This is a genomic window from Curtobacterium sp. ME-Dv--P-122a (assembly GCF_030209645.1).
Lineage (GTDB): Bacteria > Actinomycetota > Actinomycetes > Actinomycetales > Microbacteriaceae > Curtobacterium > Curtobacterium flaccumfaciens.
This window is the reverse complement of sequence record NZ_JARVRO010000011.1, coordinates 111,401-169,071: the sequence shown is the minus strand read 5'-3', so window position 1 is coordinate 169,071 and position 57,671 is coordinate 111,401. Positions and strand designations below refer to the sequence as shown.

The following is a 57,671-nucleotide window of genomic DNA, read 5'->3' as shown; positions in this document are numbered from 1 at the left end:
CTCGCCCAGCAGCTCGACGACGTCTCGCGCGTCGCCTTCTACGACCTGGTCAAGGCCGACGGCTTCGCGCCGTGGTTCGCCCGGGTCACCCCGATGGAGGAGATCGGCCTGCTGCCCCTCGGCTCCCGCCCGGCCCGTCGTGGTCTGTCGGTGGAGTCGCTGGAGGACCTCCGCGCCATCCCGTGGGTGTTCTCGTGGACGCAGGCGCGCATCAACCTCGCCGGCTGGTACGGGCTCGGCTCCGCGCTCGAGGCCGTCGGCGACGTCGATGTCCTCCGCGCCGCCTACGCCGAGTGGCCGCTCTTCGCCGCGATGATCAAGAACGTCGAGATGTCGCTCGCGAAGACCGACGAGCACATCGCCCGCCGGTACCTCGAGCTCGCCGACCGCGACGACCTCGCTGCGAAGGTGCTCGACGAGATGGTCCGCACCCGCGACTGGGTGCTCCGCGTCTCCGGCGGCAGCGACGTGCTCGAGGACCGACCCGTCCTGGCCCGCGCCGTTCGCCTCCGCAGCCCGTACGTCGACGCGTTGTCGCACCTGCAGCTCCGTGCGCTGCGCGCCATCCGCACGTCCGGCAGCACGGACCCGACGGACGCCGACCACCGGCTCCTGCTGCTCACCGTCAACGGGATCGCGGCCGGCCTGCAGAACACGGGCTGACGCCCCCACCCCACGGACAGGAGGCCCGGTGCCAGCTGGCACCGGGCCTCCCGTCCGTCCCCGCGCACGTCCCGGGCCGCACTTCGTGAGCAGGAACGGTCGCCTCCGGCACCACGAACCGACCATTCCTGCTCACGAAGTGCCCGTCGAATCGATTCGGGGACGCGTAGCGTGTCCGAGGTGACGACGGAGCGCAGCGTGGGACCGACGACGACCGTGCTGCCCCCGATCGTGCCGCTGGCGCTCATCGTCGGGGTCTCGCCGTTCGCGACGGACATGTACATCCCCGCACTCCCGGCCATCGCGCGCGACCTCGGCACCACGCCCGGCGCCGTGCAGCTGTCGCTCACGGCGTTCCTCGTGGCCTTCGCGGTCGGCCAGCTGCTCGTCGGACCGGTGAGTGACGGGATCGGTCGTCGGCCGATGCTCGTCGTCGGGACCGCCCTGTTCGCCATCGCGTCGGTCGGCTGCGCGCTCGCCCCCGACGTCGTGACGCTGGTGGTGGCCCGCGTCGCCCAGGGACTCGCCGGTGCCGCGGGTGCCGTGGCCGGTCGGGCGATGGTGTCCGACGTGACGAGCGGCACCCGGATGGCGAAGGTGTTCGGCACGCTCGCGGCCATCAACGCGATCGGACCCGTGGTGGCCCCGCTGGCCGGGGGAGCGGTGCTGACGGTCGGGACGTGGCGGCTCATGTTCGTCGTGCTGGCCGTGCTCGGCGCCGTGTTCTTCGTGGCCGTGGTCCTGCGGTTCCGCGAGACCCTGCCGCCGGAGCGTCGTGGTGGCGTCGGGTTCGCGGCGAACGGGCAGCGGATCCGCGAGCTCCTGGCGATCCCGCGGTTCCGGGCCTACGTGCTGAGCGGGGTGCTGTCGACGGTGGGGTTCTTCGCGTACATCGCGACGAGCTCGTTCGTGTTCCAGTCGGAGTTCGGGTTCTCCGAGGGGCTGTACACGCTCGTCTTCGCCACGAACGCGTCGATGATGATCGTCACGACGCTGCTGTTCGGTCGGCTCGTCGGGCGGTTCAGCGAGGACGCCCTGCTGACCCTGGGCCTGGTCGTCGGGACGGTCGGAGCCACAGCCGTGCTGGTGTCGGCGCTCCTCGGGCTCGGGCCGGTGCCGGTGTGGTGCGCCCTTGCGGTCGTGACCGCCGCGTGGGGCTTCGTCCTGCCGGCGGCGATGACCCGCACGCAGCACGTCGGCGCGGCGCACCCGGGCACCGCGGCTGCCCTGCAAGGCGGGCTGACCTTCGGCATCGGCGGTCTCGGCACCCCGCTCGCCGGCGCCCTCGGCGGCACCGCACTGGCGATGGGCGGGGTGATGGCAGCGCTGATGGCCGCGGCCGTCGTGGTGCAGGTGACGGCGACGCGGCGAAACCGGTCCCACAACTGACGGTCCGAGCCGGTAGGTTGCTGGTTGCAAGGCGCACCGAACTGAGGAGACCCCCCGAGATGGACATCGTCGTACACGAGGCGGAGACCGACACCGCCGTCCTGGAGTGCAGCGGCCGGCTCAACATGGTCTCCGCGCCCACGTTCCGCGAGACCGTCGCCCAGATCGTCGGCAACGGGCGTTCGCGGCTCGTGGTCGAGCTCTCCGGGGTCGAGTTCATGGACTCCTCCGGCCTCGGCGCCCTGGTCGGCAGCCTGAAGACCGCGCGGCAGGCCGGCGGCGACCTCCGCATCGCGGCACCGTCGGAACAGGTCCAGATGGTGCTCAAGCTCTCCAACATCGACAAGATCCTGCGGACGTACCCGGACGGGGACGCCGCGGTGACCGACTGGTGATGACCGCCCCCGTCGCCGAGCACATGCTCGCACTGGCGTGCCCTCCGGACGACGTGTCCGCCGTGCACGAGTTCCTGGCGGGCGTGTGGCAGCACGAGCCGTCCATCGCTGCCGAGGACCGGATGGCCCTCGAGCTCGCCCTCGTCGAACTCACCTCGAACGTCATCGAGCACGGCGCCCGCCCGGACGGTGTCTCGTGCGAGCTCCGGCTCGAGATCGGTGACGAGCGTTTCCAGGCGCTGCTGTCCGACGACGGGGTCGCGGCGACGGTGGATCCCGACGCCGCCGTGCTGCCCGACGACTTCGCCGAGGGCGGTCGTGGGCTCGCCCTCGTCCGCATGGTCGTCGACGACCTGCGGTACGAACGCGTCGCCGACCGGAACCGCTGGACGGTGCTGCGCTCCCGGCATTGAGCGGGAGCACGGCCGTCCCGCACCGACGGAGCCGACCGGTCGTCCGCCCAGCGCACTCCGTGGGCCGCAAACCGCAATGACGGGTCGGCGATTGTCGCGTTTCCCGGACACCGTGTCACGATTCGCGCGATGACTGTCGACCCTGATCCCCGGATCCGGTTCGAGACGTCCGGCGCCGGACTCGACGCGGCCGTGCAACTGTACGAAGAGGCCTACGAGAGCACGGGGTTCTCGGCGTCCCGGACCGATCGTCCGTTCGCGTACCGGTTCCAGGTCGTGGGCGACGGATCGATGACGTTCCGCTCCACCCGGTTCGACGGGCGGATGCAGGGCGAGGTCGAGGTCCCCGACGAGTACGTCGTGATGTGGACGTCGGACGGCGGTGGCCGCGTCGACGTCGGTCGCCAGGAGGTCGACTTCGCACCGGGGACCCCGCGGGTCTTCCCGACGCGGCGTCCGTTCGTGTTCGACCTGCAGGACGTCCGCCAGAGTCTCGTCCAGTTCGATCGGACGTACCTGGAGCGCGTCGCCGCCGAGGTGCACGGCACCCGGCCCGGCCCCCTCGTGTTCGACCACACCGCAGCGCCCCGGCCCGAGGACCTCCGCGCCTGGAACACCCGGGTGCAGCGCGCCGCGGCGATCGTGCTCGGCCCGGCGCCGCTGAACGAGCTGGCCCTCGCCGAGACGGTGCGGGAGACCGCGCTGGCCTTCCTCCGCACGTTCCCCCACGAGTCCATCGCCCCTGACGTCACGCTGCCGCAGGGAGCCACGGGGCGTGTGCGCGAGGCCGTGGAGTTCATGCACGCCTTCGCCCACACACCCATCACCACGACGGACGTCGCCGAGCACGTCGGCCTGAGCGTCCGGGGGCTGCAGCAGGCGTTCCAGCGGCAGGTGGGCACGGCACCGAACGCCATGCTCCGTGGCATCCGGCTGGACCGCGTGCACGAGGAACTCCGCCGCGGGTCGGCGGGCGACCTGACGGTGGCGAGCGTGGCGTTGCGCTGGGGCTTCGCGCACCTCGGCCGGTTCTCGGCGGCGTACGCGTCCCGCTTCGGGCAGTACCCGCGCGACACGCTGCAGCAGCCCCGCGGTGCGGTCCCGCAGCTCTGAGCGGAACCGGGAGCCACGCGTCACACTCCGGAACGGTGCCTCGACGGTTCGCTACGCTGCCCGGGTGAGCAGACCGCGACCGTGGGTGATCGTCCCCGGCATCTGGAACTCCGACCCGGACCACTGGCAGTCCGTCTGGGAGCGGGAGCAGCAGGACGAGCGCGACGAGCACGGCCAGCGCGACGAGCACGGCCAGCGCGACCAGCGCGACCAGTACCAGCAGCGCGCCGCCGTCCGCATCGCCCCCACCTCGTGGAGCGACCCGGACCCGGACGACTGGCGCGCCGCGATCTCGACGGCCGTGGCCTCGTGCACGGAGCCCCCGGTCCTCATCGCCCACAGCCTCGGCGTCCTGGCCGTCGCCGACTGGCTCGCCACCACGGCGGATGCCTCCACGCTCGTCGCCGGTGCCTTCCTCGTCGCCCCGCCCGACCCGCTCGGCGACACGTTCCCGGACGAGGCATCGGGCTTCGTGGCGCCGCGCCCGGTGCCCTCCGCCCAGCGGGTCCCGACACGCCTCGTCGTGAGCGACGACGACCCGTACTGCAGCGCGGACCGGGCAGTCGTGTTCGCCGATGCGATGGGCGCGGACGTCGTCCGCGTCGGTGCCCTCGGGCACGTGAACGTCGCGAGCGGCGTGGGGGACTGGCCCGCGGGCCGGGAACTGCTGCGGGCGTTCGAGGACGGCCTCCGCCCACCTCGGTGACGTCGGGCGCGACACGCCGCTCAACTCCGCCGCGATATGGCAGGCGGTGCAGCGACACACCGCGGATGTCCCGCGTTTCGGCCCGCGCGATATTTATCCTTCGGACATGGAGACCCAGTCCGGCGCACGCACCCCGCTCGTGGACCCGTTCGGCCGCGAGCTCGAGGAGTGGCTCCGCGACGCACCGGCGACCCGTGCCCCCTACGTGCCGGACCTCGTCGTCCCGCCCGTCACCGGCCCCGTGCAGCGCCCCGGACACGCCGCGAGCAGCAGCACCGCAGCGACCGCCGACGCGACGACCGCCGAGCAGCCGACCGCCCCGGCACACGTCGCCACCTTCGCCCCGGCAGACGAGACCACCCGGTCGGCACCCGTGGCCGCCCCCGCGTTCCGTCGCGACCGCGCCCGCCACGCCGCCGTCTGCGCCCCGTCGTTCCCGGAGCCGCCGGAGCGTCTGGCCCTGCGCATCGAGGACCTCGCGGTGGAGGTGTCCTCGTCCACAGGACGCAGCAGCATCGAGCGCATCGTCCTGCTCGAGGACGAGGTCCGCCGCCGTGACGAGGACCTCGCTCGCCTCGCCGCGTGGGAGGCCACCGTCGCCGACTCCGACGACCCCGAGGTGACGGCCGCCCGCGCCTTCGCCCACACCGTCTTCGCCGACCTGCTCACCGACGCCGCCGCCGAGGCGGACCGCCGCGACCGTGCCGCAGCCCGCCGCGCAGCAACCGCGCCGGTGGCGCTCGTCACCCGGCCGGCACCCGTGCCGACCCGCGCAGCACCGAACGTCCCCGCAGCAGCGCAGGCAGCTGCACCCACCGCGGAAGCCGCGCCGGTGGTGGAACTCGTCACCCCGGAACGCGACGAACCCGTCCGACCGGTGCTGGGCCTCCCGGCCGTGTCCCCGGTGTCCGCGACCACGCGACCCACCCCGCTCGTCCTGCCCGCCACCGGGCCGACGGTCATCGACCGCGCGGCCTTCGCCGCCGCGCTCACCGCGCACCAGGGCGTCACCGCGAGCACGCCGGTCGTCCTGCCGGACGCCGTCGCCGCACCCCTCGTCCCGGCCCCCGTCGCGGACGCGACGGAAGCCGACACCGACACCGTTACCGACACCGCGGCAGCACCGGCCCCGGCCGGCTGGTGGTCGCGACTCGTCGACCGCCTGCTCGGCCTGCTCGGTCGTCGCTGACGACCCGCGGCCGCAGCGCGGTCGCCTGCACTGCTTCCGGTCACACCGCTTCCGGCTGCACTGCCTGGAGGCCCGGATCACCCCACACGGATCGGCTGCCCCGTGCGGGGCGGTCGCCTCGGTAGACTGATGGGATGCCGACGCTCCGCGAACTCCAGGCCGTAGTCGAGGACCTGTGGCCCGCCGCCGGTGCCGAGTCGTGGGACTCCGTCGGGCTCGTCGCAGGCGACCCGGACGCCACCGTCGAGCACGTGCACCTCGCCGTCGATGCGGTCCCCGCCACCGCACGGGAAGCCGTCGAACTCGGTGCCGGGCTCCTACTCACGCACCACCCGCTGCTGCTCCGTGGGGTGACGACGATCGCCGAGTCGACCTACAAGGGCAGCGTCCTCGCGACGCTGGTGCGCGGCGGCAGCGCCCTGCTCGCGGCGCACACCAACGCCGACGTCGTGACGACCGGCACCTCCGCCGTCCTCGCCGACCGCCTCGGGCTCACCGAGCAGCGACCGCTCGACGCCGGAACTGACCCCGACACGGGCATCGGTCGCGTCGGCGTGCTGCCCGAGGGGACGACCCTCGGCGCCCTCGCCCGCAAGCTCGTCGACCTGCTGCCACCGACGGCCACCGGCGTCCGTGTCTCCGGTGACTTCGACCAGCCCGTCCGCACCGTGGCGCTCTGCGCGGGCGCCGGCGACTCGTTGCTCGGCCACCCCGCCGTGCTCGACGCCGACGTCTACATCACGAGCGACCTGCGGCACCACCCGGCCTCGGAGTTCCGCGAACAGGCGCTCCTCGGCGGCGGGCCGGCGCTCATCGACACCTCGCACTGGGCCACCGAGTGGCTCTGGCTCGACGTCGCCGCAGAGCAGCTGCGCACCCGGGCCGGGGTCCGCGTCACCGTGAGCGACCTCCGCACCGACCCGTGGGACTTCGCCGTCCTGCCGGCCGCCGAACCCACCACCCCCACAGAAGGAGCCTGACCATGAAGGCAGCACCCGAGGACCAGGTCATCCTCCTCGACGTCCAGCGTCTCGACAACGACGTCACCCGCATCGCGCACCGCATCACGTCGTTGCAGAAGGGCGACCAGCTGACCGAGCTGAGCAAGCAGGCCGCGGCGCTCCGGAGCGAACTCGTCGCCGCCACCGGCGAGGTCGAGGACGCCGAGCGCGACCTCGCCCGCCTCGAGTCCGACACCGCGGTGGCACAGGCCCGTGTCGAGCGCGACACCACGATGCTGCAGAACGTCGCGAACGCGAAGGACGCCGCCGGGCTGCAGAGCGAGCTCGACTCGCTGCAGCGGCGCATCGGCGGCCTCGAGACCGCGGAACTCGAGATCATGGAGAACCTCGACGGCCTCCGCGCCCGGGTCGGTGACATCGAGGCGAAGCTCGCCGACGTCGAGGCCGCCCGTGGTGGTCTGGTCGCCGAGCGCGACGCGGAGATCGCCCGGCTCACGGCCGACCGCGAGTCCGCCGAGCAGGCCCGCGCCGACGTCGCCGCCAAGGTGCCGGCCGAGCTGCTCGCCCTGTACGACCGGCAGCGTGCGCGCTATGGCTTCGGCGCCTCGCTGCTGCAGGGTGGCGTGTCGACGGCCTCGGGCGTGGCGCTCAACAACTCCGACCTGCAGACCATCCGCCGGGCTGCGCCCGACGACGTGGTGCTGTGCCCCGACAGCGACGCGATCCTGGTGCGGACGGCCGAGTCCGGGCTGTAGTCGCGAGCGACGTCCGGGGCTCCTGTCCGTCCTGGGCTGGTCGCAACGCGTCGCGTGCGTGCCGCCGAGCGGTCACGAACTGTCGGCTGCGGCCGTGCCGGCCGACGGTTGGTGACCGCTCGGCGAACCTGAGCGGGGAGTCCTGACCGCGCGCGCCGCCTGACGGGAGGCCCGTGGCGGCGCCGCACCGCGCCTCCTGTCCGTCGTGGGCTGGGCGCAACGCGTCGCTCGCCTGGCGCCGAGCGGTCACGATCTGTCGGCTGCGGCCGTGCCGGCCGACGGCTGGTGGCCGCTCGGCGAACCTGAGCGGGGAGTCGTGACCGCGCGCGCCGCGCACGCCGACCGACGCCGACGAACGCGGCACGGAGGAGGGGCGAATGGGCCGGCCGTACGCCGGGTTCTGTCCCGCCGCTTGCACGGCGGTGACGGCCATCTCTCTCGGACCGACGTTGCCGTCGGCCTCCAGCGGTCTACCCGAGGACTCGGCGAGCAGCCTCAACGTCCTCTGTCTGACCTTGCTCCGGGCGAGGTTTACCGAGCGGATCCGGTCACCCGGACCCCTGGTGGTCTCTTACACCACCGTTTCACCCTTACCGACGTTGCTGCCGGCGGTCTGCTTTCTGTGGCACTGTCTCGCGGATTGCTCCGGGTGGGTGTTACCCACCGCCCTGCTCTGTGGAGCCCGGACGTTCCTCGGCGCTCCCGGGGGAGCGACGCGACCGTCTCACCGACCCATTCGCTGGAGCGAGTCTACCCGGCTCCGCGGTGCCCGACGCGAGGGAGCCGCACGCACAGGCGTACCTGATGAGAACGGGCGTACCTGGTCGGAAGTTCCGACCGGGTACGCCCGATTCGACCAGGGACGCTCGACCCGAACTAGACGCTGCGCGCCGCCAGGGTCGCAGCGCCGATGATGCCGGCGTTGTTGCGGAGCGTCGCGGGGATGATGTCCGCCTGCAGGTCGAGCAGCGGGAGGAACTCCTCGTACTGCTTCGAGACCCCGCCGCCGACGACGAACAGCTCGGGGGAGAGCAGGGCCTCGAGCGTCGAGTAGTACTTCTGCAGACGCTTCGCCCAGTGCTTCCACGACAGGTCGTCGCGCTCCTTGGCGGCGAACGAGGCGCGCGACTCGGCGTCGTGGCCCTCGATCTCCAGGTGCCCGAGCTCCGAGTTGACGATGAGCACGCCGTCGTTGATGAGCGCGGTGCCGATGCCGGTGCCGAGCGTCGTCACGATGACCAGGCCGTCCTTGCCCTTGGCCGCACCGAACTGCTGCTCGGCGAACCCGGCGGCGTCGGCGTCGTTGACGAAGTGGATCGAGCGGCCGAGTTCCTTCTCGAACAGCGCCTCGGCCTCGAAGCCGATCCACTTCTTCGACACGTTCGCGGCGGACATCGTCTTGCCGTCCCGTACGATCGCCGGGAAGCAGACCCCGACGGGCACGTCGTCACCGGGGGCCAGCTCGCCGATGATCTCCTTGACCACCGCCGTGATGTCCTGGGGCTTCCCGCCCTCGGGCGTGGCCTTCTTGATGCGGTCCGTGGTGAGGGCGCCGGACGCGACGTCGACGATCGCGCCCTTGATGCCCGTACCACCGATGTCGACGCCGACTGCGAGGGAGGTCATGAGGTTGTCGTGCCTTTCGGTTGCCTGCCGGAGGTGTCCGGTCAGGAGACGGTGAGGAGCTCCGCGCCGCGTTCGGTGACGACGAGGGTGTGCTCGAACTGCGCGGTCCACGACTTGTCACGGGTCGAGACCGTCCAGTCGTCGGACCAGATGTCGGCCTCGATGCCGCCGAGCGTGAGCATGGGTTCGATGGTGAACACCATGCCGGGTTCGATCACCGTGTCGTACTGCGGTGCGTCGTAGTGGGGGATGATCAGGCCGGAGTGGAACGCCCGACCGACGCCGTGTCCGGTGTAGTCGCGGACGACGCCGTAGCCGAAGCGCTTCGCGTACGCCTCGATGGCACGGCCGATCACGTTGACCTGCCGGCCCGGGGCGACGGCCTTGATGCCGCGACGCAGTGCCTCTTCGGTCCGGGTCACCAGGTCCGACACCTCGGGCGCGGCCTGCCCGACGACGAACGTGCGGTTCGTGTCGCCGTGCATGCCGTCCTTGTAGGCGGTGATGTCGATGTTGACGAGGTCGCCCTCCTGCAGGACGGTGTCGTCGGGGATGCCGTGGCAGATGACCTCGTTGAGGCTCGAGCAGAGCGACTTCGGGTAGCCGCGGTACCCGAGGGTGGAGGGGTAGGCCCCGTGCGCGACGACGAACTCGTGCCCGATGCGGTCCAGCTCGTCCGTGGTCACACCGGGTCGGATGGCCTCGCCGACGGCGTCGATGGCCTGCGACGCTATGCGTCCCGCGACCCGGATGCGCTCGACCTCGTCCGGTGTGTAGGTGTCACCGAGACCGTGCTCGTGGGGCTCGACCTTCCCGACGTACTCCGGACGCTCGATGTCCTTCGGGACGGCGCGGTGCGGGGAGATGCGGCCGGCGGTCAGGTGTCCGTGTTCGTCCCGGGGCATGCGGACCACTCTAGCCTCGGCGCGACGCGCCGAACGCAACCGCCCCAGGGCGCAGCCCGACGCGCCGAGCGCAAGCGCCCCGGGGTGCGGCCCGACGTGGTGGACGTGACCGCCTGGAGGCCCGGTGCCGGTCCGCCGGACCGGCACCGGGCCTCCAGGCGGTCACGTGGGTACGGTGGGCGACATGAGCGAAGAACGCATCGAGTCCCAGTGGTGGTTCAACGACAAGACCGGCCAGGTCGAGCAGGGCCCGCAGTCCCCGCAGCGCGACCGGATCGGCCCGTTCGCGACGCGCGAGGAGGCGCAGCACGCGCTCGACCGCATCGCCGCGAACAACGAGAAGTGGGACGCCGAGGACCGCTGAGCACCGCGGCCGGCGCCCCGTCGGCGCCCCGGTGACGGCGCGTCGCACGGCCCCGCGCACACCGCGGGACCACTAGCCTGGGACGAGGCCCGCCAGCGGCCACCCGATACACGGAAAGGTCGTGCATGGACAAGCAGACGGACTTCGTGCTCCGCACCATCGAGGAGCGCGGCATCAAGTTCATCCGACTCTGGTTCACGGACGTCATCGGGACGCTGAAGTCGGTGGCGATCGCCCCGGCCGAGGTCGAGGGCGCGTTCGCCGAGGGCATCGGGTTCGACGGCTCCGCGATCGAGGGCCTCACCCGTTCCTACGAGGCCGACGTCCTGGCTCACCCGGACCCCTCGACCTTCCAGATCCTGCCGTGGCGCGGCGAGATCGACCCCACCGCGCGGATGTTCTGCGACATCACGACGCCGGACGGGCAGCCCGCCGTGGCCGACCCCCGCAACGTGCTGAAGCGCACCCTGGCGCGGGCGAGCGACCGCGGGTTCACGTTCTACACGCACCCCGAGATCGAGTTCTACCTGCTGAAGAGCCGCGAGTGGAAGGACGGGGGCCCCCAGCCCGTCGACCAGGCCGGCTACTTCGACAACGTCCCCGGCGGCAGCGCGCACGACTTCCGCCGTCGGTCGGTCCGGATGCTCGAGGACCTCGGCATCTCGGTCGAGTTCTCGCACCACGAGGCCGGCCCCGGGCAGAACGAGATCGACCTCCGCTACGCCGACGCACTGACGATGGCGGACAACATCATGACCTTCCGCACCGTGGTGAAGGAAGTGGCGATCGAGCAGGGCGTCTACGCGACGTTCATGCCGAAGCCGATCTCCGGCCAGCCCGGTTCCGGCATGCACACCCACGTCTCGCTGTTCGAGGGCGACCAGAACGCCTTCTACGAGGCCGGTGGCCAGTACCAGCTGTCGCAGACCGCCAAGCACTTCATCGCCGGGGTGCTCAAGCACGCGCCGGAGATCACCGCGGTGACGAACCAGTTCGTCAACTCGTACAAGCGGCTCTGGGGCGGCGACGAGGCCCCGTCCTTCGTGACCTGGGGCCACAACAACCGCTCGGCCCTGGTGCGCGTGCCGCTCTACAAGCCGAACAAGGGCCAGTCCTCGCGGATCGAGTACCGCGGCATCGACTCGGCGGCGAACCCGTACCTGGCGTACTCGCTGCTGCTCGCGGCCGGCCTCAAGGGCATCGAGGAGGAGTACGAGCTCCCCGCCGAGGCCGAGGACAACGTCTGGAGCCTCAGCGACTCGGAGCGCCGGGCCCTGGGCTACAGCCAGCTGCCCGCGAGCCTCGACCACGCCCTGAGCCTCATGGAGGACTCCGAGCTGGTGGCCGAGACGCTCGGCGAGCAGGTGTTCAACTTCGTGCTGCTCAACAAGCGGCAGGAGTGGAAGCGCTACCGCGACCAGGTCACCCCGTTCGAGCTCGACACCAACCTCGGCGCGCTCTAGAACCGAGCGCCCTGACCCCTCGGGAGCACGTTCCACATGACCGGTCGGATGACGACGTCACGTTCGGAGCTGGCCCGTCTGGGGTTCGCCGAGCTGTCGGAGAGCCTCGAGCGGGCTGCCGACCTGGAGGCCCGGTTCGGCCCCGACGTGCCGCTGCCGGTCGCCGGGTCTGCCGCGCTCTGGGGCGGCACCGCTGATCCGGACGGCGCCCTGCGGATGCTCGAGCGGCTGCTCGAGCGCGCACCGGACGAGCTCCGCTCCGTCCTCACGGACGACGCGGCAACCGAGCGTCTGATCCGCCTGCTCGGCGCCTCGATCGGTCTCGGGGAGTTCCTGCACCGGCGTCCCGCCGAGCTCGCACTGCTGCTCGAACCGGTCGGCGAACCGTGGTCGCAGGAGCGGTACACGGCGTCGCTGACCGAGGCCGTCGACGGTGCCACGGGTGAGGACGCCCGGATGCGCCTGCGCGTGCGCTACCGCCGGCACCTGGCCCAGATCGCCCTGTTCGACGTGCTGCACGCCGTGCCGACGGACGCGTTCCCGACCGTCGCGGCGGGCCTCGCCGACCTCGCGGGAGCCACCCTCGACGCCGCCGTCGACATCGCCCGGCGCGAGGTCCCGTTCCCCGCGGCCGACGTCGCAGCGACCCCGCTCGCGGTGATCGCCATGGGCAAGGCCGGCGCCCGCGAGCTCAACTACGTCAGCGACGTCGACGTCATCTTCGTCACCGAGCCCACCGACGACGTCCCCACCGACCGGGCCGTGCTCGTCTCCACCCGCATCGCGATCGCCGCCATGCACGCGATCACCGACCTCGCCGCCGAGCCCGCCCTGTGGGAGGTCGACGCGAACCTCCGACCCGAGGGCAAGGACGGCGCACTCGTCCGCACCCTCGACTCGCACGTGGCGTACTACGAGCGCTGGGCGAAGGGGTGGGAGTTCCAGGCGCTGCTCAAGGCCCGTCCGATCGCGGGATCCGCCGACCTGGGTGCCCGGTACGCCGAGGCCGTCGCGTCGTTCGTGTGGAACTCCTCCACCCGGCCGGGGTTCGTCGAGTCGGTGCAGCGCATGCGCGAGCGGGTGACCGAGCACATCCCCGACGCCGACGTCGACCGGCAGCTCAAGCTCGGCCCCGGTGGCCTGCGGGACGTCGAGTTCACCGTGCAGCTCCTGCAGCTCGTGCACGGCCGTGACGACCCGTCCGTGCGGGTCCGGTCAACGCTCGAGGCGATGGACGCCCTCACCGACGCCGGGTACGTCGGCCGTGCCGAGGCCGCTCGGTTCGGGCCCGACTACGCCCTGCTCCGGGTGCTCGAGCACCGCATCCAGCTCCGGCGCCTGCAGCGGACGCACCTGATGCCCTCCGACGAAGAGGAGCTGCGGGTGCTCGCCCGGTCGAGCGGTGTCGCGGCATCGGCCCCGGCCCTCGAGGCCCGCTGGCGAGCCGTGAAGCTCGAGGTCCGCGGGCTGCACGAGCGCTTGTTCTACCGGCCGCTGCTGTCCGCCGTGGCCTCGACCGAGGACGAGATCGTCCTGACCAACGACCAGGTCGTCGACCGGCTCGCCGGTGTCGGCTTCGTCGACCCCGCCGGAGCCGTCGGCCACATCCGTGCCCTCACACAGGGGACGAGCCGGCGTGCGGCGATCCAGCGGAACCTGCTCCCGGTGCTCCTGCGCTGGATGGCCGAGGGACCGGCGCCGGACCGTGCGCTGCTGGCCTTCCGGCGGTTGAGCGACGGCCTGGGGGAGTCGAGCTGGTTCCTCCGCATGCTGCGCGACTCGTCCGGCGCCGCACACTCGCTCACCACGGTGCTGTCCGAGTCGGCGTTCCTGTCCGGGCTGCTCGAGCGGTTCCCCGAGGCGGTCGCCTGGCTCGACGAACCCGAGGCGCTCCTGCGTCCGCGGCCGATCGACTCCCTGCTCGCCGAGATGACCGCGACCACCGCCCGGCACGGCGACGACGTCGACGGCTCCGCGGCGCTGCTCCGGTCGGCCCGACGGCGCGAGACCCTGCGGCTCGGCATGGCCGCCGTGCTCGGCTCCCTCGACGTCGACGGCCTGGGCCCGGCCCTGAGCGACGTCACCGAGGCAACCCTCGCCGGCGCCCTCGCGCTCGCCCGCCGGGACGCCCCCGAGGGCTTCGAGTTCGGGATCATCGCGATGGGCCGGTACGGCGGGCGGGAGCTCGGCTTCGGGTCGGACGCCGACGTGCTGTACGTGTACCGCGCACCCGACCTGGCCCCCGAGGTCGCGTCCCGGACCGCCCAGACCATCGTGCGCGAGCTCAACCGCCTGACCGAGGACACCATCCACCCGCTCGACCTCGACATCGACCTGCGCCCCGAGGGCAAGAACGGGCCCGTCGTGCGCACGCTCGAGTCCTACGGCGCCTACTACGCCCGCTGGTCGCTCACGTGGGAGGCGCAGGCGCTCCTCCGTGCCCGCGGTGCCGTCGGTGACGCACAGCTCCTGCGTGACTTCGAGCACCTCGCCGACCGCACGCGGTACCCGGAGCAGATCGACGACCACCAGGTGCGCGAGGTGCGCCGCATCAAGGCCCGCGTCGAGTCGGAGCGGCTGCCCCGCGGCGCCGACCCGGCCCGGCACCTCAAGCTCGGTCGCGGGTCGCTCAGCGACGTCGAGTGGTTCGTGCAGCTCCTGCAGCTGCAGCACGCGCTCGAGATCCCGTCGCTCCGAACCACGTCGACGCTCGAGGCGCTCGACGCCGCGGTCGACGCCGGACTGGTCGGCGCCGAGGACGGCGAGCGGCTCGGGGCCGCCTGGCGCTTCGCGTCGCGCACCCGCAGTGCGCTCGTGCTGTGGTCGGGGAAGACCACCGACGTGCTGCCCGTCGACCGCGTCCAGCTCGAGGGCGTCGCACGGCTGATGGAGTACCCGCCGGGCTCCGCGAGCCGCCTCGAGGACGACTACCTCGGCGTCACGCGGCGGGCCCGACAGGTGTTCGAGCGCGAGTTCTACGGCGCCTGATCCGCACGCGACGCAGCACCGGACCCGCCGCCGAGCACCTCGCGACACGCCCGAGCGTCTGCGGACGGACCCGACCTGAGCAGCCGTCGAAGGTTAATTCCCCGTGTCGCACGACGTCCCCCGACGGCACCCTCTTCGTACCCCTGTTCGAAACGGAGCCCGGCTCGTTACCGGGCCGTGACCGAACTCCCACCGGACCGCCAGGGGACCTTTTCCGACGTCCCCCGACACGCCGCGTGACCACCTGCTGACCGGGGCTTTCCGCCGGACCCGACCCGTGCCTCCAGGCCGCACCTGTCGCCCATCGGGGTGACCCTGCGTCGAGGCGTGGTCCGCAGGAGTGCTGTCAGCACCACGGGGGACCACTCCGACCGGCCGAGAGGGGGACCGGTGTGTACCCCGTAACGCGCCCGTAACGCCCCCGGACGGGGGCCGCGTTGCGCGCGCGTTCAGGTTCTGCATCAATTGCATCACCCGAACCGGCCCTGATTCCCCGATGAAGCGGAATCTCCACCTCGAACGTTGAAGCAGGGATCAGTGTTCACCTTCATTCTGCAGATCAGGCAGATGGTCGAAGGGCACCCCGAGTTCTACCTGTTCGCCGTGTACTCCGCGGTGATCTGGTTGCTCTGGTTGCTCAAGGTCGTCATCTCCGCCCGCTACCGCCCCTTCACCGGCACCTTCGTCGGTACCACCAGCGTCGTCGTCCCCGTCGTGGACGAACCGCTCGACCTCTTCCGTGACGTCATCGGCCGCATGGTCGAGCAGCAGCCCGGCGAGATCATCGTCGTCATCAACGGTGCCCGCAACGAGGCGCTCGAGGAGGTCTGCGACGAGTTCGCCCCGCTCGTCCGCTGGACCCACACGCCCATCCCGGGCAAGCGCAACGCCGTCAAGGTCGGCACCGAGATGTCCAACGGCGACATCACCGTGCTGGTCGACTCCGACACCGTCTGGACCCCCGGCGCGCTCGAGGAGCTCCTCAAGCCGTTCGCCGACGAGTCCGTCGGTGGCGTGACCACCCGGCAGCGCATCCTCGAACCGGAGCGCAGCTGGATCACCCGCTGGGCCGACTGGCTCGAGAACTCGCGGGCGCTCTACTCGATGCCGGCACAGAGTGTCCTCGGGCAGATCGGATGCCTGCCCGGGCGCACCATCGCGTTCCGCCGGAGCATCCTCATGCGGGTGATGGACCGGTTCATGCACGAGAAGTTCATGGGCGTGTTCCTCGAGGTCTCCGACGACCGGACGCTGACGAACCTCACGCTCAAGGAGGGGTACCGGACCGTCTACCAGTACACGTCGCTGGTCTACACGGACGCCCCGCTGCAGGTGAAGAAGCTGTTCAAGCAGCAGCTCCGCTGGGCCCGCGGTTCGCAGTACAACACGCTGCGGATGCTGCCGTGGATGCTCGGCCACGCCCCGGTCCTCGCGGCGTTCTTCATCACCGACATCATCCTGCCGTTCATGCTCTTCGGCGTGATCGCCGGCTGGATCTACCGTGCCTTCACCGGCCAGGGCGAGAACCTGTACCAGGGCATCCTGTCGCAGTACGGCTTCTCGACCGGGTTCGTCTACGTCGCGGCGCTCATGGTGATCTCGAGCGTGCTGAGCATGGCGATCCGCCAGATGCGGCACCTGTCCGAGAAGCCGAGCGACTTCTTCCGCCTGCCGATGTTCATCATCGTGTCGACGTTCTTCCTGATGCCGATCCGGCTCATCGGCTTCTTCCGCCTGGCGCACGCGTCCGGCTGGGGGACCCGGGCCGGCGCCTACGCCGGTGGTCCGATGCAGGAGGACCCGGCGGACGCCGTCCAGCCGCTGTCCGCCTCGGCGCAGACCCCGGTCAGCCCGATCGACGCCGAGCGTGCCCGGTCGGCCGGGTCCGGGCAGGCGGGTTCGGGCGCTGGTTCGCCCGCTCCGCTCGAGACCGTCGACCAGGTGGCCGTGGACCGTGCGTTCGACGAGCTCTTCGGCGCGGACGCGGCGACCAACTCCACCACCACCGTGCTCGCCACCCGCCGCGAGGCCGCAGCAGCGGTCGCGCAGCAGGAGGCCCAGCGAGCAGCCGCGCCGGCCCCCGCCCGAGCCCGCCGGTACAACCCGTACGCAGCGATCCCGTACGTGATCGGCATCGCGATCTTCGCCCTGGAGGCGTTCCTCATTGTCTGACTTCATCCGTTCCTCGAGTGCTTGGTGGGCGCAGTCCAGCAAGCACGCCCGCCGGACGGCCATCGGCACGACGGCCATCGTGCTGGCGCTCGGCCTCATCACCTGGTCGGTGTGGATCTCACCCTCCGGCCCCGTCTCGACCGCCGTGCACCAGGCGCTCGGCGTCGAGGCGCCGAAGGCCAAGAAGGTGTCCGCCGCCGAGCTGCAGACGCAGCTCGACGCCGCCCAGGAGCGCATCTGGTCGCTCGAGGGCAAGCTCGACTCCCGCACGGCCCAGGCCGGGTCGCGTGGCGACCAGATCTCGGAACTCAAGGCGCAGATCGCGTCGCTGCAGTCCCAGCTCGGTGCCGCGAAGGACTCGGGAGGCTCGTCCAACGTCAACGCCGCGGGTTCCGGCAACGGTGGCTCGGGTTCCGGCGGGTCCGGTGCCGGTTCGGCCGGTGCGTCCGGGTCCGGCTCGGGCTCGTCCGACAACGGCTCTGGCAGCGGATCGGGTTCCGGCAACGGATCCGGGTCCGGCTCTGGTTCCGGCAACGGTGGCGGCTCGAAGCCGAACCCCGGTCCGTCGACCGACCCGGGCGCCACCCCGGTCGTCACACCGACCAAGGCCGAGATCCTCGGCCAGCAGTCGCGCTGGTACGGCCTCTACACCGCGCAGTCCCCGTTCAACTGGGCCGAGTACGACGAGGTCTCCCGTCAGGTCGGTACCGCGTCGAACATGACCGGCTTCTTCCAGGGCTTCGACCAGGAGTTCAACGCCCCTGCGGTGCAGCGCTCCTGGGCCAACGGCCGTGTCCCGCTCATGACGTGGGAGACGGTGCCGGCGCAGACCGGCAACGACCAGAAGTACGTCCCCGGGTACACCAACGAGGACATCTCCGGTGGGTCGTTCGACGCCTACCTGACGAAGTACGCCAAGGCGCTGGCAGCCAACGGGCAGCCGATGGTCATCCGTCTCGACCACGAGATGAACGGCTCCTGGTACAACTGGTCCGAGGGTGACGACCAGAAGAACCCGGCCGGCTCCTACGTGAAGATGTGGCAGCACGTGCACGACGTCTTCCAGGCGAACGGCGCGAACAAGTACGTCATCTGGGACTGGTCCCCGAGCCGCATCGACAAGCTCGGCAACCCGAAGTACCAGACGCTCGACTACATGCGGCAGTACTACCCGGGTGCGGACTACGTGGACTGGGTCGGCATGAGCGGCTACTACCGCGACGCCACCGAGCAGCCCACGTTCGGCACGACCTTCGGAGCGACGCTCGCGCAGCTCCGCCAGATCGCGCCGGGCAAGGGCATCATGCTCAACGAGATCGGGGCGACCGAGACCGGCACGAGTGTCGCGAACCCGCAGAAGACGCAGTGGATCAACTCGCTCTTCGATGCGCTGGCGGACCCCGCCAACAAGGACATCGTCGGCTTCGCGTACTTCAGCGAGACCGCGACCACCATCATCGACGGCAAGCGCACCACGAACGACTGGCGTCTCAACTCCCGCGCCGATTCCCTCAAGGCCTTCGCCGAGGGCATCAAGCGCAACGACATCGACTACGACCTGCAGGAGGTCACGCAATGAGCGAGTCCAAGAAGTCGACCGCATCGGCCGACACCCGTCCCGCACCCGTCATCAGCGTCATCGGCACCGGCTACCTCGGTGCCACCCACGCGGCCGCCATGGCCGAGATGGGCTTCGAGACCATCGGCGTCGACATCGACCCGTCGAAGCTCGCCGCACTGTCCGCCGGTGAGGTCCCGTTCTTCGAGCCCGGGCTGCCCGAGCTCATCACGAAGCACGTCGCCAGCGGCAAGCTCCGGTTCACCTCCGACATCGCCTCGGCCGTCGCCGCCGCGGACGTCCACTTCGTCTGCGTCGGCACCCCGCAGAAGGCCGGGTCGCACGCCGCGAACCTGGCCTACGTCGAGAGCGCCACACGTGGCGTCGCCGAGAACCTCACCCACCCGGGCCTCATCGTCGGCAAGTCGACGGTCCCGGTCGGCACCGCCTCGCGACTCCGCGGCATCGTCCGCGAGTTCACGCCCGCCGGGATCGACGCCGAGCTCATCTGGAACCCCGAGTTCCTGCGTGAGGGCAAGGCCGTCGAGGACACCCTGCACCCGGACCGTCTGGTCTGGGGTGGAGCCTCCGAGGCCGCCGACGCCGTGATCCGCGAGGTCTACGCCGCACCCATCAGCGAGGGCACCCCGGTCATCACCACCGACCTCGCCACCGCGGAGCTCGTCAAGGTGAGTGCCAACGCGTTCCTCGCCACGAAGATCTCGTTCATCAACGCGATCTCCGAGATGTGCGCGATCACCGGGGCCGACGTCTCCACGCTCGCCGACGCCCTCGGCCACGACGCCCGCATCGGCCGGAAGTTCCTGAACGCCGGCCTCGGCTTCGGCGGCGGCTGCCTGCCGAAGGACATCCGCGCGCTCATGTACCGCGCGAACGAGATCGGCGCGGGCCAGGTCGTCGGCCTCATGCAGCAGGTCGACGAGATCAACATGGGGCAGCGCCAGCGGGTCATCGACATGGCGATCGACTCGGCCGGGGGATCGGTGCTCAACCGCCGCGTGGCCGTCATCGGTGCCGCGTTCAAGCCCCTGACCGACGACGTCCGGGACTCCCCGGCGCTCAACGTCGCCGCCGCGCTGCACCTCCGCGGCGCCCAGGTGACGCTCTGGGACCCCGAGGCGATGGAGCCCGCGAAGCGCTCGTTCCCGACGCTGAGCTACGCCGCCTCGATGACGGACGCGATCGAGGGCGCCGACGTCGTCCTCGTGCTCACCGAGTGGGACGACATCATCACCGCCGACCCGGTCGCCCTCGGCGAGCTCGTCGGGCGCCGCGTCGTGATCGACGCGCGCAACTGCCTCCCGGTCTCCGACTGGGTGAAAGCGGGGTGGACCGTCCGTTCCCTGGGACGTCCCACGCCGGTCACGGGTGCACCCGTGAGCGTCGCAGCGGGGACGAACGACGCGTTGGCCACGAGCCGCTAGTCACCGTTCGCGAGACGGGGTCCGTGCCGGGCGGCGCGGGCCCCGTTCCCGTGCGCCCGGGGCTTGGTCGTTTCGGGCGTACCTGGTCGAATCGGGCGTCCCTGGTCGGAAGTTCTGACCAGGGACGCCCGATTCCGCTTTCCAGTCCGGCTGCGATGGGAAGGAACGTGCGTCGCGACCGCCTGGAGGCCCGGCGCCCGCCCGCCGGACCGGCACCGGGCCTCCAGGCGGTCGCGTCCGCACCCCGCGCGGACGGTGGCAGCGTCCTCTCGCGAAAGCGACAGAATCCCGCCGAACGTTCGCGGCGTTCTGTCGCTCTCGCGAGTACCAGAGCCCTGGCCGCCAGCGCACTGTCGCTTTGGCCATGCACACAAAGGGCCCCGCACCTGACGGTGCGGGGCCCTTCGTGTGGTGTCAGCGGGACTCAGACGCCGAAGTACAGCTCGTACTCGAACGGGTGCGGGCGCTGGGCCAGCGGGAGAATCTCGTTCTCACGCTTGTAGTCGATCCAGGTCTGGATGAGGTCCTCGGTGAAGACGTTGCCCTTCGTGAGGAACTCGTGGTCCGCCTCGAGCGCGTCGAGCGCCTCGTCGAGGGAGCCGGGGACCTGCGGGATGCCCTTGGCCTCCTCGGGCGGGAGCTCGTAGAGGTCCTTGTCGACCGGCTCGTGCGGCTCGATGCGGTTCTGGATGCCGTCGAGGCCCGCCATCAGCTGCGCGGCGAAGGCCAGGTACGGGTTGCCGGAGGCGTCGGGCGCGCGGAACTCGATGCGCTTGGCCTTCGGGTTGGTGCCCGTGATCGGGATTCGGATCGCCGCCGAACGGTTGCCGGCCGAGTAGACCAGGTTGACCGGAGCCTCGAAGCCCTTGACCAGCCGGTGGTACGAGTTGATCGACGGGTTGGTGAAGGCGAGCAGCGCCGAGGCGTGCTTCAGGATGCCGCCGATGTACCAGCGGGCGAGGTCCGACAGACCGCCGTAGCCGTTCTCGTCGTAGAAGAGCGGCTTGCCGTCCGACCAGAGCGACTGGTGGGTGTGCATGCCCGAGCCGTTGTCGCCGAAGAGCGGCTTCGGCATGAACGTGGCGACCTTGCCCCACTGGTCGGCCGTGTTCTTGACGATGTACTTGAACTTCAGGATGTCGTCCGCGGCGTGGACCATCGTGTCGAACTTGTAGTTGATCTCCTGCTGGCCGCCGGTGCCCACCTCGTGGTGCGAGCGCTCGAGCTCGAAGCCCGCGTCGATCAGCTTGAGGGTGATGTCGTCGCGCAGGTCGGCGGTCTTGTCGACCGGCGACACGGGGAAGTAGCCGCCCTTGTACGGGGTCTTGTTGGCGAGGTTGCCGCCCTCTTCGTCGCGACCGGTGTTCCAGGCGCCCTCTTCGGAGTCGACCGCGTAGAAGGACTCGTTCTGCGTGACCGAGTAGCGGACGTCGTCGAAGATGTAGAACTCGGCCTCGGGGGCGAAGAACGCGGTGTCCGCGATGCCCGTCGACGCGAGGTACTTCTCGGCCTTCTTCGCCACCTGGCGCGGGTCGCGGCCGTAGATCTCGCCGTTCCGCGGGTTGTAGATGTCGAAGATCATGATGAGCGTGCGCTCGGCGCGGAACTGGTCGACGTACGCCGTGGTGACATCGGGGATCAGCTGCATGTCGGACTCGTGGATCGACGCGAAGCCGCGGATGGAGGAGCCGTCGAACAGCTGGCCGACCGAGAAGAAGTCCTCGTCGACGGTGGATGCCGGGATGTTGAAGTGCTGCTGCACACCGGGCAGGTCCGTGAAGCGGATGTCGAGGAACTTGACGTCGGTGTCCTTGATGAAGGCCAGGACCTCGGAGGAATCGCTGAACATGGGGCCGATCTCCAATGGGTTGGGTGATGTCGGAGGCACCGATCAAGGCACCTCCGATGAGGCTATTGACACGGGGTTTCCCGGACATGACTGGTTTGTTTCGGGCGTGTTACGCCCGGGCGGTCGCCTACGCTGGGGACCATGGCCCGCAGCACTCCCAGTCCGTCCGCGCCCTCCGAGCACCCGGACGGATGGCCGGGCAAGGACCTCGGTCTGCCCGAGTCCGGGCCCCGGAGTGTCGGGCGGATCGGTCGGCGGGTCGTCGCGCTCCTGATCGACGGCGCACTGGCTGACCTGGTGGCCTACGTCACCGGGGTCTGGTCGCCGGTGAACGGTTCGGGCGACATCGCGCACTCCTGGGTGCAGATCGCCATCTTCGCCGTGCTGCAGATCGTGTTCATCTGCCTGCTGTCCGGGTCGTTCGGGCACATCTGCGTCGGGCTGCGGGTCGTCCCGATGCGCGGGGGCTACGTGGGGGTGTGGCGGCCGATCCTCCGGACGGTGCTGCTCTGCCTGGTGGTCCCGGCGCTCATCATCGACCGCGACAGCCGTGGTGCGCACGACCGCATCGCGGGGACGGTGCTCGTCCGACGCTGATCGCGTCGGCCAGGGTCGCGGGTGCGGCGCGCGGGTCGTGGCCGTCGTCCGCGCCCTCGCACCGTGCGAGGTTGCTCATCGGGTGCGAGCATGCCGTCCCCGTGCGCCGTCGGAGTCCCGCACCGAGCTGGCAACCTCGCACGGTTCAGCGAAGGTCGCACGGTGCGGGACTCGCGAACACCCCCGCCCCCGCCGGCACTCCACGCACGCACGGGAACGCCCCCGACCAGATCTGGTCGGGGGCGTCCTCGTCTGTGCGGACTTCGGTCAGCGCGGCCGTCCGGCGCGGGCCCGCATCGGGTCCATGCCCTTCGGGATCGAGGCCGCAGGGCTCTGCGTCAGCGAGTCGAGACGGTTCGCGACCGCCAGGACCTCGTTGCGGTTGAGCGACTTCTTGAGCTTGTTCATGGCACGGGGCAGCTTGTGCAGCGTCAGGCTCTCACCGGTGCCGTCACCCACGTGCAGCACGTGCACGGCGACGTTGGGGACGATGCGCTGGACCTTGCGGCGCTCCTCGTCGACCTGGCGGTTGAGGTTGCTACGCTGGCCCTCGGTGATCAGGACGACACCGGGGCGACCCACGGCGCGGTAGACCGCTGCCTGCGAGCGACCGTGCACCGCGACCGGCATCTCGCTGGAGCGCCACTGACGACGGAGCGAGTTCGACAGCACGGCACCGACGGCGCCGGGCTGGCCTTCGATCTGCGAGTACGCGGCGCGTTCGGCGAGACGGCCGAGCACGATGAGGAAGAGCAGCACACCGAGCAGCACACCGGCGACGATCCACAGGACGATCGCGAGCCAGTTCTGCCCCGGCAGGAGCAGCGCCAGCAGGACGCCGAGGACGACCGGACCGACGAAGGCGAGGGCGAACCACCAGACCGACGACGGGTCGGCCTTCCGGGTCATCTGGAAGACCTGGAACATCTGCTTGAGACGCCCCGGCTCCTTCGCCTTCTTGTCTGTGGAAGAGCTGCGTGCCATGCGAACAGGATACGGCCTCCGTGCGCGCAGGGAGACCGTCGCGTGTCCGGCTGTGCGCGAACACGTCTTGTCCACAGGTGGTGCGGGAGAGCCTGGAGGCCCACGCGCCACCGCCACGCTGGTCACCATGGAGACGAGCACCGACCACCACCCGGATCGCTGGATCGCGACCGGCAAGGAGCACGACGTGCTCAGCTGGGTCGCCGACCGCTCCGCGGCCGCCGAGCGGCACCTCGTCCCGGTGGCCGCGGTCGGTCGGACCCCAACAGGGCATCTCGTGGTCGACCTCGACCGGCCGACCGGCACACCGCTCGTGGCGGCGCTCGACCGGCTCGGCACCCCGACCACCGGCGTCGCGGTGACCCTGACGGTCCCGCTCCTGGAGCTCCTGGTGGCGGTGCACGACGGCGCGGTCCTGCTCGGTGCCGCCGGCGTCGACGACGTGCTGGTGGACGACTCCGGGGCCGTCGTGCTCTGCGACCGCCCGACGAACGCGACGACCCCGACGACCGCGACGACCCCGACGACCCCAACCAACGCGACGACCCCGACGCGCACCGCACACCCCACGCACTCGACAGACGCGACCCGCACCCTCGTGCTCGCAGCCCGGACGGTCTGGGACCGTGTCGACCCGGCCGATCCCGCTCAGCAACCGGTGCTCGACGCGTTGCAGGACGCCCTCGACGGCGACGGGCCGAGCGCACGAGCGGCACTCGACGTCGTCCGTGCCACCGCCGCGCCCCGGCCGTTCCGCTGGACCCCTGTGCCGAGCGACCTCGTGTTCGCCGAACCGCCGGCACCGGACGGGCAGGCCGCACTGCTCGAGCGCCTGCGGGACGTGGTCGAGCACGGCGTCCCGCTCGGAGCCGACCGTCGACTCCCGCTCCGCCGCGTGCTCGTGGGGCTCGTCGTCGCGGTCGGGTCGGTGGTCGCCGCCCTGACCCTGCTCGGCGGCGGGTGACGCGGCTGGTGACGCCGAACCCACCCGGAACGGGAACGGCCCCGGCTCCCACGAGGGGAACCGGGGCCGTCGGCCGTGCTGCTGGGATCAGTACCCGAGGTTCGGGGCGAAGTTGCCCTCTTCGAGACGGTTCTTCACCGCGACGAGGTACCGCGAGGCGTCCGCACCGTCGATGATCCGGTGGTCGTACGACAGCGCCAGGTAGACGAACGAGCGGATGGCGATGGCCTCCTGGCCGTCGACCTTCACGACCGCCGGGCGCTTCGTGACGATGCCGGTGCCGAGGATCGCCGACTGCGGCAGGAACACGACGGGGGTGTCGAACAGCGCGCCACGCGAACCGGTGTTGGTCAGCGTGAACGTGCCGCCGGCCAGCTCGTCGGGCTTGAGCTGGTTGTTCCGGGTGCGCTCGGCGAGGTCCGCGATCGACTTCGAGAACTGCGCCAGGTCCAGCGAGGCCGCGTCCTTGATGACCGGGGTCAGCAGGCCGCGCTCGGTGTCGACCGCGATGGAGACGTTCTCGGACTCCGGGTAGACGATTTCGTCGCCCTCGACCGTGGAGTTGATCTTCGGGTGGGCCTTCAGCGCCTCGGACGCCGCGAGGGCGAAGAACGGCATGAAGGAGAGCTTCGAGCCGGTCTTCTCGAGGAACTCCGCCTTGTGGGCGTCGCGGAACTGCGCCACCTTCGTGACGTCGACCTCGACGACGCTCGTGAGCTGTGCGGTCGAGGTCATCGACTGCACGGCACGCTCGGCGACGACCTTGCGCAGGCGGGTCATCTTCTCGCGGGTCCCGCGCAGCGGCGAGACCTCGGCGACGAACGGGCCGGACGCGGCGGCGGGTGCTGCTGCTGCCGAGGCGGCCGGGGCCTTCGCGGCGGCGGCGAGGACGTCCTCCTTGCGGATGCGCCCCCCGACACCGGAGCCGGTGACCGTGGACAGGTCGACACCCTGCTCGTTGGCGAGCTTGCGCACCAGCGGGGTGACGTAGCCGGAGGCTGCGCCGTCCTGCGTGGGGTTCGGCACCGCGGCGGCGGCCGTGGTGCTCGGCGCGGACGCCGGAGCCGGAGCCGGAGCCGGAGCGGCCTGGGCCGGCACGGCTGCCGGCGGAGCGGCTGCGGGCGGCGGGACCGGTGCGGCGGCCGGGACCGGTGCTGCCGCGGGCGGGGCGGACGGTGCCTGCGGGGCGGCGGGCTGCGTCTGACCGGCGGGAGCGGGCTCGGGCTCGGTGGGCTCGGGCGCGGGGGTCTCGGCCTCCTGCTCCGTGCTCGGAGCGGCCTCGGGCTCCTCGGCCTCGGCAGCGGCGGCGTTCGCGTCGTCGGCGCCGGACGAGTCCGAACCGCCGTCCGACGAGCCGGAGCCGTCACCGATCTTCACGAGGGCGGTGCCGACCTCGACGGTCTCGTCCTCGGGAACGAGGATCTCCTCGACGACGCCGGCGATCGGCGACGGGATCTCGGTGTCGACCTTGTCGGTCGAGACCTCGAGCAGCGGCTCGTCGACCTCGACCCGGTCACCGACGTTCTTCAGCCATCGGGTCACCGTGCCCTCGGTGACGCTCTCGCCGAGCGCCGGGAGGTTGACGGATTCGCTCATCGGGTGGACTCCTCTTCGCGGGGGATTGCAGTGGTTGTTGATGTCATTGTCACAGTGCGCTGACCGGTGCCGGTCACAGCGCGTGCAGCGGCTTGCCCGCGAGGTGCAGGAACGCCTCGCCGAGGGCTTCGTTCTGGGTCGGGTGACCGTGCACCAGGGGAGCGATGTCCTCCGGGTAGGCCTCCCAGTTCACGGCGAGCTGGGCTTCGCCGATGAGCTCGCCGACGCGGGCACCGATCATGCTGACGCCGACGACGGGGCCGTCCACGACGCGCACGACCTTGACGGAGCCGGAGGTCCCGATGATGTGGCTCTTGCCGTTGCCGGCCAGGTTGTACTCGTACGAGTCGACCTTGTCGGCGCCGTACTGCTCCTCGGCCTTGGCCTGCGAGAGCCCGACCGACGCGACCTCGGGGTCGGAGTAGGTGATCTTCGGGATGTTCTTGTCCTCGATGACCACCGGGTTGAGGCCGGCGATCTCCTCGGCGACGAAGATGCCCTGCTGGAAGCCGCGGTGCGCGAGCTGCAGGCCGGGGACGATGTCGCCGACGGCGTAGACGTTGGGGATGTTCGTGGCGAGACGCTCGTTCGTGGTGACGAACCCGCGGTCCATCGCCACACCGACCTCGTCGTAGCCGACGTTCTGCGTGACCGGGCCACGGCCGACGGCGACGAGCAGGACGTCACCGTCGAAGGTCTTGCCGTCCTCCAGCGTGACGACGACGCCGTTCTCGTGCTGCTCGACGCCCTGGAACCGGACACCGAGCGAGAACTCGATGCCGCGCTTGCGGAACGCACGCTCGAGCTGCTTCGACATCGACTCGTCCTCGGCGGGGACCAGGTGCGGCAGGCCCTCGACGATGGTGACCTCGGCCCCGAAGGACTTCCAGACGCTGGCGAACTCGACGCCGATGACGCCGCCGCCCAGGATGACGACCTTGTTCGGGACGTAGTCCATGCGGAGTGCGGTCTCGGAGGTGATCACGCGGCCGCCGATCTCGAGCCCCGGCAGGGACTTCGAGTAGGAGCCGGTCGCGAGCACGATGTTCTTGCCGGTGACGGTCTGGTCGCCGACCTGCACGGTGTTCTGCGAGGTCAGACGACCCCAGCCCTCGACCACGGTGATGCCGCGGGCCTTGATCAGGCCCTGCAGGCCCTTGTACTTGGAGTTGATGATGCCCTGCTGGTAGTCGATGACCTTGGGCACGTCGACACCGGCGAACTCCGCGACCACGCCGTACTTCTCGGCGTCGCGCGTCGCGTCGGCGACCTCGGCCGCGTGCAGCAGTGCCTTCGTCGGGATGCAGCCGCGGTGCAGGCACGTCCCTCCGAGCTTGTCGCCCTCGATGAGCGCGACGCTCATGCCGAGTTCGGCGGCCCGGAGCGCAGCGGCGTACCCACCACTCCCGCCACCGAGGACAACGACGTCGTAAGTCTGTTCCGTCACCTGGTGCAACTCCCTCGTGCGTGTCGGGCCGATCGGGCCCTACGTGGACACCGCGGAGGGCGGCGTCCGACGGTCGGACCGCGTGGTTCCGGTCCCGTCCCGTGCAGTAACGGTGGGAGGCGCGTCGGTGCGCCGTTCCCACCGGTACCAAACCTACTACTCGGACTGGAGGTCTTCTGCGAGAGCGATGAGCGTCCGGACCATCACGCCCGTCGCACCCTTGCCCAACCAGGCGTACCCGCCGCCCTTGTTCTCCGACGGACCCGCGATGTCGAGGTGCGCCCAGGGGACACCCTCGCCGGCGAAGCGCTCGAGGAACTTGCCCGCGAGCAGCATGCCGCCGGCCGGGTTGCCGACCGTGGCGTTGACGATGTCGGCGACGTCGCTGGACAGCCGGGCCTCGAGCTCCTCGGGCAGCGGCATCGGCCAGATCGGCTCCGCGACGCCCTCGGCGACGGCGCGGACCTTCGCGACGAGGTCGTCGCTGCCCATCAGGCCGGTGGTGCGGTCGCCGAGCGCGACGACCTGGGCGCCGGTCAGCGTGGCGACGTCGACGAGCGCGTCGGGCTCCTCGTGCGACGCGGCGGCCATCCCGTCGCCGAGCACCAGGCGGCCCTCGGCGTCGGTGTTCGTGACCTCGACCGTGGTGCCGTTCTTCAGCGTCAGGACGTCGCCCGGGCGGGTTGCGGTGCCGGAGGGCATGTTCTCGGCGAGGGCGAGCCACGCGGTCACGCGTACGTTCAGCCCCAGGCGGGCGGCGGCGACGGTCGCGGCGAGCACCGTGGCGGCACCGGTCATGTCGGTCTTCATGCCGAGCATCGACGCCGCGGGCTTGAGCGAGAGGCCGCCCGAGTCGAAGGTGATGCCCTTGCCCACGAGGGCGAGGTGCTTCGTGGCGGACTCCGGCGCGTACCGGACGACGACCAGGCGCGGGGGACGCGCCGAACCGCGGCCGACACCGAGGATGCCGCCGAAGCCCTGCTCCTCGAGCGCCTGCTCGTCGAGGACCTCGACGGTGAGCGGCAGGTCCGAGGCGAACCCGGTCGCGACGTCGGCGACGTCCTGCGGCCCGAGGTCGCCGGCTGCGGTGTTCACGAGGTCACGCACGAGCGACGCGGCGTCGGCGATGATCGCGGGGCGCACGGCGGCGTCGGCTGCGACGTCGGCCGGGGCGACGACCTCGATGCGCTGGTCACCGCGGGCCGGGGCCTTGGTGCCGGTGCCCTTGTGCCGGGTGAAGGCGTACGCGCCGAGCGCCGCGCCCTCGAGGGCGGCGTCGACGAGCTCGGCCGAGTCGGTGGGCAGGGCGAGCGTGATCGAGTCGACGCGGGGGAGCTGTCGCACGGCGCTGCCGGCCGCAGCGCGGATCGCCGCGGCACCCGTGGCGGAGCCGAGCCCGATCAGCGCGACCGACTTCGCACCGACGCCGGTGGCGGGCAGGCGGACGAGCTGGTCCTTCGCGCCGGTGACCCCGATCGCGGCGAGGTCGAGGCCGGCGAGGGCGTCGAGCGTGCCGAGGGCGGTGGGGGCGAGCACAGCGGCGCTGTCGGCCTCGCCGGACGAGCCCGGACGGACCCCGACGACGAGCACGTCGGCGGTGGTGGTCTCGGGGGGTGAACTGGTGGTGGAGAGCGTCGGTCGGACCATGCTCCAACCCTACCGACGGCCTGTTCGCTGTCGGCGTGGTCGTCGCGCACCGGGGACGTCGGAGGCCCCGCCTAGCATGGGGACGGTGAACCACCCCGAGGAGCTCTACACGTTCGACGCGGACGCCCCGACCGTGCCAGCAGGGTTGCACCTGATCGCCGGGCTGACCGGTTTCGCCGATGCCGGATCGGCCGTGGCGCAGGTGACGAACTCGATCCTCGAGGACCTCGACACCGAGCTCGTCGCCGAGTTCGACCCGGACGTGCTGCTCGACTGGCGGGCCCGTCGCCCGGTCATCACCTTCGAGCACGACCACATCAGCGCCGTCGAGCCGCCCCGTCTGGCCCTGCACCTGGTGCGCGACGAGATCGGCCAGCCGTTCCTGTTCCTGTCGGGCTACGAGCCGGACTTCCAGTGGAACCGCTTCGTCCGCGCCGTCACCGGGCTCGCCGCCGACCTGCAGGTCGCCGACACCACGTGGGTGCAGTCCATCCCGATGCCGGTCCCGCACACCCGTCCGATCAGCCTGACCGTCTCCGGCACCCGGGCCGACCTCGTCGAGCAGATGAGCGTCTGGAAGCCCGAGACCCAGGCGCCGGCGAACGTCCTGCACCTGGTCGAGCACCGCCTCGCCGAGACGGGCGCGCAGGTCACCGGGCTCGTGCTGCTCGTGCCGCACTACCTGTCCGACACCGAGTTCCCCGACGCCGCCGTCGCGGCGCTGTCCGGCATCGCCGCCGCGACCGGGCTCATCTTCCCGACGGACGCCCTGCGCGAGTCGGGCCGCGAGTTCCTCACCCGCGTCGAGGAGCAGGTGGCCGGCAACCCCGAGCTGCAGCGCCTGGTCTCCGTGCTCGAGGAACGGCACGACACGTACATGGAGGGCAACCCCGTCGCGTCGCCGCTCACCGGCGTCGACGGCGAGGTGCCGACCGCCGACGCCATCGCGGCCGAGCTCGAGCGCTTCCTCGCCGACCGGCGTACCCAGGGCGACGCGACCGACTGACCGTCGCGGGATCCGGACGTCCCCACAGGGCGGCCTGGAGGCCCGTGGCGGCCCCGCACCGCGCCTCCAGGCCGTCCTCCGGTCGCCCGTACGACGTGACGCGCGTCGACGACGCTCGTCGCGCATCGACGCGGGGACACGTCGGTAGCCTGGTCCGGTGAACTCCCGTCGTGCCTTCCTGATCTGGGGCGTCGCGGTCCTCGCGTACGTCCTCGCCGTGGTGCAGCGGTCCTCGCTCGGGGTCTCCGGTGTCGACGCGCAGGACCGGTTCGCCGTCTCCGCCGCCGTCCTCTCGACTCTCGCCGTCGTGCAGATCGCCGTCTACGCGGGGCTGCAGATCCCGGTGGGGATCGCGCTCGACCGCGTGGGCCCACGCCGGCTGGTGCTCCTCGGCGCCGCGCTGCTGGTCGTCGGACAGGCGATCGTCGCGGTGTCCCCGTCGATCGGGCCGGCCATCGCGGGGCGGGTGCTCGTCGGTGCCGGTGACGCCATGACCTTCATCTCGGTGATCCGCCTGGTGCCGATGTGGTTCAGCGGCCGGATCCTGCCGCAGATCTCGCAGTGGACGGGCAACCTCGGGCAGATCGGCCAGATCCTGTCGGCGTTCCCGTTCGCCGTGCTCCTGCACACGGTGGGCTGGACCCCGGCGTTCGGCGTGGCGGCCGCGGCCAGCGCGGTCGGCCTGGTGCTCGCCGCGGTCTTCGTGCGGAACGGTCCCGTGCCGGTGCGGACGGACACCATCCCGCTGCCGCACTCGTGGGGCGCCGCGTTCAGCACCTTCGGGCACGCGCTCCGACGCCCGGGCACGCAGCTCGGGTTCTGGTCGCACTACGTCACCCAGTCGTCGGGCACGGTGTTCTCGTTGCTGTGGGGCGTGCCGATGCTCCGGGGGCTCGGGTACTCCCCGGGTGAGGCTGCCGGGTTCCTCACGATCATCGTGGTCGTCGGGTTCGTCGCCGGTCCGGTGCTCGGCGTGCTCTGCGCGCGGTTCCCGATGCGCCGGTCGAACCTGGTGCTCGGCGTGGTCGTCCTGCTCGCGGTGCTCTGGACGGCGATCCTGCTCTGGCCCGGGCACCCACCGACGTGGTTGCTCGTGCTGCTCGTCGTCGCGATGGGGATCGGTGGGCCCGGTTCCCTGATCGGCTTCGACTTCGCCCGGACCTTCAACCCCGTCGGATCGCTCGGTTCGGCGAACGGCGTCGTGAACGTCGGCGGCTTCCTGGCGGCCTTCGTGATGATGTACCTGATCGGCGTCGTCCTCGACATCGCTGCGCGGGCTTCGGGCACCGAGGTGTTCGCCTGGGAGAACTTCCGGACCGCCCTCACCGTGCAGTACGTCGTGGTCGGTTTCGGCGTCGGGATGCTCCTGCACGCCCGCCGTCGGACCCGCCGGGTGCTGCATTCGGAAGAGGGAATACGCGTCGGACCACTCTGGGTTGCACTCGTTGCACGCCTGCGGAAGCGGCACGTGCAATAATGATCACGGACCCGTTCGGGACCCCTGTCTGTCGGAACACTTCGGTGCGCCGGTGAACTCGGGGGACTTGACATGGGTCCTAGTGCTGCCCGGAACGGTAGGACTCGTACGACGCGGGGGACTGCGGCGCGGGACCTGGGCGGCGAGGGAGGCCACGACCCCACGAACGTGGCACGACGAGAGAGGTGATCGCATGGCTGCCCGGAGCACGACGATCGATCCCACGAAGGACACCGAGCCCGAGGGCGCTGTGGCAGAGGACGCCACGGACACCGAGGGCACCGCAGCGCCGAAGAAGCGCGCCACGAAGGCCCCCGCCAAGAAGGCGCCCGCCAAGAAGGCGGCGCCCAAGGCGAAGAAGACCGACGCCGTCGACGAGGCGATCGCCTCCGACGAGCCCGTCGAGGAGCCGACCGACGACACCGACGACACCGACGACAAGACGGCCAAGCCGGACGCCGCTGCTGCGGTCGCAGCCGGTGCGCTCGTCATCTCGCAGACCGACGACGACGAGGCGCCGGTCTACTCGACGACCATCACGGGTGCCACCGCCGACCCGGTGAAGGACTACCTCAAGCAGATCGGCAAGGTCGCCCTGCTCAACGCCGAGCAGGAGGTCGAGCTCGCGATGCGCATCGAGGCCGGCCTGTTCGCCGAGGACAAGCTGCAGCACGCGACGGGGCTCTCGAAGCCCGCCGAGCGTGAACTGCGCTGGGTCGCCCGTGACGGACAGCGTGCGAAGTCGCACCTGCTCGGCGCGAACCTCCGCCTGGTCGTCTCGCTCGCGAAGCGCTACACCGGTCGTGGCATGCAGTTCCTGGACCTCATCCAGGAGGGCAACCTGGGCCTGATCCGTGCGGTCGAGAAGTTCGACTACACCAAGGGCTTCAAGTTCTCGACCTACGCGACGTGGTGGATCCGTCAGGCCATCACCCGTGCCATGGCCGACCAGGCCCGCACCATCCGCATCCCGGTGCACATGGTCGAGGTCATCAACAAGCTCGCCCGCGTCCAGCGGCAGATGCTGCAGGACCTCGGTCGCGAACCCACTCCGGAAGAGCTCGCCCGCGAGCTCGACATGACCCCGGAGAAGGTCGTCGAGGTCCAGAAGTACGGCCGTGAGCCGATCTCGCTGCACACGCCCCTGGGCGAGGACGGCGACTCGGAGTTCGGTGACCTCATCGAGGACACCGAGGCGGTCGTGCCAGCCGACGCGGTGGGCTTCACGATGCTGCAGAAGCAGCTCGAGAGCCTGCTCGACTCCCTGTCCGAGCGCGAGGCGGGCGTCATCCGCATGCGCTTCGGCCTCGGTGACGGCCAGCCGAAGACGCTCGACCAGATCGGTGACACGTTCGGCGTGACGCGTGAGCGCATCCGTCAGATCGAGTCCAAGACGATGGCGAAGCTCCGCCACCCGTCGCGGTCGCAGTCGCTGCGCGACTACCTCGAGTAAGCCGGCATGCGCTTCTTCATCCCGATCCTGATCGGGCGGATCCTCCGTGCTCTCGCTCGTGCGCGGGGCGGCGGGTCCGCCTACCCGGGGTTCATCGTCCTGAAGCTCGTGCCGGACTTCCTGCAGCACGTGACGAAGCAGTTCCCGAACGGCGTCGTCTTCGTGCTCGGCTCGAACGGCAAGTCGACGACGACGCACATGATCTCCGACATCGTGCGTGCCCACGGGCTGCGGGTCTTCACGAACCCGTCCGGCGCGAACCTGCCGCAGGGCATCGCGTCGGCCCTGCTGTCCGAGGTCTCGCTGACCGGTCGCCTGAAGGCGGACATCGGCATCCTCGAGGTCGACGAGGCCTTCGCGGTCGAACTCGCCGGCATCCTGTCGCCCTCGACGGTGACGATGCTCAACGTGCAGGTCGACCAGCTGTACCGGTTCTTCGAGACCGAGCGCGTGGCGACGATGATGCTCGACACCGCCGCACTGTCGACGGCGAACGTCATCACCAACCACGACGACCAGTTCCTCGACGCCTACTCCGGTACCTCCGGGCAGCGTGTCCTGCGGTTCGGTGCGAGCGACGAGGTCATCGCCGCAGCGCCGAACGGCCTGCAGAACGCCGACTCGTTCGACGCCGGTGACCGTGCTCAGCACACCGCCGACGCCGAGGTCGTGGCCCACACGGGCGACGGCGCGACGATCCGCTTCGACGGCGCCGAGATCCCGGTCCGCCTGCCCGCCCGTGGCCTGCACTACGCGGTCGACGCCGCTGCGGCCACCGCGACGGCGAGTGCGGCCCTCGGTGCGCAGTTCCGCGCGGACGCCGTGACCAAGGCCTTCGGGACGATGAAGCCCGCGTACGGCCGCGGTGAGCGACTGCCCATCGCGGGCGAGTCCGCCGAGTTCACGATGTTCAAGAACGCCGCGAGCCTGCAGCTCAACCTCGACGCCCTGCCGGACCAGCCCGAGCAGGTCCTCATGGCGATCGACGAGGGCACGCCCGACATCTCCTGGATCTACGACATCGACTTCTCGAAGCTCGACCACGTGGACGTCGTCTCCGGTGACAAGGCGTGGCAGATCGCGATCGCGCTCGAGCACGCCGGTGTCCGCATCGGCCGGGTCGAGCCCGACGTCGAAGCAGCCATCAAGCACATGGAGCAGCTCGGCTCGACGACCCGCGGGACGAAGAACTTCATCGTCAACTACGAGATCATGATGATCGCCCGCAAGGCCCTCGGCCACCCGGACATGGAGAAGACCGCATGACGGCCGATCGGCTGACGATCCTGCACGTCTACCCCCGGCAGATGGGCGTCTCGGGCGACCGTGGCAACGTCGCGGCGCTGGTCCGCCGTGCGGCCGCCGCGGACATCGAGACCCAGGTCCTCGAGTACGCGCCCGGTGACGACCTGCCGACCACGGCGGACGTCGTCGTCATCGGCAACGGTCCGCTCAGCGCGATGCGTTCCCTGGGCGACGACGTCACACGCATCGGTGGCGCTCTCCGCGCGTTCGCGACCGATGGTGTGCCGGTGCTCGCCGTCGGCGGTGGGTTCGACCTCGCGACGAACGAGGTCGTGCCGACCGAGGGTGCGCCGGTCGCCGGCTTCGGCGTGTTCGACGCTCGAGCAGTCCGCGGTGCCGAGCGCCGCGTGAACTACTTCGTCCTCGAGACCCGGTACCCGCTGCTCCCCGGAGCACCGAAGCGTCTCGCCGGCTTCGAGGACCACGCCACCCGCATCGAGCTCGCAGCCGGCGTCACGCCCTTCGCCGACGTCGTCTCCGGCGGCGGCAACCAGGCCGGCTCCCCGGTCGAGGGCGCGATCGTCGGGAACTCCTTCGGCACGCACACCCAGGGTCCGGTCCTGCCGCTCAACCCGCAGTTGACCGACGGCGTCCTCGCTGCAGCGACCGCACGCCTCGGCCGTGAGTACGCACCGGACGCCGAGCGCACGGCGACCATCGACCGCTACGCACGCGAAGCGCGAGCCACGGTCGACCGCTACGTCGACAAGGCGTTCAAGCGCATCGCCTGACGCACGAAGCAGAAGGCCGGGTCCCGACGGGGCCCGGCCTTCGTCGTCTCCGCGCGTTCTGAACCCGGCTGCAGACAGACAGGAGGCGCGGTGCCAGCTGGCACCGCGCCTCCTGTCCGTGTGTCGGTCGCGACTACTTCGACTCGTAGAGTCGGCTGCTCTCGTCGTGCCACTCGATGGCGGTCGCCGCGAGCTTGTCCTTGAACTCGGCGCCGTGGTGGGCGCAGAAGTAGAGCTCGCCGCTCGACATGGTGGCTCGGATGTAGGCCTGCGCCCCGCAGCTGTCGCAACGGTCGGCGGCGGTCAGCTGGTGGTTGCTGACTTCGTCGATGGAGGGGTCCTGCACGGTCTGGGTCATTGCTGTGCTCCTCACGGATCGCAGGTGGTGCCGGGTGGTTGCACCATTTCAACACGTGATGCCTGAGAGCGACGCATTGTCGGCGCCTGTTTCGCTCAGCGCGGATCGCTTGGCCCCAGTGCGAGTGTCCACACGGTGCTGTCGGTGCCGCTCGGTAAACTCCGACGGTGAGCTCCGACTACTCCGCACGCCATCTCTCCGTCCTCGAAGGGCTCGAGGCGGTCCGGAAGCGGCCGGGCATGTACATCGGCTCGACGGACTCCCGGGGTCTCATGCACTGCCTGTGGGAGATCATCGACAACTCGGTCGACGAAGCCCTCGCGGGGCACGGTGACGAGATCGGTGTCGTGCTGCACGCCGACGGCTCGGTCGAGGTCCGGGACACCGCCCGGGGCATCCCCGTCGACGTGGAACCGAAGACCGGCCTGACCGGGGTCGAGGTCGTGTTCACCAAGCTGCACGCCGGCGGCAAGTTCGGCTCGGGGTCGTACGCGGCTTCGGGTGGCCTGCACGGCGTCGGCGCCTCGGTGGTGAACGCGCTGTCGGAGCGCCTCGACGTCGAGGTCGACCGGGGCGGCAAGACCTACGCCATGTCGTTCCACCGCGGCGAGCCGGGCATCTTCGACGACAGCAAGGGCATCGGCCCGGACGCCCCCTTCGCGCCCTTCACCTCTGGTAGCGAGCTGCGTGTGGTGGGCAAGGTCAAGAAGGGTGTCACCGGCTCCCGGATCCGCTACTGGGCGGACCGCCAGATCTTCACCGCCGACGCCCGGTTCAGCACCGACGACCTCGTCACGCGGGCACGCCAGACCGCGTTCCTCGTGCCCGGGCTCGGCATCACCATCACCGACGAGCGCGCGGCGTCGATCGACGCCGCTGCCGCCCGGGCCGAGGCGACGGGCACCACCGTGGCCGCGGGGCCGGTGGTGGAGCGCTTCCGGTACGAGGGCGGGATCGGTGAGTTCGTCGAGCACCTCGCCGTCGACAGCCCCCTCACCGACGTCTGGCGCGTGCAAGGGACCGGCACCTTCACCGAGACCGTGCCGATGCTCGACGACAAGGGCCACATGGTCTCCACCTCGGTCGAGCGCGAGTGCGAGGTCGACCTGGCGCTCCGCTGGGGCAGTGGCTACGAGACCGTGTTCCGCAGCTTCGTCAACATCATCGCGACGCCGAAGGGCGGCACCCACCAGGCCGGGTTCGAGTCGGGCGTCGTCAAGGCGGTCCGTGCCCAGGTCGAGGCGAACGCCCGCAAGCTCAAGGTCGGGCAGGACAAGCTCGACAAGGACGACGTCCTCGCCGGCATGACCGCCGTGCTGACCGTGCGCCTGCCCGAGCCGCAGTTCGAGGGACAGACGAAGGAGATCCTCGGCACCCCGGCGGTCCGCAAGATCGTCGACCAGGTCGTGTCGAAGCGCATCACCGAGATCCTCACCTCGACGCAGCGCACCGAGAAGGCACAGTCGGCCGCCCTGCTCGAGAAGGTCGTGTCCGAGATGAAGACCCGCATCTCGGCGCGGGCCCACAAGGAGACGCAGCGCCGCAAGAACGCGCTCGAGAACTCGTCGCTGCCGACGAAGCTCGCCGACTGCCGCTCGCAGGAGACCGAGGGCACGGAGCTCTTCATCGTCGAGGGCGACTCGGCCCTGGGTACCGCGAAGCTCGCCCGCAACAGCGAGTACCAGGCGCTGCTGCCGATCCGCGGCAAGATCCTCAACGTGCAGAAGGCGTCCGTGTCGGACATGCTCTCGAACGTCGAGTGCGCGTCGATCATCCAGGTCATCGGCGCCGGTTCGGGCCGTACGTTCGACATCGACCAGGCCCGCTACGGCAAGATCATCATCATGTCGGACGCCGACGTCGACGGCGCCCACATCCGCACGCTGCTGCTGACGCTGTTCTTCCGGTACATGCGGCCGATGATCGAGCAGGGCCGGGTCTTCGCCGCCGTGCCGCCGCTGCACCGGGTCGTCGTGGTGAACCGCGGCAAGCCGAACGACACGCTGTACACGTACTCCGAACAGGAGCTGCAGACGGTGCTGAAGAAGCTCGAGAAGACGGGCAAGAAGTACCAGGAGCCGATCCAGCGGTACAAGGGTCTCGGCGAGATGGACGCCGACCAGCTCGCGGAGACCACGATGGACCGCGCGCACCGCACCCTGCGTCGGGTGAACGTGACCCATGCCGAGGGCGCTGCGAAGGTGTTCGAGCTGCTCATGGGCAACGACGTCGCGCCGCGCAAGGAGTTCATCCTGGCCGGCGAGGGCCTGGACCGCGACCGCATCGACGCGTAGCGCGTCGCGAAAGCGACACCGCTCGGCCGACGCGCGCGGTCCATCCTGCGGAAGCGACAGAACCCCGCCGACTGTCGGCGGGGTTCTGTCGCTTTCGCGATGGCGGACGGGAGGCCCGTGGGGGGGGCCGCCCCGCGCCTCCAGGCGGGTGTGCCCTGCGTTCTCACGCGCTGGGCGACACCTCACGGGGCCCGCAGGGCGTGAGGTGTCGCCAGGCGCGAAAGGTGGCGGACGCCAGCGCGCGCCTACGCCTCGCCGGCGGTGCCGTCGAGCGTCGCGGCGCTGCCGCCGATCGAGCCGATGACCGCCTCGAGCGGTGCACCCGACCCGTCACGCTTCGACAGCCAGTCGGGCAGGGTCCGCGCGGCGCCGTCCGTGCCGACGGCGTGCGGCGGCGCGATGCCGGCCCAGCCCACGGTGAGCCCGTCCTCGCCCTTCAGGAACGCGTGTGCCCGGACACCCTGGGTGGCACGGCCCTTCGCCGGGAACTCCGACAGTGCGGACACCTTGGCGCGGCCGGCGTCGGTGCCGGGCAGTGCGGTCGAGGTGGTGGACACCGTGGCGACCACGGCGTCGTCGGAGCGTGCGACCGAGCCGAACCAGATCACCGAGGCACCGTCGGCCAGGGCCATGCCGGCCACGCCACCGGCGGGCAGCCCCTGCGCCCGGACGACGGACGCCGGGAACCGCAGCAGCTGCGCGTTCGAGCTGATGAACACGAGGTCGTCGGACTCCGGGGCCTGGGCAGCGCCCACCACCTCATCACCGGGCTTCAGGCCGATGGCGACGAACTCGGGCTTGTCCGGCCAGGCGCCTGGGACGACGCGCTTCACCACGCCGTGTGCGGTGCCGATCGCCAGCGAGTCCGACGACGCGCCGGACAGGTCGACGATCGCCACGACCGTCTCGCCCTTGGTGAGCGCCAGGAGGTCGGTGACCCGGACGCCGGCGTCGAGCCGGACCGCAGCGGGCGGTACGGCGGGGACGTCGACGGGGGAGAGCCGGAGGACACGACCGGTCGAGGTGATCGCGCCGATCTGTCCCCGCACCGTGCTCACCACGGCAGAGCGGACGGCGTCGTGCTTCGAGCGCTTCGGCACGCGGACGATGCCGAGCTCCGACGTCGGGATGTCGACGCGGATGAGCCGTCCGGTTGTCGAGAGCAGCACGCGGCAGGGAGAGTCGGCGATCTGCAGGGACTCCGGGTCGACCGCGGCCTTCCGACCGCCCTTCACCGGGGCGTCGGCCTCGGTGAGCAGCGTGCGCCGCGGGGTCGCGAACTTGTCGGACACCTCGGTCAGCTCGAGCGCGACCTGCGCGCGGAGCCGTTCGTCGGACGCCAGCAGTTCCTCGAGGGCGGCGATGTCGGCGAGCAGCTGGTCGCGCTCGGCCTCGAGCTCCATCCTCGAGAACTTCGTCAGGCGGCGCAGGCGCAGCTCGAGGATGTACTCGGCCTGCACCTCGGACAGGTCGAAGACGTCGCGGAGGCGGTTGCGCGCCGCCTCGGAGTCGTCGGAGGTGCGGATGACCTGGATGACCTCGTCGATGTCGAGGATCGCGATGAGCAGGCCTTCGACCAGGTGCAGCCGTTCCTTGCGTCGTGCCAGCCGGTACTGCGACCGCCGGGTGACGACGTCGAGCCGGTGCTTCACGTAGACGTCGAGCAGCTCGCGGAGCCCGAGGGTGCGCGGCGACCCGCCGACCAGGGCGACGTTGTTGATGCCGAAGCCGTCCTCGAGCGGGGTGTGCTTGTAGAGCTGCTCGAGCACGGCGGTGGGGTTGAAGCCGCTCTTGATGCCGATGACGAGCCGGAGCCCGTGGTTGCGGTCGGTCAGGTCGTTGACGTCGGAGATGCCGACGAGCTTCTTGGACTGGACGCCGTCCTTGATCTTCTCGATGACGCGTTCGGGGCCGACCAGGTACGGCAGCTCGGTGACGACGAGTCCCACCTTGCGCGGGGTGAGGTTCTCGACGCTCACCTTGGCGCGGGTGCGGAACGATCCACGGCCGGTGGCGTAGGCGTCGCGGACCCCGGAGAGCCCGACGATGGTGCCGCCGGACGGCAGGTCGGGGCCGGGCACGAACTCCATGAGCTCTTCGAGGCTGGCCTGCGGGTTCATGAGCAGGTGCTTCGCGGCCTCGACGACCTCGCCGAGGTTGTGCGGCGCCATGTTCGTCGCCATGCCGACCGCGATGCCGGAGGCGCCGTTGACGAGCAGGTTCGGGAACGCCGCCGGCAGCACGCCCGGCTGCATGATCTGGTTGTCGTAGTTCGGGACGAAGTCGACGACGTCCTCGCCCAGGCCCTCGGTCATCGCCATCGACGGTTCGGCGAGCCGCGCCTCGGTGTACCGGGCGGCAGCAGGGCCGTCGTCGAGGGAGCCGAAGTTGCCGTGGCCGTCGACGAGCGGCACGCGCATCGTGAACGGCTGGGCCATGCGGACCAGCGCGTCGTAGATCGCGCCGTCGCCGTGCGGGTGCAGCTTGCCCATCACCTCGCCGGTGACGCGAGCGCTCTTGACGTGTCCGCGGTCGGGCCGCAGCCCCATCTCGGCCATCTGGTACAGGATGCGACGCTGCACCGGCTTCAGGCCGTCGCGCGCGTCGGGCAGCGCCCGTGAGTAGATGACGGAGTACGCATACTCGAGGAAGGAGCCCTGCATCTCCTCGGAGACGTCGACGTCCTCGATGCGCTCACCGTCGGGCAGGCCGACTACGTCCGTGCGTGCCATGGCACCTTTCTGGAGAACCGGAGTCGTCTGGGAGACTCGTGGGATGGGAACAAGCGTACCGACGGCCCCCGACGCCGTCGCGAACCTCGCCGACGTCTTCCCGAGTTGCCTCGTGGCGCTCGGCGCTGCGGACGACGCGTGGTTGCGGAACGACGGCCTGGAGGCCCGGATCACCCTCCGCCCCGCCCGCTCGGCGATCGTCGTGCTGGTCGACGGCCTCGGTTCCGCCGCGCTGGCGGCGCGCGCCGGGCACGCCCGCTGGCTGACCGGCGCGAAGGGCACCGGCACCGCGAAGAAGCTGCGGAGCGGGTTCCCGACGACGACCGCGGCCGCGCTGAGCACCCTGACCACCGGCCGCTCGCCCGGTACCCACGGCGTCGTCGGGTACAGCGGTTGGAACCCGGACACCGGTGCCGTGATGAACCTGCTCGGCGGCTGGGACACCGAGGTGCCCGCCGACTGGTTCCTGACGCAGACCCTGTTCACCCGGGCCGCGGAGCTCGGGCTCGACCCCGTCGTCGTCGGGCCGGACCGGTACCGCTCGTCCGGGATGACCGCGAACGTGCTCGGCGGCGCCCGGTACGTGCCGGCGGACACCATCTCGCAGCGTGTCGACGCCGCACTGGCCGAGACCGCTACCGGCCGCTCGCTCGTCTACCTGTACGTGCCGGAGCTCGACTCCATCGGGCACAAGTACGGTTGGCAGTCCGACCGGTGGACGGCCGCCCTCGAGCTGCTCGACGGGGAACTCGCCCGCCTCGATGCCCGGACCGCCGACGACGTGGGGGTCCTGGTGACGGCGGACCACGGTGTGCTCGACGTGCCGGACCACGCGAACATCGCCATCGACCCGCCGCTGCTCACCGACGTCGTCGGCGTCGCGGGGGACCCGCGCTGCCGCCAGCTCACCGTCGCACCCGGCACGGACGTCCGCGCCCTGGTCGGTGCGTTCCGGGCGCGCTACGGGAAGAAAGCGTCCGTCGCGAGCCGTGCCGAGGCGATCGAGGCCGGGTGGTTCGGGCAGGTGTCCGACCAGGTGGTGCCGCGCATCGGGGACGTGCTCGTCGTGGCGCGCGGCTCGTGGGCGTTCAACGACGACCGTGCCCTGCGCGAGGACGAGACGCCGAAGCGCATGATCGGCCAGCACGGCGCGATGACCGACGAGGAGACGATCGTGCCGCTCCGGCTCGCCGGCGCGTTCGCCCACTAGGGACGTCAGCGCCGACGGTCGGTGAGCGTGCCGATCAGGCGGGGTCGTCGTCCGGGCGGGTGCCGAAGACGATCTCGTCCCAGCTCGGCATCGAGCGGCGGTTGCGCTTCTTGCGTTCGCCACGGCTCTCGGGCTCGGGCGCCGAGGCCGGACGGGCATCGGTCGACTGCGGTGCGGTGTCGTGCGCGCCGCCGTCCTCGAAGCCCTGCAGCGGGATGTCGACGACGCTGATGGACGTGCCGCGGGCGGACTCGTCGCGCTGCTCGCCGAAGGACGCGGCTTCGCGCTCACCGCGGCGACGGCGGAGCGCCTCGAGCAGGTCGGCGGTCTCGTTGCCGGGAGCACGCTCTTCCACGGCGGCCTGGCCGATGCGGGGCAGCGGTGCACGGAGCGGCGCGTGCTGGGACGGCTCGGGCTCCGCGGCCGGCTGCTCCGGCTCGTCGACGCGGAAGGCGCCGGAGTCGAAGCGGGTGCCGTCGTCGTCCTGCTGCTCGAACTCGACCGCACGCAGACGCGGGGCGATGCCCTCGTCGTCGGTGTGCGAGAGCCGGTGCGCGTCACCGTTGTCCGGCACGAGGGTCGAGGTCTTGGGGTCGAAGTGCCACTGGGCGTCGTGCTCGACCTCGCCAGCGGTGTAGCGGACGCGGACCTGCCAGCCGCTCTCCGGGTGCTTCCAGGAGCCCCAGGTGATCGCGGTGGCCTCGCCGGCCTCGAGCTTCGCGGTGATCGCGGGCCCGAAGGTGTCGGGGGCCTCGTCGTCGACCGGGGTGACCGGGACGCGGTGCGAGGCGTCGAGGATGAAGGCGCGCTCGGCGAGGACCGGGCCCTCGAAGCGGCGGACGTACTCGACGTCGACGTCGAGCGCGGCGGCCACGTCGGCGGCGTCGGCGCCACCACGGATGCGCGCCTGGACGTCCTTGGGGGAGACCCGCTTCTGCGGACCGGCGTCGGGGTTCGCCTGGCGCACCTGGCCTGCCAGCGACGACGTGACGGGCAACCGGAACTCGGTGCCGCCGTCGGTCGCCAGGAGGAGTGCGCCGGACTCGACTCCGATGACTCTCACGTCTTGCATGGTTCCGCCTTCCCAGCGTCGCGTACGGTCCTGCTGTCGTACCCCGTGAGTATGCAGGGACGACGGGCGGTTTCCGGGGAGGCGCACGGGCGTGCCGCGGACATCCGCACGGCCGATCCCGGGCGTGCGGCGCTCCGGCAACGGGTGTCGGGAATGTCCGGTTCCGGTCATGGGTTGCACAGCCAGCACGACCCGCCGCAGCACTCGGTTTGCGCTCTGGCGGGGCGTGGTGCAAACTGTCGCCGCCGATCACCCGGCGACGACCTCTCGATACGAGAAATGGATGGGCATGGCCACCGATTACGACGCCCCCCGGAAGACCGACGACAACTCTGACTCAGAGTCGATCGAGGCCCTCAAGGAGCGCGTTCCCGACAAGATGTCGGGGGTCGTCGACGATGATTCCGACAACCCCGGCAGCTTCGAACTCGCCGGGCAGGACCTCAGCGACGTCGACCTCGACGTCGTGGTGCTGCCCCCGCAGGTCGATGAGTTCACCTGCGTCGAGTGCTTCCTCGTGAAGCACCGCTCCCAGCTCGACCACGAGTCGAAGCTCGGACCGGTCTGCGCGGAGTGCGCTTCGCTCTAGCGAGCGCAGCCGCGTCGCTCTCGACGCAACGATCAGCGAAGGCCCCGCATCCTCCAGGGATGCGGGGCCTTCGTCGTGTGCTGCGAGGCGGGGCCGAGTCGCGCCTCCAGGCCGTGGGCAGTGGCCCGTCAGGACCGCAGCGCCTCGACGACCTTGCCCGGGTGCCGGACGCTGACCAACCAGTAGGGCGTCGGGTCCGCGGCGTCGCGCACCTCGACCTTGACGACCCCGCGCACGTAGCCGCGGAAGAGGGTCCAGGCGCGGGCGTCGAGTGCCGGCCCGCGCTGATCGGTGGCCGCTGCGCCCTCGAACGCCTCGGTCGTGCCGACGAGCGCGCGGGGGAGGTGTGCCTTGCCCGCGCGGAACTCGGTGTCGGTGACCTCGATGGTGGGTGCGAGTGCCCACAGGAGGACGAGGACCCCGAGCTCCATCCCGATCGCCACGAGGACGCCGGCCAGGACGCTGATGGGGAGGAAGACGAGCAGGGTGGCGGGGATGACGAGCGCCGTCGCCAGGTAGAGGGCGGGCGGGGCCCAGAGTCGTTCGCGGTACAGGGTCACGGGTCCATTCGATCACGAGCGAGCGAGGTCACGGAACGGTCACGGCTGCACTACCCTCGTCACGTGACCGAACCAGTCGACGTCCTCTGGACCGGGGAGCACGCTCCCGGCCACGCCCACCCCGGCGACGCGGGTGCCGATCTCGTCTCCACCGAGGCCTTCGTGCTGCAGCCGGGGGAGCGACACCTGGCCGCCACGGGCCTGCGCATCGCGCTGCCCGACGGGTACGCCGCGTTCGTGGTCCCACGGAGCGGCCTGGCGGCGAAGCACGGCATCACGATCGTGAACAGCCCCGGCACCGTCGACTCCGGCTACCGCGGGGAGATCAAGGTCGCCCTGCTCAACACCGACCAGACGGAACCGTACGAGGTACACGTCGGCGACCGCATCGCCCAGCTGATCGTGATGCCGGTGCCGCAGGTGACCTACACCCGGGTCGACGAGCTGCCGGACAGCGTCCGCGGACAGGGCGGGTTCGGCTCGTCGGGCTACGGTGACCGGAGCGACGCCGTGACCGGTGCCGCCGCAGACGCTCAGGAAGGAACGCGCGCATGAAGTTCGGCCGACGCAAGCGGGACGAGGTCGAGGTGGCGGACGCCGTCGCCGACGACATCGAGGTCGCGGACACGTCCCCCGAGGTCGACATCGCGACGGATGCCGACGCGGACCTCGACGAGGTCGACGCGGTCGCCCCGACGGACAAGTCCGCTCCGGAGGACCGGGCCGAGAACGGCCCCCACGACGAGACCGAGGCGAACCTGGTCCGCCCCTACGTCGACCTGGGCGGGGTGAAGGTGCTCCCGCGCGAGGGCCTGCACCTGCGCCTCGAGGTCGAGGAGGGCTCGCAGCGCGTCGTCGCGGTCGGGCTCGACTACGACGAGTCCACGCTGCAGGTCCAGCCGTTCGCGGCGCCCCGGTCCACCGGCCTGTGGCACGAGATCCGCGCGCAGATCGCCGAGCAGATCGAGCGCCAGGGCGGTGTCGTGACCGAGGTCGACGGCCCGTTCGGCCCCGAACTCCGCGCGTCGGTCCCGGTCGCCGTGGACGGCGACGGCGGCACCGCCGGCTCCCGCCCGGCCCGCTTCGTCGGCGTCGACGGCCCGCGCTGGTTCCTGCGCGGCGTGATCGCCGGCAAGGCCGCCGAGCAGCCCGAGGACGCGAGCGAGATCGAGGAGCTGTTCCGCAGCGTCGTCGTCGTGCGCGGCACGACGCCGATGCCGCCGCGCGACCTCATCCCGCTGCACATGCCCAAGTCGACGCAGACCGCGATCTGACCGACTGACGACCAACCCCGCCTGGAGGCACGGTGCCGGACCACGACGACACCCCACGACCCGAGACGGCTGGCTCCGACCCCGCTGCACCGGCGGCTGAGTCATCGGTGGCGCCGGCGGTTGAGCCCTCGGTGGCGCCGTCGTTCTCCGCGCAGTTCCGTGACGCCGTGCAGAACGCCGGGATCGCCCGCGTGGCACCCGGTGAGGCACCGTCCGGCCGGGCGCTCCTCGGCGCGGTCGGCGGGGTGCGTGGGCTCGCCGAGTCGGTGCTGCCCGGGTTCGCGTTCCTGGTCGTCTACGCGATCACGAAGGAGCTCGTGCCGAGCGTCGTGATCCCGGTGGCGGTCGGCCTGGTGTTCGTGGTGCTCCGGCTGCTGCAGCGGCAGTCGGTGACGATGTCGTTCGCGGGCATCCTCGGCGTCGCGGTCTCGGCCGGCCTGGCGCTCATCACCGGCCGAGCGGAGAGCAACTTCATCCCCGGGATCGTCATCAACGCGGTCTGGCTCGTCGGACTCCTGATCACGCTGGCGATCCGCTGGCCGCTCATCGGGCTCGTCGTCGGGTTCCTGCTGCCCGCGAACGAGGACGGCTCGCACGTCGACTGGCGCGCCGACCCGGTCAAGCGCCGCGTGCTGACGGTCGCCACCTGGATCTGGGTCGGGCTGTTCGCGGTCCGGCTCGCGGTGGAGGTCCCGCTGTACCTGACGGCGCAGGTCGAACTGCTCGCCGGGCTGAAGCTCATCCTCGGCGTGCCGCTGTACGCGGCGGTGCTCTGGGTGACCTGGCTGCTGGTCCGCACCGTGTTCGTCCGACGCGACGACGTCACCCCGGTGTAGAGTTCTCTCGACATCAAGATAGTTCTCGCAGGGCGCGCACGCGTCCTCGGGATTAGGTTTGCCTTGCTGGTGGGACGGTCCACGGCCCGCGAGGATGAGGGCAAACCGATCAGTAGGGAGGCGGCACGGTGGCTGCAGTCAATAGCTTCGGCTCGAAGGACACACTGTCGGTTGGGGGTGTCGACTACGCGATCCACCGGATCGACTCGGTTCCCGGGCACGAGAAGTTGCCCTACAGCCTGAAGGTGCTGCTCGAGAACCTCCTCCGCACCGAGGACGGCAAGAACGTCACCGAGGGACAGATCCGGGCGCTCGGCTCCTGGCGTCCCGACGCGGAGCCCGACACCGAGATCCAGTTCTCGCCGGCACGCGTCGTCATGCAGGACTTCACGGGTGTGCCGTGCATCGTCGACCTCGCCACCATGCGCGAGGCCATGGCGGACATCGGCGGCGACCCGAACAAGATCAACCCGCTGTCCCCGGCCGAGATGGTCATCGACCACTCCGTCATCGCCGACCTGTTCGGCAGCACGGACGCCCTGCAGCGCAACACGGACCTGGAGTACGAGCGGAACGGTGAGCGCTACCAGTTCCTCCGCTGGGGCCAGACCGCGTTCGAGGACTTCAAAGTCGTCCCGCCGGGCACCGGCATCGTCCACCAGGTGAACATCGAGTACCTGGCGAAGGTCACCTACACGCGTGACTTCGACGGCGAGACCTACGCCTACCCGGACACCCTGGTCGGCACCGACTCGCACACCACGATGGTGAACGGCCTCGGCGTGCTCGGCTGGGGCGTCGGCGGCATCGAGGCCGAGGCCGCGATGCTCGGCCAGCCCGTGTCGATGCTCATCCCGAAGGTCGTCGGCTTCAAGCTCTCCGGTGAGATCCCGGCCGGCGTGACCGCGACCGACGTGGTGCTCACCATCACGCAGGAGCTCCGCAAGCACGGCGTCGTCGGCAAGTTCGTCGAGTTCTACGGCGAGGGCGTCGGCGCCGTCCCGCTCGCCAACCGCGCCACCATCGGCAACATGTCGCCCGAGTTCGGTTCGACGGCGGCGATCTTCCCGGTCGACGACGTCACGCTGGACTACCTGCGGCTGACCGGTCGCGACGAGGCACAGATCGCGCTGGTCGAGGCGTACTCCAAGGCCCAGGGCCTGTGGCACGACGCCTCGGTCGAGCCGAACTACTCCGAGTACATGGAGCTCGACCTCTCCACGGTCGTGCCCTCCATCTCGGGCCCGAAGCGTCCGCAGGACCGCATCGAGCTGACGAACGCGAAGAGCCAGTTCGAGCTCGACCTGAACAACTACACGACGCCGTCCGAGCAGACCGACCTCGACGACGCGGTCGAGGAGACGTTCCCGGCCTCCGACCCGATCGCCGCCGGTTCCACCAACGAGGACACGGCGCTGCACGAGCACGTGCACGTGTCGAGCGCACCGTCGACCGCCTCGGCGCCGACGAAGGTCGCGATGGACGGGGCCGACCCGTTCACGATCGACCACGGTGCCGTCGCGATCGCTGCGATCACCTCGTGCACGAACACGTCGAACCCGTCGGTCATGATGGCCGCGGGTATCCTCGCCCGGAACGCCGCGAAGAAGGGCCTCACCGCGAAGCCCTGGGTGAAGACCACCCTCGCGCCCGGCTCGAAGGTCGTCACCGACTACTACGAGAAGGCCGGTCTCACCACCTACCTCGAGCAGCTCGGCTTCTACACGGTCGGCTACGGCTGCACCACCTGCATCGGCAACTCGGGCCCGCTGCCCGAGGAGATCTCGCAGGCCGTGCAGGACAACGACCTCGCCGTCACCGCGGTGCTCTCGGGCAACCGCAACTTCGAGGGCCGGATCAACCCCGACGTCAAGATGAACTACCTGGCGTCCCCGCCGCTGGTCATCGCCTACGCCCTCGCCGGGTCGATGCACTTCGACTTCGACAAGGACGCCCTCGGCACCGACCAGGACGGCAACGACGTCTACCTGACCGACATCTGGCCCGACGCGGCCGAGGTGCAGCAGGTCATCGACGAGTCGATCGACACCGAGATGTTCACCCACGAGTACGGCTCCGTGTTCGAGGGCGATGACCGCTGGAAGAACCTGCCGACCCCGACCGGCGACACCTTCGAGTGGGACCAGGAGTCGACCTACGTCCGGAAGCCCCCGTACTTCGAGGGCATGACGATGCAGCCCGACGCGGTGTCGGACATCTCCGGCGCCCGGGTGCTCGCGAAGCTCGGCGACTCGGTCACGACCGACCACATCTCGCCGGCCGGCTCGATCAAGGCCGACAGCCCCGCCGGCCAGTACCTCGCCGAGCACGGCGTCGACCGCAAGGACTTCAACTCCTACGGCTCGCGTCGCGGCAACCACGAGGTCATGATCCGCGGCACGTTCGCGAACATCCGTCTGCGCAACCAGCTGCTCGACGGCGTGGAGGGCGGCTACACCCGCGACTTCACGACGCCGGACGGTGCGCAGTCGTTCATCTACGACGCCTCGCAGCACTACCAGGAGCAGGGCATCCCGCTCGTCATCTTCGGCGGCAAGGAGTACGGCTCCGGCTCGTCCCGCGACTGGGCGGCCAAGGGCACGAACCTGCTCGGTGTCCGTGCGGTCATCACCGAGAGCTTCGAGCGGATCCACCGCTCGAACCTCATCGGCATGGGCGTCGTCCCGCTGCAGTTCCCGGCGGGCGAGACGGTCGAGACCCTCGGACTCGACGGCACCGAGGTCGTCTCGATCTCCGGGCTGACCGAGCTGAACGAGGGCCGCACCCCGAAGACGGTGCACGTCACCGCGACACCGAGCGAGCACTCGCCGGCCGGCAAGCAGCCGATCGAGTTCGACGCGGTGGTCCGCATCGACACCCCCGGCGAGGCCGACTACTACCGCAACGGCGGCATCCTGCAGTACGTGCTCCGCTCGCTCGTCTGACGCGACCCGGATACTGCCTGGAGGCGCGGTGCCAGCTGGCACCGCGCCTCCAGTCCGTTCTGTCCCCACGCGCATAGAGTGGGCCGACAGCCCCACGAAAGGAGCGCCCGTGAGCCTGCTCGCCAGCATCACGTCGCCGCGCGACCTGAAGCGTCTCTCCGACGCGCAGATGACCGACCTCGCCGCCGAGATCCGGCGCTTCCTGGTCGCCGAGGTCGCGAAGACCGGTGGGCACCTCGGGCCGAACCTGGGCGTCGTGGAGCTGACGCTCGCGATGCACCGCGTGTTCGACTCGCCCAACGACCCGTTCGTCTTCGACACCGGGCACCAGTCGTACGTGCACAAGCTCGTCACGGGGCGCCAGGACTTCTCCAAGCTGCGCGAACGCGGCGGCATCGCCGGCTACCCGCAGCGGAGCGAGTCCGAGCACGACATCGTCGAGTCCTCGCACGCGTCGTCGTCGCTGTCGTGGGCCGACGGCATCTCCCGCGCGTTCGGGCAGACCGGGCAGACCGACCGCACCGTCGTCGCGGTGGTGGGGGACGGCGCCCTCACCGGCGGGATGACGTGGGAGGCGCTCAACAACATCTCCGACGACAACGACCGGCGCCTGGTCATCGTCGTCAACGACAACGGCCGCTCCTACGCGCCGACGATCGGTGGCATGGCACGGTTCCTGAGCTCCGTGCGCACCCGCCGCGAGTACCGGGCCCTGTACGAGGGCACGCAGGCCGTGGCGGCGCGGTTCGGCGCTCCGGGTCGTGCGGTGTACCGGGGGATGCGCGGGGGCCTGCACGGCTTCCTGTCGCGGCTGACGAACAACGAGGCGCTGTACTCGAACCTCGACATCAAGTACATCGGCCCGGTGAACGGGCACGACCAGCAGGCGATGGAGGCAGCACTCCGGCAGGCGAAGGAGTACGGCGCTCCCGTGATCGTGCACGCGATCACCGAGAAGGGCCACGGCTTCGAGCCCGCGCTGCGCGACCAGGCCGACCAGTTCCACGCCGTCGGGCACATCGACCCGGAGACGGGGGAGTCGCTCGACGCCGCGTCGGGTCCGTCGTGGACCTCGGTGTTCGCGTCCTCCCTGGCCGATGCCGGCGCCTCGGATCCCCGGATCGTCGCCATCACGGCGGCGATGCTCCGGCCGACCGGACTGCACCTGTTCCAGGAGCAGCACCCCGACCGGGTCTACGACGTCGGCATCGCCGAGCAGCACGCCGTGACGACCGCCGCGGGCCTGGCCTACGGGGGACTCCACCCGGTCGTGGCGCTCTACGCGACGTTCCTGAACCGTGCGTTCGACCAGGTGCTGATGGACGTCGCCCTGCACAAGGCCGGCGTGACGTTCGTGCTCGACCGTGCCGGGATCACCGGCCCGGACGGCCCCTCGCACCACGGCATGTGGGACCTCGCGCTGCTGCAGGTCGTGCCGGGGATCCGGATCGCCGCGCCCCGCGATGCTGCGACCCTGCGCGAGGAGTTCCGTGAGGCGATCGCCGTCGACGACGCCCCCACCGTGCTGCGGTGGTCGAAGGGGCAGGTCGGACCGGACATCCCCGCGGTCCGTCGTCTCGCCGATGGTGTGGACGTCCTGCACGCCGCCGCGGACGACGTCGAGGACGTGCTCTTCGTCGCCGTCGGGTCGATGGTGCCGGTGGCACTCGAGGCCGCGGCGCTGCTCGAGGCGCAGGGCATCGGCGTCACCGTCGTTGACCCGCGCTGGGTGGTGCCGATCCCGGCGTCGCTGATCGAGCTGTCGCGGACGCACCGACTCGTGATCACCATCGAGGACGGCGTGCGGGTCGGCGGCGTCGGGACCCGCCTGCGGCAGGACCTGCGCGCTGCCGGGGTCGACACCGGGGTGAACGAGCTCGGGCTGCCCGACGCGTTCATCGACCACGCGACCCGGTCGCAGATCCTCGCCGACGCGGGGCTGACGGCGCAGGCCATCGCCCGCGACGTCATCGACCAGGTCGTCGGGACGAAGCTGCCGCAGGCGAAGCCCGCGCGCTCCCGCGAGTCGGCGGCGTCCGACCGCTGACGGCTCGGCCGCGGCCGGCTGACCGCTCGGAACCAGGTTCCGGACACGGCACCACGTTCCTCCGCGGTGCTGTGTCCGGAACCTGGTTCGGTGGGAGGCCGCCTTGCCGCCGTGCTGCCATGCCGCGAGGGGCATGTGCCACGGGGACGTCTGGCAGGATCGCCACATGCGACGGGGGCTCAGGACGATGACGGTGGGGCTCTGCCTCGCCGTGTTGGCGACGACGTCGGGGTGTTCGGCGATGAACGGCGGTTCGGTCGCGCCGGAGCTCGGTGCTGATGCCCGGGTCGGTGCCAGACAGACGATGCACCGCGTGATCGACTGGGATGGTGGGGAAGCGGTCCGCCGGGTCGATGCCACCTGGACCGACTCCTGCGGGCACGCGAGCAACTCCGGCTTCTTCCAGCCCGCTGCAGGAACCACGTGCCGGCTCGACGCCGGAGCGGTCTACACGATCGACGGTGCGACCACACCGGTCGACGCGGTGCGCATCGTCGGCCCAGCGCTTCGTGCGGGCGGCCTGACCGACGAGGACCTCGTGGCGCAGGCGATCCGGCCGGACGGATCGACACCGTCCTTGGTCGACATCGGTGGGCGTCAGTCGATCGCACTCGGCAGCGATGTCGGCCAGGACCGGTTCGCCGTCGTCCGGGTCCGGGGTTGGGACCAGTCACTCGGACTGTGGCAACCGGACGGATCGTCCGTCGTGCAGTCCGCGCCGGGACTCGGCGTCGACCGACGAGACGATGCCGTGCGGGCGAGCGGGGCGGACTACGTGCTCGTCGTGACGCACAGCGGTGCCTACTTCACGTCGTACGACAACGAGCCGCCCGATCCGCCGGCGCCCCGGCCGTCGGTGCCACCGTGCTTCAGCGGCAGCAACGACTGCGTGGTCGGCTGACAACCGGGCTGCTGTCGGAGACGGTGGCGCGCCTCGGCGCCGCACAACCAAAGTCACCCCGAACCACGGCGATCCGCGGTTCGGGGTGACTCTGGTTGTGCGGCGGTGCGGCCTTCGAGACCGAGTCGGCCCTAGCGGGAAGCGGGGCCGACGATCCGGGGCTCGTGGAACGTGCCGCCGAAGACTCGCTCGGACGCGCCGGAGCGGTCGAGGTACGGGCTGATCCCACCGGCCTGGAACGGGTAACCCGCACCGAGGATGAGCCCGAGGTCGATCTCCTCGACGTGCTCGACGACCCGGTCCTCGAGCATGCGGTGCAGCTCGTCGGCCAGGGCGTCCTCGAACCGGCGCTGCATCTCGGCGGCGTCGACGGGCTTCGCATCCTTCTTGGACGGCGCGACGAGCTTCACGGCTGCGGGGTCGTACCCGGTCGCGTTGCCCTTCTTGTCGCGGGTCAGGATCGTCCCGTGCTCGGCGATCTTCTTCAGGCCGTCGCCGGGGTAGAAGCGCTCCGGCCAGGCCGCGTGGTGCGAGTCGAGCACGTGCGCGCCGACCGGCAGCCCGACGAGCTCGAGCAGCTCGAACGGTGACATCGGCAGACCGAGGGGCGCGGCACCCTGGGCGACGGTGTCGAACGAGGTGCCCTCTTCCACGCCGCGCATCGCCTCGCCGAGCACCCGAGCGAGCACCCGGTTGACGACGAAGCCCGGCTGGTCCGCGGTGATGATCGCGGTCTTCTTCAGGGTCTTCGCGACGGCGAGGGCCGTGACGAGGGCCTCGTCCGAGGTCTTCGCGGCACGCACCACTTCGAGCAGCGGCATGACCGCGACCGGGTTGAAGAAGTGGAAGCCGACGAGCCGCTCCGGGTTGGTGAGGACCGACGCCATCTCGTCGACGGAGAGCGACGACGTGTTCGTGGCGAGGATGGCGTCCGGTGCGATGACCTGCTCGATCTTCCGGAGGACCTCCTGCTTGACGGTCATCTCCTCGAAGACGGCCTCGATCACCCAGTCGGCGTCGGCGAAGGCGTCGTAGGACACCGAGCCGCTGACGAGTGCGGTGATGCGGTTCGCGTCGTCGGGAGAGATCCGGCCCTTGTCGAGCAGCTTCGCGACCTCGCCGCGGATCCGCTCGACACCGGCGTCCACACGGGACTGGTCGACGTCGGTGATGACGACGGGGACGCCCAGGCGTCGGGCGAACAGCAGCGCGAACTGCGACGCCATCAGCCCGGCGCCGAGGACACCGACCTTCGTGATCTTCTTCGCTTCAATGCCCTCGGGAGCGCCGACGGGCTTCTTCGCACGCTTCTGCACGAGGTCGAAGGCGTACATCGACGCGGCGAACTGGTCGCCCGAGATGAGGTCGGCGAGGGCCTCGTCCTCGTCGGCGAAGCGCTCGTCGAGCGAACCCGACTTGGCGGCGGCGACGAGGTCGAGCGCCCGGAACGGCGACTTCGGCACGGTGCCGATCTTCGAGGCGACCTGCCCGCGGGCGACCTTGACGACGGTGCCCCAGGCGGCCTTCTCGAGCATGCCCGGCTCGTTCTTCCGCACAACCTTGGTGGTTCCGGTGATGACGCCGTCCGCCCAGGCCACCGCCGAGGGCAGGAACGTGACGGACGGGACGAGCACGTCACCGATGCCGATCTCGACCGCGGCCGGACCGTCCATCAGGCGGTTGTTCTTGAGCGGGTTCTCGACGATGACGCGGAGCGCGCGCTCCGGGCCGATCAGACGGGGGAGCAGCGTCGCGCCGCCCCAGCCGGGGATGATGCCGAGGAACACCTCGGGCAGGCCGATGCCCTGCGCCGCGGACGAGAACGCCCGGTAGGTGCAGTGCAGGGCGATCTCGAGCCCACCGCCGAGCGCCAGGGTGTTCACGAACGCGAACGACGGCACCCCGAGGTCGGCGAACTTCCTGAGCGTGGCGTGCCCGAGTGCGGCCAGGTCGTGGGCGGCCTCACGCGACGGGACCGCGGCTGCCTGGGACAGGTCGGCCCCGGCGGCGAAGCAGTACTCCTTGCCGGTGATCGCGACGCCCTGGATCGTGCCGGCGGCGGCCTCGGTCTTCAGGGTGTCGAGCACGCCGGACAGCTCACGGAGCGTGCGGGGCCCGAGGGTGTTCGGCCGCTTGTAGTCCTTGCCGTTGTCGAGCGTGATGAGTGCCAGCGTGCCACCCGAGGGCATCGTGACGTGCTTGACGAACGAGTGCGTGACGACCTCGTCCTCGCTGAGTTCGGCCAGTCGGTCGTTGTCGACGATGGTCATGGTCACGCCCCCTTCCGAGCCGAACGCTCGGCCGACTTGCTGTGGTTCGGGTTCTCCCAGATGACGGTGCCGCCCTGGCCGAGCCCGATGCACATCGTGGTGATGCCGTACTTGACGTCCGGTCGCTCGGCGAACTGTGCGGCGAGCTGGTTCATCAGCCGGACACCACTCGACGCGAGCGGGTGGCCGACGGCGATCGCGCCGCCCCAGGCGTTCACGTTCGGGGAGTCCTGGGCGATGCCGTAGTTGTCGAGGAACGCGAGCACCTGGACGGCGAACGCCTCGTTGATCTCGAACAGGCCGATGTCGTCGATCGACAGGCCGGCCTTCGACAGGGCCTTGTCGGTCGCGGGGACCGGGCCGACGCCCATGACCTCGGGCTCGACGCCGGCGAAGGCGAACGAGACCATGCGCATCTTCGTCGACAGTCCGTGCTGCTTCGCACCGTCCTCGGACGCGAGCAGGCTCATGGTCGCACCGTCGTTGAGACCGGCGGCGTTGCCGGCGGTGACCCGTCCGTGGGGCCGGAACGGCGTCTTCAACGCGGCCAGCGCCTCCAGGGTGGTCCCCGGCCGCGGCGGCTCGTCGGTGCTGACGACGTCCCAGCCGTCGCCCTTGTTGACCTCGACCGGGATGACGTCCGGCTGGAGCTTGCCGTTCGCCCAGGCGGCGGCGTAGCGCTGCTGGGACTGGACGGCGTAGGCGTCCGTGCGGTCCTTCGTGATCGCGGGGAAGCGGTCGTGCAGGCGCTCGGCGGTCGCGCCCATGACGAGGGCGTCGCTCGAGACCATGCGCTCCGCGACGAAGCGCGGGTTGGGGTCGGCGTTGAAGCCCATCGGGTGCCGACCCATGTGCTCGACACCACCGGCGATCGCGATGTCGGCGGCGCCGAAGGCGATGGCGCCGGCGAGCGTCGTGACGCTCGTCATGGCACCGGCACACATGCGGTCGATCGCGTAGCCGGGAACCGACTTCGGCAGACCAGCGAGCATGCCCACGGTGCGGCCGAGCGTCAGCCCCTGGTCACCCTGCTGCGTGGTGGCCGCGACGGCGACGTCGTCCACTGCTGCGGTGTCGAAGGCGTTCCGGTCGAGCAGTCCGCGCATCGCGTGCACCGCGAGGTCGTCGGACCGGGTCTTCCAGAACACCCCCTTCTCGCCGGCTCGTCCGAACGGTGTGCGAACGCCGTCCACGAACACGACGTCTGATGCCTTTGGCAATCCGGGCCTCCCAGATCCTCATCGATCGGGCCGGAACGCAGGTCGCTCCGGCCTGGCCGGGCCTCGCCCGGCGACCCTCCCGACGCTATGCCCCCAGCCTGGGCGGCCGCATGCCGGTTGGGCAGTTCCTACGACTCGTCGTCGTCCGTCGCCGCGGGCCGCTGTGCAGCAGCGACAAAGGCCGACGCGATGATCGACGCGAGTTCCTCGACCTGCCACGGGCGGGCGTCGTGCTCGGCGAGGGCGGCGCCGACCAGCTCGGTCGACACGGGCGACGGCGGGGCCCACGACACGAGCCGGAGTGTCTCCGGCGTGAGCAGGTTCTCGAGCGGGATGTCGAGTTCCTCGGCACGCTTCGTCACCGCGGCGCGCGCGGCCTTGTACCGGCGGTCGGCGGCCGGGTTGCGGTCCGCCCAGGCGCGGGGCGGGGGCAGCGTCGCCTCGCCGGCACCGCGCAGACGGGGGAGGTCCTCGGTGGTGCGGCCTTCCTCGACGGCGGCCCACCAGCGGTCGAGCTCGGAACGGCTGGCGCGGCCCGTGAACGTCTTCAGCGCACCGAGTTCGGCGCGGGACTCGGGTGCCGCGGCCGCGGCGGCCACGATGGCGGCGTCGGGGATGGTGCGCCCGGGGGCGATGTCCGCCTGGCGGGCGTACTCGTCGCGGGCGAGCCAGAGCGACCGCGCGATCGCCAGTGCTCGCGCACCACGGAGCGCGTGCATGCCGGACAGCCGACGCCAGGGCTCGGCACGGGCGGGCTTCGGCGCACGGTGCAGGACCGCGTCGAACTCCTCCTGCGCGATCCGGGTCTTGCCCGCCTCGTCGAGCTTCTCGGCGAGGGCGTCGCGGAGGTCGGGCAGCAGCTCGACGTCGAGCGACGCGTAGACGAGCCACGACTGCGGCAGGGGACGGGTCGACCAGTCGGCGGCCGAGTGCGCCTTGGCCAGGGTGATGCCGAGCAGCTGCTCGACGACGGCGCCGAGGCCGACGCGGGGGAACCCCGCGATGCGGGCACCGAGCTCGGTGTCGAAGATGCGCGTCGGGACGAGGCCGACCTCCTGCAGGCACGGCAGGTCCTGCGAGGCGGCGTGGAACAGCCACTCCTCGTCGACGATGGCGGCCTGCAGCTCCGAGAAGTCACCGATCGGGATCGGGTCGAACAGGAACGCTCCGGCACCGCGGCGGAACACTTGGATCAGGTACGCGCGCTGCGAGTAGCGGTACCCGCTGGCGCGCTCGGCGTCGACTGCGACGGGGCCGCGGCCGGCGGCGATGGCGGCGACCGCCTCGAGGTAGTCCTCGCGGGTGTCGATGACCTTGACGGCGTCGTGCGATGCCTCGAAGGCGGGGCCGGCGGCGGCAGCAGTCGGGCCGACGGCGGCGGCCGGAGCAGTCGAACCGGCAGCCGTGGCTGCGGGCGCAGCCGGGCCGGTCGATCCAGCGGCGTCCTGGGGAGCGGGGTCGGTCACTTGGCGAGCCTCCTCGGGGCCAGCAGGGTCACGCCGTCCGATGCGGGCGGCAGACCGGCGAGCATGGCGACGATGTCCTGCCAGGCCCGGACGTGTGCGGTGAGGTCGTCGCCGCGTGGTGTCCACGACGCGCGGAGTTCCAACTGGGCGCCGTCGCCCTGTGCGGCGAGGTCACCGTACCCGCGCGAGATGATCTTGGTGGCCGTGCCCGAGGCGTGGTCGTACGTCGCACCGTGCGACTCGAGCGCGTCGACGAGCCAGCTCCAGGTGACGTCGGCGACGAACTCGTCGACGCCGATCTCCGGCTCGAGCGGCGCCTGGGCGAACGAGACGACACGGAACGCACCGCCCCAGCCCTCGGGTTCTTCCGGGTCGTACAGGGCGATGAACCGGCCGGTGCCCAGGTCCGACTCGACGCCGTGCGCGGTGCCGGACACGTCCGCCGCCAGGGCGATCGAGAACGGTGCGATCCGGGTCGGCGAGGGGATCTCGGTGACGGTGGTCTCGGCACGGCCGCTGCCGCCGGACACGAACGCGCGGAGCCGCGCGAAGGCGTCGGGCTCTCGGGTTTCGGACACACATGCAGACTAGGCTCCGGGCCATGTCCCGATCCGCGCGACCCGCCGAGGACGTCGTCCAGGAGACCGCTCGATCGGCCGGGTTCATCGCACTCGGCGCCGGTCTGGCAGCTGCCGCGGTGGGGACGGCCGTCATCGGTGGCTTCGTCGCCGCCGT

General features: G+C 70.9%; 47 protein-coding genes and 1 other RNA gene (2 of these 48 running past the window's edge). 32 read left to right on the top strand and 16 right to left on the bottom strand.

Annotated features, from left to right (window positions below; translation table 11 throughout):
* The 9 genes from QRN49_RS12400 to QRN49_RS12360 form a co-directional block, all read left to right on the top strand.
* Positions 1-663, top strand: the end of a protein-coding gene (locus QRN49_RS12400; RefSeq protein WP_284756161.1) for a phosphoenolpyruvate carboxylase. It extends 1,995 nt beyond the left edge of the window; 663 of the gene's 2,658 nt are visible here — the last part of the coding sequence; its start codon lies beyond the left edge, outside the window; it ends in the stop codon at positions 661-663.
* A 198-nt stretch (positions 664-861) separates the two neighbouring features.
* Positions 862-2,052: a multidrug effflux MFS transporter gene (locus QRN49_RS12395; protein ID WP_284756159.1), complete on the top strand. Its 1,191-nt coding sequence runs from the start codon at positions 862-864 to the stop codon at positions 2,050-2,052.
* Between the two features lie 59 nt (positions 2,053-2,111).
* On the top strand, positions 2,112-2,447 hold the full coding sequence (locus tag QRN49_RS12390; protein ID WP_017886068.1) for an STAS domain-containing protein: 336 nt from the start codon (positions 2,112-2,114) through the stop codon (positions 2,445-2,447).
* Positions 2,447-2,860, top strand: a complete 414-nt coding sequence (locus tag QRN49_RS12385; RefSeq protein WP_111022921.1) for an ATP-binding protein — start codon at positions 2,447-2,449, stop codon at positions 2,858-2,860. Before QRN49_RS12390 ends, QRN49_RS12385 begins: the two co-directional genes overlap by 1 nt.
* A gap of 129 nt (positions 2,861-2,989) precedes the next feature.
* Positions 2,990-3,973, top strand: coding sequence for a helix-turn-helix transcriptional regulator (locus QRN49_RS12380; protein WP_111022920.1), 984 nt, complete (start codon positions 2,990-2,992; stop codon positions 3,971-3,973).
* A gap of 64 nt (positions 3,974-4,037) precedes the next feature.
* Positions 4,038-4,679, top strand: a complete 642-nt coding sequence (locus QRN49_RS12375; protein WP_284756154.1) for an RBBP9/YdeN family alpha/beta hydrolase — start codon at positions 4,038-4,040, stop codon at positions 4,677-4,679.
* Between the two features lie 106 nt (positions 4,680-4,785).
* The gene (locus tag QRN49_RS12370) at positions 4,786-5,868 is read left to right on the top strand and encodes a hypothetical protein (RefSeq protein ID WP_284756153.1); all 1,083 of its coding nucleotides are present in this window, start codon (positions 4,786-4,788) and stop codon (positions 5,866-5,868) included.
* A 134-nt stretch (positions 5,869-6,002) separates the two neighbouring features.
* Positions 6,003-6,848 carry a Nif3-like dinuclear metal center hexameric protein gene (locus QRN49_RS12365; protein WP_284756151.1) on the top strand — a complete coding sequence of 282 codons (846 nt, stop codon included), beginning with the start codon at positions 6,003-6,005 and terminating at the stop codon, positions 6,846-6,848.
* A 2-nt stretch (positions 6,849-6,850) separates the two neighbouring features.
* Positions 6,851-7,585: a zinc ribbon domain-containing protein gene (locus QRN49_RS12360; RefSeq protein ID WP_027465445.1), complete on the top strand. Its 735-nt coding sequence runs from the start codon at positions 6,851-6,853 to the stop codon at positions 7,583-7,585.
* 374 nt (positions 7,586-7,959) lie between these two features.
* Here QRN49_RS12360 and rnpB read toward each other — a convergent pair.
* From rnpB to map, 3 genes are all read right to left on the bottom strand, one after another.
* Positions 7,960-8,320, bottom strand: an RNA gene (gene rnpB / locus QRN49_RS12355) — RNase P RNA component class A.
* A 141-nt stretch (positions 8,321-8,461) separates the two neighbouring features.
* On the bottom strand, positions 8,462-9,211 hold the full coding sequence (ppgK, locus tag QRN49_RS12350) for a polyphosphate--glucose phosphotransferase (RefSeq protein ID WP_027465446.1): 750 nt from the start codon (positions 9,209-9,211) through the stop codon (positions 8,462-8,464).
* A gap of 41 nt (positions 9,212-9,252) precedes the next feature.
* Complete coding sequence (map, locus tag QRN49_RS12345; protein ID WP_071403965.1) at positions 9,253-10,116, bottom strand: type I methionyl aminopeptidase; 864 nt, start codon at positions 10,114-10,116, stop codon at positions 9,253-9,255.
* A gap of 184 nt (positions 10,117-10,300) precedes the next feature.
* On the opposite strand from map, the gene QRN49_RS12340 reads away from it, so the two are divergent.
* The 6 genes from QRN49_RS12340 to QRN49_RS12315 all read left to right on the top strand — a co-directional run bounded on the left by QRN49_RS12340 (position 10,301) and on the right by QRN49_RS12315 (position 20,106).
* Positions 10,301-10,480: an SPOR domain-containing protein gene (locus tag QRN49_RS12340; protein WP_111023013.1), complete on the top strand. Its 180-nt coding sequence runs from the start codon at positions 10,301-10,303 to the stop codon at positions 10,478-10,480.
* A gap of 125 nt (positions 10,481-10,605) precedes the next feature.
* The gene (gene glnA / locus QRN49_RS12335) at positions 10,606-11,943 is read left to right on the top strand and encodes a type I glutamate--ammonia ligase (RefSeq protein ID WP_027465449.1); all 1,338 of its coding nucleotides are present in this window, start codon (positions 10,606-10,608) and stop codon (positions 11,941-11,943) included.
* A 36-nt stretch (positions 11,944-11,979) separates the two neighbouring features.
* Entirely contained in the window at positions 11,980-14,931 is a 2,952-nt protein-coding gene (locus QRN49_RS12330) for a bifunctional [glutamine synthetase] adenylyltransferase/[glutamine synthetase]-adenylyl-L-tyrosine phosphorylase (protein ID WP_284756146.1), read from the top strand.
* A gap of 537 nt (positions 14,932-15,468) precedes the next feature.
* The gene (locus tag QRN49_RS12325; protein ID WP_262132797.1) at positions 15,469-17,103 is read left to right on the top strand and encodes a glycosyltransferase family 2 protein; all 1,635 of its coding nucleotides are present in this window, start codon (positions 15,469-15,471) and stop codon (positions 17,101-17,103) included.
* Complete coding sequence (locus QRN49_RS12320) at positions 17,096-18,682, top strand: glycosyl hydrolase (protein WP_284756143.1); 1,587 nt, start codon at positions 17,096-17,098, stop codon at positions 18,680-18,682. Before QRN49_RS12325 ends, QRN49_RS12320 begins: the two co-directional genes overlap by 8 nt.
* Positions 18,679-20,106, top strand: coding sequence for a UDP-glucose dehydrogenase family protein (locus tag QRN49_RS12315; RefSeq protein WP_284756141.1), 1,428 nt, complete (start codon positions 18,679-18,681; stop codon positions 20,104-20,106). The genes QRN49_RS12320 and QRN49_RS12315 overlap by 4 nt, the downstream gene beginning before the upstream one ends.
* 424 nt (positions 20,107-20,530) lie before the next feature.
* Here the strand turns inward: QRN49_RS12315 and glnA (QRN49_RS12310) are convergent, their stop codons facing one another.
* Positions 20,531-21,955: a type I glutamate--ammonia ligase gene (gene glnA / locus QRN49_RS12310; protein WP_027465453.1), complete on the bottom strand. Its 1,425-nt coding sequence runs from the start codon at positions 21,953-21,955 to the stop codon at positions 20,531-20,533.
* Between the two features lie 141 nt (positions 21,956-22,096).
* Here glnA (QRN49_RS12310) and QRN49_RS12305 point away from each other — a divergent pair, with 141 nt between their 5' ends.
* Entirely contained in the window at positions 22,097-22,552 is a 456-nt protein-coding gene (locus QRN49_RS12305) for an RDD family protein (RefSeq protein WP_071244549.1), read from the top strand.
* Positions 22,553-22,819: 267 nt separating this feature from the next.
* Here QRN49_RS12305 and QRN49_RS12300 read toward each other — a convergent pair whose 3' ends face one another.
* Complete coding sequence (locus QRN49_RS12300) at positions 22,820-23,536, bottom strand: DUF4191 domain-containing protein (protein WP_284756138.1); 717 nt, start codon at positions 23,534-23,536, stop codon at positions 22,820-22,822.
* Between the two features lie 127 nt (positions 23,537-23,663).
* Here QRN49_RS12300 and QRN49_RS12295 point away from each other — a divergent pair, with 127 nt between their 5' ends.
* Entirely contained in the window at positions 23,664-24,500 is an 837-nt protein-coding gene (locus QRN49_RS12295) for a hypothetical protein (protein WP_284756136.1), read from the top strand.
* 87 nt (positions 24,501-24,587) lie between these two features.
* Here the strand turns inward: QRN49_RS12295 and sucB are convergent, their stop codons facing one another.
* The 3 genes from sucB to QRN49_RS12280 all read right to left on the bottom strand — a co-directional run bounded on the left by sucB (position 24,588) and on the right by QRN49_RS12280 (position 29,190).
* Positions 24,588-26,096, bottom strand: coding sequence for a 2-oxoglutarate dehydrogenase, E2 component, dihydrolipoamide succinyltransferase (gene sucB / locus QRN49_RS12290; protein WP_284756134.1), 1,509 nt, complete (start codon positions 26,094-26,096; stop codon positions 24,588-24,590).
* Between the two features lie 73 nt (positions 26,097-26,169).
* Positions 26,170-27,543 (bottom strand): dihydrolipoyl dehydrogenase, encoded by a 1,374-nt coding sequence (gene lpdA, locus QRN49_RS12285; protein ID WP_111022800.1) that lies wholly within the window; start codon positions 27,541-27,543, stop codon positions 26,170-26,172.
* Positions 27,544-27,699: 156 nt separating this feature from the next.
* Positions 27,700-29,190, bottom strand: coding sequence for a leucyl aminopeptidase (locus tag QRN49_RS12280; RefSeq protein ID WP_284756132.1), 1,491 nt, complete (start codon positions 29,188-29,190; stop codon positions 27,700-27,702).
* A gap of 76 nt (positions 29,191-29,266) precedes the next feature.
* On the opposite strand from QRN49_RS12280, the gene QRN49_RS12275 reads away from it, so the two are divergent.
* From QRN49_RS12275 to QRN49_RS12255, 5 genes are all read left to right on the top strand, one after another.
* On the top strand, positions 29,267-30,196 hold the full coding sequence (locus QRN49_RS12275; protein WP_027465460.1) for a proteasome assembly chaperone family protein: 930 nt from the start codon (positions 29,267-29,269) through the stop codon (positions 30,194-30,196).
* A 157-nt stretch (positions 30,197-30,353) separates the two neighbouring features.
* Positions 30,354-31,673, top strand: coding sequence for an MFS transporter (locus QRN49_RS12270; RefSeq protein WP_209082538.1), 1,320 nt, complete (start codon positions 30,354-30,356; stop codon positions 31,671-31,673).
* Between the two features lie 193 nt (positions 31,674-31,866).
* Positions 31,867-33,126: an RNA polymerase sigma factor gene (locus tag QRN49_RS12265; RefSeq protein ID WP_284756128.1), complete on the top strand. Its 1,260-nt coding sequence runs from the start codon at positions 31,867-31,869 to the stop codon at positions 33,124-33,126.
* A 6-nt stretch (positions 33,127-33,132) separates the two neighbouring features.
* On the top strand, positions 33,133-34,392 hold the full coding sequence (locus QRN49_RS12260; protein ID WP_282819333.1) for a MurT ligase domain-containing protein: 1,260 nt from the start codon (positions 33,133-33,135) through the stop codon (positions 34,390-34,392).
* A complete protein-coding gene (locus QRN49_RS12255; RefSeq protein WP_111039873.1) occupies positions 34,389-35,162 on the top strand; it encodes a type 1 glutamine amidotransferase in 774 nt (257 codons plus the stop codon). Before QRN49_RS12260 ends, QRN49_RS12255 begins: the two co-directional genes overlap by 4 nt.
* A gap of 133 nt (positions 35,163-35,295) precedes the next feature.
* On the opposite strand, the gene QRN49_RS12250 is transcribed toward QRN49_RS12255, so the two are convergent.
* On the bottom strand, positions 35,296-35,520 hold the full coding sequence (locus QRN49_RS12250) for a DUF7455 domain-containing protein (RefSeq protein ID WP_017886093.1): 225 nt from the start codon (positions 35,518-35,520) through the stop codon (positions 35,296-35,298).
* 167 nt (positions 35,521-35,687) lie between these two features.
* Here QRN49_RS12250 and QRN49_RS12245 point away from each other — a divergent pair, with 167 nt between their 5' ends.
* Complete coding sequence (locus QRN49_RS12245) at positions 35,688-37,814, top strand: DNA gyrase/topoisomerase IV subunit B (protein WP_071244557.1); 2,127 nt, start codon at positions 35,688-35,690, stop codon at positions 37,812-37,814.
* A 245-nt stretch (positions 37,815-38,059) separates the two neighbouring features.
* On the opposite strand, the gene QRN49_RS12240 is transcribed toward QRN49_RS12245, so the two are convergent.
* Positions 38,060-40,546, bottom strand: a complete 2,487-nt coding sequence (locus QRN49_RS12240; protein ID WP_284756119.1) for a DNA gyrase/topoisomerase IV subunit A — start codon at positions 40,544-40,546, stop codon at positions 38,060-38,062.
* 43 nt (positions 40,547-40,589) lie between these two features.
* Here QRN49_RS12240 and QRN49_RS12235 point away from each other — a divergent pair, with 43 nt between their 5' ends.
* Positions 40,590-41,756, top strand: coding sequence for an alkaline phosphatase family protein (locus QRN49_RS12235; protein WP_284756117.1), 1,167 nt, complete (start codon positions 40,590-40,592; stop codon positions 41,754-41,756).
* Positions 41,757-41,790: 34 nt separating this feature from the next.
* Here the strand turns inward: QRN49_RS12235 and sepH are convergent, their stop codons facing one another.
* The gene (gene sepH, locus QRN49_RS12230) at positions 41,791-42,819 is read right to left on the bottom strand and encodes a septation protein SepH (RefSeq protein WP_163343679.1); all 1,029 of its coding nucleotides are present in this window, start codon (positions 42,817-42,819) and stop codon (positions 41,791-41,793) included.
* A 298-nt stretch (positions 42,820-43,117) separates the two neighbouring features.
* Here sepH and QRN49_RS12225 point away from each other — a divergent pair, with 298 nt between their 5' ends.
* Positions 43,118-43,417, top strand: a complete 300-nt coding sequence (locus tag QRN49_RS12225; RefSeq protein ID WP_017886098.1) for a DUF4193 domain-containing protein — start codon at positions 43,118-43,120, stop codon at positions 43,415-43,417.
* Positions 43,418-43,545: 128 nt separating this feature from the next.
* Here the strand turns inward: QRN49_RS12225 and QRN49_RS12220 are convergent, their stop codons facing one another.
* Positions 43,546-43,977 carry a DUF3093 domain-containing protein gene (locus QRN49_RS12220; RefSeq protein ID WP_209082543.1) on the bottom strand — a complete coding sequence of 144 codons (432 nt, stop codon included), beginning with the start codon at positions 43,975-43,977 and terminating at the stop codon, positions 43,546-43,548.
* Between the two features lie 63 nt (positions 43,978-44,040).
* Between QRN49_RS12220 and dut the strand changes: the two genes are divergently transcribed.
* The 6 genes from dut (at position 44,041) to QRN49_RS12190 (ending at position 51,980) form a co-directional block, all read left to right on the top strand.
* Positions 44,041-44,532, top strand: coding sequence for a dUTP diphosphatase (dut, locus tag QRN49_RS12215; RefSeq protein ID WP_284756111.1), 492 nt, complete (start codon positions 44,041-44,043; stop codon positions 44,530-44,532).
* A complete protein-coding gene (locus QRN49_RS12210) occupies positions 44,529-45,251 on the top strand; it encodes a DUF3710 domain-containing protein (RefSeq protein WP_228513662.1) in 723 nt (240 codons plus the stop codon). Before dut ends, QRN49_RS12210 begins: the two co-directional genes overlap by 4 nt.
* 131 nt (positions 45,252-45,382) lie before the next feature.
* Positions 45,383-46,087, top strand: a complete 705-nt coding sequence (locus QRN49_RS12205; RefSeq protein ID WP_259492456.1) for a DUF3159 domain-containing protein — start codon at positions 45,383-45,385, stop codon at positions 46,085-46,087.
* A 128-nt stretch (positions 46,088-46,215) separates the two neighbouring features.
* Positions 46,216-49,032 (top strand): aconitate hydratase AcnA, encoded by a 2,817-nt coding sequence (gene acnA, locus QRN49_RS12200; protein ID WP_194654413.1) that lies wholly within the window; start codon positions 46,216-46,218, stop codon positions 49,030-49,032.
* Positions 49,033-49,141: 109 nt separating this feature from the next.
* On the top strand, positions 49,142-51,079 hold the full coding sequence (gene dxs, locus QRN49_RS12195; RefSeq protein ID WP_259476294.1) for a 1-deoxy-D-xylulose-5-phosphate synthase: 1,938 nt from the start codon (positions 49,142-49,144) through the stop codon (positions 51,077-51,079).
* Positions 51,080-51,245: 166 nt separating this feature from the next.
* Complete coding sequence (locus QRN49_RS12190; protein WP_284756105.1) at positions 51,246-51,980, top strand: hypothetical protein; 735 nt, start codon at positions 51,246-51,248, stop codon at positions 51,978-51,980.
* Between the two features lie 131 nt (positions 51,981-52,111).
* Here QRN49_RS12190 and QRN49_RS12185 read toward each other — a convergent pair whose 3' ends face one another.
* From QRN49_RS12185 to QRN49_RS12170, 4 genes are all read right to left on the bottom strand, one after another.
* On the bottom strand, positions 52,112-54,250 hold the full coding sequence (locus QRN49_RS12185) for a 3-hydroxyacyl-CoA dehydrogenase NAD-binding domain-containing protein (protein ID WP_284756103.1): 2,139 nt from the start codon (positions 54,248-54,250) through the stop codon (positions 52,112-52,114).
* A 2-nt stretch (positions 54,251-54,252) separates the two neighbouring features.
* On the bottom strand, positions 54,253-55,470 hold the full coding sequence (locus tag QRN49_RS12180) for a thiolase family protein (RefSeq protein ID WP_027465475.1): 1,218 nt from the start codon (positions 55,468-55,470) through the stop codon (positions 54,253-54,255).
* Positions 55,471-55,598: 128 nt separating this feature from the next.
* Complete coding sequence (locus QRN49_RS12175) at positions 55,599-56,936, bottom strand: HRDC domain-containing protein (protein ID WP_284756099.1); 1,338 nt, start codon at positions 56,934-56,936, stop codon at positions 55,599-55,601.
* A complete protein-coding gene (locus QRN49_RS12170; protein WP_017886108.1) occupies positions 56,933-57,514 on the bottom strand; it encodes a DUF3000 domain-containing protein in 582 nt (193 codons plus the stop codon). The genes QRN49_RS12175 and QRN49_RS12170 overlap by 4 nt, the downstream gene beginning before the upstream one ends.
* Before the next feature lie 23 nt (positions 57,515-57,537).
* Here QRN49_RS12170 and QRN49_RS12165 point away from each other — a divergent pair, with 23 nt between their 5' ends.
* A protein-coding gene (locus QRN49_RS12165; protein WP_284756096.1) for an alpha/beta fold hydrolase crosses the window boundary here: on the top strand, positions 57,538-57,671 show its 5' portion. It continues 1,090 nt past the right edge of the window; only the first 134 of its 1,224 coding nucleotides appear in the window; it begins with the start codon at positions 57,538-57,540; its stop codon lies off the right edge, out of view.

Coding starts and splice junctions, on each gene's coding strand:
- QRN49_RS12390 (WP_017886068.1), top strand. CDS start 2,112: ATGGACATCGTCGTACACGAGGCGGAGACCGACACCGCCGTCCTGGAG.
- QRN49_RS12385 (WP_111022921.1), top strand. CDS start 2,447: ATGACCGCCCCCGTCGCCGAGCACATGCTCGCACTGGCGTGCCCTCCG.
- QRN49_RS12380 (WP_111022920.1), top strand. CDS start 2,990: ATGACTGTCGACCCTGATCCCCGGATCCGGTTCGAGACGTCCGGCGCC.
- QRN49_RS12370 (WP_284756153.1), top strand. CDS start 4,786: ATGGAGACCCAGTCCGGCGCACGCACCCCGCTCGTGGACCCGTTCGGC.
- QRN49_RS12365 (WP_284756151.1), top strand. CDS start 6,003: ATGCCGACGCTCCGCGAACTCCAGGCCGTAGTCGAGGACCTGTGGCCC.
- QRN49_RS12360 (WP_027465445.1), top strand. CDS start 6,851: ATGAAGGCAGCACCCGAGGACCAGGTCATCCTCCTCGACGTCCAGCGT.
- ppgK (WP_027465446.1), bottom strand. CDS start 9,211: ATGACCTCCCTCGCAGTCGGCGTCGACATCGGTGGTACGGGCATCAAG.
- map (WP_071403965.1), bottom strand. CDS start 10,116: ATGCCCCGGGACGAACACGGACACCTGACCGCCGGCCGCATCTCCCCG.
- QRN49_RS12340 (WP_111023013.1), top strand. CDS start 10,301: ATGAGCGAAGAACGCATCGAGTCCCAGTGGTGGTTCAACGACAAGACC.
- glnA (WP_027465449.1), top strand. CDS start 10,606: ATGGACAAGCAGACGGACTTCGTGCTCCGCACCATCGAGGAGCGCGGC.
- QRN49_RS12330 (WP_284756146.1), top strand. CDS start 11,980: ATGACCGGTCGGATGACGACGTCACGTTCGGAGCTGGCCCGTCTGGGG.
- QRN49_RS12315 (WP_284756141.1), top strand. CDS start 18,679: ATGAGCGAGTCCAAGAAGTCGACCGCATCGGCCGACACCCGTCCCGCA.
- glnA (WP_027465453.1), bottom strand. CDS start 21,955: ATGTTCAGCGATTCCTCCGAGGTCCTGGCCTTCATCAAGGACACCGAC.
- QRN49_RS12305 (WP_071244549.1), top strand. CDS start 22,097: ATGGCCCGCAGCACTCCCAGTCCGTCCGCGCCCTCCGAGCACCCGGAC.
- QRN49_RS12300 (WP_284756138.1), bottom strand. CDS start 23,536: ATGGCACGCAGCTCTTCCACAGACAAGAAGGCGAAGGAGCCGGGGCGT.
- QRN49_RS12295 (WP_284756136.1), top strand. CDS start 23,664: ATGGAGACGAGCACCGACCACCACCCGGATCGCTGGATCGCGACCGGC.
- sucB (WP_284756134.1), bottom strand. CDS start 26,096: ATGAGCGAATCCGTCAACCTCCCGGCGCTCGGCGAGAGCGTCACCGAG.
- QRN49_RS12280 (WP_284756132.1), bottom strand. CDS start 29,190: ATGGTCCGACCGACGCTCTCCACCACCAGTTCACCCCCCGAGACCACC.
- QRN49_RS12275 (WP_027465460.1), top strand. CDS start 29,267: ATGGGGACGGTGAACCACCCCGAGGAGCTCTACACGTTCGACGCGGAC.
- QRN49_RS12265 (WP_284756128.1), top strand. CDS start 31,867: ATGGCTGCCCGGAGCACGACGATCGATCCCACGAAGGACACCGAGCCC.
- QRN49_RS12260 (WP_282819333.1), top strand. CDS start 33,133: ATGCGCTTCTTCATCCCGATCCTGATCGGGCGGATCCTCCGTGCTCTC.
- QRN49_RS12255 (WP_111039873.1), top strand. CDS start 34,389: ATGACGGCCGATCGGCTGACGATCCTGCACGTCTACCCCCGGCAGATG.
- QRN49_RS12250 (WP_017886093.1), bottom strand. CDS start 35,520: ATGACCCAGACCGTGCAGGACCCCTCCATCGACGAAGTCAGCAACCAC.
- QRN49_RS12240 (WP_284756119.1), bottom strand. CDS start 40,546: ATGGCACGCACGGACGTAGTCGGCCTGCCCGACGGTGAGCGCATCGAG.
- QRN49_RS12235 (WP_284756117.1), top strand. CDS start 40,590: ATGGGAACAAGCGTACCGACGGCCCCCGACGCCGTCGCGAACCTCGCC.
- QRN49_RS12225 (WP_017886098.1), top strand. CDS start 43,118: ATGGCCACCGATTACGACGCCCCCCGGAAGACCGACGACAACTCTGAC.
- QRN49_RS12210 (WP_228513662.1), top strand. CDS start 44,529: ATGAAGTTCGGCCGACGCAAGCGGGACGAGGTCGAGGTGGCGGACGCC.
- QRN49_RS12190 (WP_284756105.1), top strand. CDS start 51,246: ATGCGACGGGGGCTCAGGACGATGACGGTGGGGCTCTGCCTCGCCGTG.
- QRN49_RS12185 (WP_284756103.1), bottom strand. CDS start 54,250: ATGACCATCGTCGACAACGACCGACTGGCCGAACTCAGCGAGGACGAG.